This window comes from Cobetia sp. 14N.309.X.WAT.E.A4 (assembly GCF_030397495.1).
Taxonomy (GTDB): domain Bacteria; phylum Pseudomonadota; class Gammaproteobacteria; order Pseudomonadales; family Halomonadaceae; genus Cobetia; species Cobetia marina.
On sequence record NZ_JAPNXT010000001.1, the window covers coordinates 114,352 to 172,022 of the forward strand.

Here is a 57,671-nt window from a genome sequence, read left to right on the forward strand (position 1 = left end):
GAATCCGGTACGTAGATTCATAAGGTTCAAAGTGGATGTCCGAGGCACCGCGTTTGATGGCATCCAACAGTACCTTGTGAACGAAGCGCACGACTGGCGCATCATCACTATTGGCCGTGATGGCCATATCATGGTTGTTGTCTTCTTCGCCTTCGAATTCGAGTCCATCCAGAGCCTCACCATCTTCGCTCAGCATGTCCATGGCGCTTTCTTCGCCGGCTTCCAGATATTGTTCAAGCGCAGGTGCGAGTTGATCGGCGGCGACCAGCACGCTTTCAATCGACAGACCGGTGGCAAACTGCAACTCATCAAGGTGAGTCAGTGTCGATGGCGAGGGCACGCCGACGGTCAAACGATGTTCGCGTCGATAGAGCGGCAGTACGCCCAGCTTTCGCAGTACCTTCTCTGGCAGCTCATCAATGCTCGGGAGTGAATCGATACGTATTGCATCGAGATCCACATAGGGCAGCCCGTATTCCCATGCTGCCACCAAGGTGGCCTCACGTGCCGAAGCCAAGCCATGAGTGATGACATGCAGCAGCAGACTCTCGCCAGCCTCATTGGCCTCCTGCTCAGCCAGCAAGGCAGCCTGAGGCTCCAGCAAGCCTGATTCCACCAGGCGAGCGGCAAATCCCTTCAATGTCTGATCACTCTGGGGCATAGAAAAGTCCTGTGGCGAATCTGAAAGTCTGTCTTGCGGCTAGTGTCGATGAGCGCCGCGATACCTGACAGCCCCCAATACCGTTGCACGCTCTCGCCATGGTGGTGAGTTGCGAGAGTGCTGATGTTGTCTCCAGTGTAGCCTGATTGGCACTTGGCAGAAATGCCGGCACCCTCACTTTACCAGCCCACTCCCGAGCTAGAGGCTTGGAGGCAGCCGTCAGTGCCTCAGTCGGACTCGGCGATGTTCGAGCGGTGGCCAGGAGAAGATCCACTGATGGCGTGTCTTGAGAGGCTGACTTGCAGGGCAAAAGAGGGAGGGTAAAAAGGAGAGATCAAAGCAGGCCCTTGAACGCCGTCTTGTCATCAGACTGCCATCAAGGAGGGGAAGTCTGATGTAGTCAGGCAGTTGCAGTGAGCGTTGAGCTGCGTTGGTTTGATGGGCAGAAAGAATTTCATGGTGTTGCTTGCAATGTGACCGAGTGTAATCTATTGTAACTCACAAGCAGCCGTCAGCGCCGCCTTGAAAGCGACTTGCGACATGGCAATGGCACCTGAACTGTGGCTGTGGTATCAATCGTCCCGTCCGGTCGATACCCCGTGATATCAAAATGTTATGCTAACAATGGTGAGATGCTGATACAGAGTCGCAACGCTCGACACGGCATGTCACCCTAAGTAACAGTTTGATGTTCAGGGACAGTAACCGGGGTTTCAGGACGTACGACCTGATCTCACTACGCAAAGGCAAGGGAGTCACACCATGACACGCAAGCAACAGGCAGGTTTTACATTGATCGAGCTGATGATCGTGGTCGCGATTATCGGTATTCTGGCAGCAATTGCGATTCCGCGTTACCAAGATTATACAACTCGAGCCCAGCTTTCCGAAGCTTTCGAATTGGCTGCTGGTAAGAAAACTGACGTGGTTGATGCTATTAGTCAAGGCGAAGCATGTACTGATGTTAGTGGTATGGGGGACGCAACTACTCCTGCAGGAAGGTATGTGCAAACTGTAGTAGTTACTGGTACAGCTCCCTCCTGTGTTGTGACTTCCACTATGCGCAGTTCAGAAGTTTCTAGTGATATTGCTAGTGCAACAATTGCTCTTACAATGAGTGATACTGGCGGATCATACTCTTGGTCTTGCGCTACTTCTGATGGCACAGCGGCATTGGATGCTGCTTTAGTCCCCAAATCGTGCCAGTAAAATAAATTAAAAAAAAAACCGCCCCACGGGGCGGTTTTTTTGTTGTGTTCAATAAAGCGCTTCTTCTTCCTCTACCACATCCTTAAGCAGCTCCAGGAACAGCTTGTCCGCGTCGGAATGTTCCGCCGGATCTTCCGGGATATGGATGCTGGTAGTGTCAGAAATCTCGTTGGCGATGATGGCCAGCACCGCTTGCTCGCTTTTTCCTTGTTCTGCCCCTTCCTTGAGGCGCGCTCGCGCCACCACCAGTGACTGCTCGAGAATCTTCGGGTCTTGCAGCAGCTTGCGAATGAAACCTTTCAGTTCATTGATGATGCGTGTCTTGTGCATTTCGCCGGATGCGTTGCTCATGGCGTGCTCCTTGGGTGTTTGTGTGATCACTGAAGATGGGCAAGGTGACGAACATCATCGTCAATAGTGGGTTCGTTGAGGCACTGCACCGCCGCGCAGACTGCTGTGTATCGCAAAGTGTAACTCACGTTTCGGCGTCTTGGGCACGCGAAATGATGCTGAGTCTTATCGTGCCCAGCCAGCGGATGTCCTTCGCCAGGCGTTGCAGTTCATCGACTGTCGTGTTGCGTGAGGAAGGTGCCAGGTTACATTCGCTGAGCGAAGTGAATGCCTGTTCGGCAACCTCCAATTGGACATCGACATGTGGAGCACTCGAGGGAGCAGAGGGGGGTGTGGTGACATGATTGACATAGTGAAGCATCAGCCCGCTGCGTTCTTGCCATACAGGGTGTAACTGCCAGCAGACATCAAGTGCAGTGATGATCTCGCTGCGCAGCGGCAGTGGCTGCATGGGTGTGGGATGTGTCGTATCCGCCTGGCCGATATGTGAATCGTCTTCGGGGTCGATGTGATAGAGCACATCGCTGAGCTGGGGGAATTCTGACTTGAGGCGTGCCACGGCGTGATGGCCGATGGCATGACCTTCGGAGACGCTGATGCGTGGCGCGACCAGCAGGTGGACTTCCAGCACGATACGACCGGCGAGCGTGCGACTGCGAAGATCATGTGCGCCACGCACTTCCGGCAATGACAGCAGGCATTCACTCATGGCGCGTTGTTGTTCGCGTGGTAGAGCGGTGTCGATCAATTCCCGTGAGGCTTCCCACGCCAGCGATATGCCGATCTTGCCGACCATCACCGCGACGATGATGGCAGCTATCCCATCCATCCAGCCCGCCCCGAGCTGAGTGCCGATCAAGCCCACCAGCACGGCGACGGTCGAGAGCGCATCGCTGCGTGAGTGCCAGGCATTGGCTTCCAGCAGTCTGGACTTCTGTTTGCGAGCCACCTTGAGCGTTGCACGAAAGATGGCTTCCTTGGCGATCAAGGAAATCACCGCGACGCCGATGCCCAGGGCACCTGGCAGCGGAATGCTCAGCGTGCCGAATATCAGCTCCCAGCTGCGCAGCACACCTTCCCAGCCGATTGCACCCGCCACGGCGATGAGTAAGCTGCCAAGCACCAGCGTGCCCAGCGTCTCGATGCGTTCATGCCCCCAGGGGTGGGAGCGATCCGGTGCCTGACGGCCGAAGTGAGTGGCCACCAACACGAAGGCATCCGTCACCAGGTCTGACAGTGAATGGATGCCATCGGCCATCAAGGCTTGAGAGCCGACCAGCTTGCCGACGATCAGCTTGGCGACGCCCACCACCCCATCCAGCGCCGCGCCGATCAGGGTGATGCGCTGCGCCTCACGTCTGGCCTGTGCGGCAGAATCTGTCTTCGTCTGAGCGGATGTCGTCATGGGAAGCTCGCGGCAGGCCGGGTGTGAGGGAAGTGACTGCTTGCACATGAATCGAATGCAGGTTAGCAAGGAGTGAGGTCAGCGAACGCAGCTGTCTTCGGCGATTTCATGCGTCGGACGCAGACGGCGCGCGACGCTGTCCACGACGATATTGAGTATTGCGGTCAGCAGCAGCAATGCAAAGGCCTGGTCGAACATCAGATACTCGAAGCTCGAATCGATATGGAAGCCCAGCGTTGCCACGCCGAGCATGCCGAGAATCGCCGTCTCGCGAATGATGGTCTCGGCGCGATAGAAGAGTAGTGCGAACATGCCGGGCGCGACTCTCGGGTTGATCTCATACAGCCAGCTTTCCAGTCGTCCGCGGGGCTTGCCGGGCGGCAGCTGGATCTGGTTGGCATGTCGTGCACATAGAAAGGCGATGATGGCGCCATTGTGCAGGGACAGTGCCAGCCAGGCAGGCAGGAGCGAGGGGCCCAGTAGCAGCAGCAGAATGAAGGCCAGCATCAGCTCAGGGGTGGTGCGCAGGAAGATCATCAGCCCTTGAGTGGCCTGTCGGGAGGCGCGATTTCCCACATGTCGGCTGGCCAATGGCCACAGCAGCATGGCGATCAGCAGGCTGCCTGCGGTGCCCAGCAGGCCGAGCAGCAGGGTGTTGCCCAGCGCGGACAGCAGGTGGGGCAGATGGCTCGCCCAATCCAGCAGATCAGCAAGTAGCTGGCCGGACATCAGTGATTCGACGCTGGCATTGACCAGCGGCGCTGGCCAGATGTCGTGGCTGAGGAAGCGCCACAGCAGTGTCGGATTCACGTCCGGCCATGGCCCCAGCCACCAGAGACTGGCGACTCCCAGAAGGGGCAGCAGGCGACGATGCCCCCACCATGGCAGCGTGGCGATCAGGAGGTAGAAGACCCACAGCAGAGCGCCGGCTTCATGGTAGCGCCCTTCGCGGAAAGCACTTTCCAGATAGAAGCCCAACGTCGGCAAGCCGACGAAGCCCAGCAGGACGCTGGCTCGTAGCGCGCACTCGAAACGGTAACGGGTGTAGCTCGCCAATCGCGACCATGCCAGTGGGAGTTCTGCATACACGAAGCACATCAGGCGTGATGTGGCGGCAGGCAGAGCGCGGCGCGGTGCCTGGGGAACCTGTTCCAGTATCTCGGCGTAGACCTTGGCGAAGGTTGCCGCGTAGGGGATGGTGATCGCGGCCAGCGCCGTGATGGCGGACAGGCCGAATACCTGCAGCAGCAGCAGTGCCCAGAACAGCTCATGCACGGCCCGCAGGCCGGCGCAGACAGCGCGCAATGCTCGTGAGCGGGAGTAGAGCAGCGCAAGGGGCAGTCCCAGCAGCGCCCCCAGCAGCGTCCCCCACAGGGCGAACGCCACCGTCAGGATCAAGGCTTGCACTGGTGATTCCAGTGCACTGGGGGTCGGCATCACCAGGCCATTCAGCATGCGGCCAAGTTCCTGCCAGGGCTCCCGGGAGGTAATGGAGAGATCACCGAAGGGGGCCAGTATCAGCATGGCAGCCAGCAGGCCGATACCGAGCCGCAGCAGGTGTGAGCCTTCACTGCGCGCCTGCCACCAGCGTGGCGGCTTGCGCAGTCTGGAGAGCGCGAGGCCGGGATCAGTCGACATCAAGTGGCTCACTGCTGGCGGCAGGGTAGAGGCAGTCGAGGTCCTGCGGCTTCAGGTCGTCGGAATTGGCGTCGAGCAGTACCTTGCCGTTGCCGTTCTCATCCTTGCCCAGACCGATGACACGAGTGAAGTGAGTGAGTGCCAACTCCTTCTGGTGAAGCGCTACCACGCTGGTGGCATGGCGAGAGTGAATCCAGTGGATCAGCTGGCTGGCCTGATGCGGGTCCACGCTCGCCACAGGCTCGTCCCCGAGAAACAGATCATGTCCCTGATAAAGTGCCCTAGCGATGGCCACCCGCTGACGCTGTCCACCGGATAACGCCTCGACCGATCGCTCCATCAGGCCGGCGATGCCCAGAGGTTCACATACGGCGGCGACTGCCTGCCAATGAGCGGGCCTGGGGCGCAGCAGATTGAGCAGGTTGGTCAGCGACGATTGCTGATCCAGCCTGCCCATGAAGATGTTGTGATACACGGAGAGCTGAGGCACCAGTCCTTGACGCTGAGGGCACCAGGCTGCAGGCGTACCCTGCTCGTGCAGGGCGCTGCGCAAGGCTTCCAGCAGCGTGGACTTGCCCGCACCGCTGGCGCCAAGCAGAGCGACGCGCTCGCCATGCTCGAGTTGAACGTCCAGATCGCGTAACACCACCTCGGCGCCATGGCCGAGGTGGTGTCGTGACAGGTGCAGCAGGGGAGAGGGTGTTGCCTGGGTCATGACTCAGCGCAGCAGACCGAGTTGCTCGCCAACCGTCTTGATCGGGGCGTAGTCATCATTGCTGGCCGGGATGAAGCCGGAGCGCGGGAAGCTTTCCAGAAGGTCCGGATCCTTCATGTCCAGCAGCGCCTGAGTGAGGTGCTGCGTGAAGTCCGCACCGTAGTGGCTGTCGGCATCGCCGCGTACTGTCCACTGATAGTCGGGGTAGGCCGGAGTTTCCCATAGTACCTGGACCTTGGCGGGATCGACCTTGCCATCCTTGACGGCGGCTTCCCACACGGCGTAGTTCACGGCGCCCACGTCGTAGGTGCCGGCGGCAACCAGCGCGATGGTGCGTGAGTGATCACCGGAGAAGCCGACGCGCGAGAAGACCTTCTCGGGGGCGTCATCGAACTGTTCGCGCAGGTAGTATTCCGGCATCAGGCGGCCGGAAGTGGAGGTCTTGGCACCGAAGGTGAAGGAGTGGCCTTCCACGGATTCGGGCAGCGTCTCCAGCGGCGTCTGTGCATCGCCGGCCAGCTTGAGATCACGTCGTGCGATGAAATAGCTGCGGAAGGCGGCATCTTCCACACCCTGGGCGATCGCCTGGGAGCCCGGCACCAGCTGGCGGGCCTGGACACCGGTGAGGCCGCCGAACCATGCCATCTGGATCTGATCATTGCGGAAGGCACTGACCGCGGCGCTGTAGGACTTGACCGGCACGTACTCGACATCCACCCCGAGCTTCTCTTCCAGGTAGTCGGCGACCTTGTCAAAGCGCTCCACCAGACGCGACTCATCTTCATCGGGAATGGCAGTGAACTTGAAGGTCTCGGCTTGCGCCAGACTGATGCTGAAAGGCAGGGCAGAGAACAGGGTCAGAGCAGCAGTGGCCAACCAGCGCATGGGGGCTTCCTCGGCATTCACGACATGGGAGATCATGCAGCCAGCGGCCGCATGCAGGTTCATGGCGCGTATTGTTGTGCCTTGGCGGCATCGGTGCAAGTCCACCGCTGCTTGAACCGTCAGGATTCCGGCGGAAAACGGGTGTCCTTGAGGCTATCCTTGATCTTCTTGAGGTGATGCTGGAAGTCCACGCCACGCCTGAGCGTCACGCCGGTCGCCAGCACATCGATCAGAGCCAGATGGATCATGCGCGAAGTCATCGGCATGTAGATGTCGGTGTCCTCCGGTGCCATGACTTCCAGCACCTCGGTACACTCGCGCGCCAGCGGAGAGTCCGGCGCGGTGATGCCGAGCACGGCGGCACCGTTGCCGCGCGCCAGCCTGGCGATATCGACCAGTTCCCGCGTGCGGCCGGTATAGGAGATGATCACGATCACGTCACCGGTATGGCAGGCGGCCGCGACCATGCGCTGCATCAGCACGTCTTCATAGGCCATCACGGGCAGATTGAAACGGAAGAACTTGTGCTGGGCATCTGCCGCCACCGGCCCGGAAGCCCCCAGGCCGAAGAAGCAGATCTGCTTGGCCTGGCTCAGATAATCCACCGCACGTTCGATGCGCTTGGCATCAAGGGCGCGGCGCGCATCATCGAGAGCGGCAACCGTGGCGCCAAGTATCTTGTCGCCATAGGATTCGGCGTCATCATTCTGCTCGACGCTGCGCGAGACATAGGGCGTGCCACCGGCCAGACTCTGGGCCAGCTTGATCTTGAAGTCCGGGAAGCCCTTGGCGTCGAAATTGCGACAGAAACGGTTGACGGTCGGCTCGCTGACCAGGGAGGCCTGAGCGAGTGCCGCGATGCTCATTCCCGTGGCGGCCGACGGATCTGTCAGAATGACGTCAGCGACCTTGCGCTCTGAACGATTGAGGTCGTCGAGACGTTCGCGGATGCGGTTGATGAGGTCGTGTACTGCCATTCGCCGATTACCTTGCCATTGTGTAGTGAAATAACTACGTAATCTGGGCATCCTAGCCTCACTCGTCTGGCAGGCCAAGCATCCCTTTGCCTCGGACGATGCTCCAAGCTCAGTGAAACGTCCGCTGGCTACCACTTTTAGGTAAGTTTACCTACTTGTTGGGCGATTTGTCTTGAGAGAGCGCGACGTTATCGCTACATTTGTTGTTAATATAACCAGCCATGTATCGCCACAGCCGTCCCGGTGTCCCACATGCCTCTTGAAATCCTGCGTGCTGCGCCCCTCGCGTCGCGCCATCGGAGATTCAGGGAGGGCATCACCGTATCGGCCAGCCAGGCATGCAGGGCAGTTTCGACGGGAGAAATCGGCTGCATGAGTTCCGACACCATTCCGGGCGTGGATATTGCCCTGTTCGGCGCCTTGGGCGACCTCGCCAAGCGCAAGCTGTATCCAGCCCTCTACCACCTTGATCGCGATGGTCTGCTCGACAAGGCAACTCGCCTGATCGGCCTGGCGCGTCAGGACGTCAGCCTCGAATCCTTCAAGGAAACCGTGCAGGCCTCGCTCAAGGAGCGCGTCAAGCCGGAGCATTTCGAGAAGGCTGCCATCGAGCGCTTCCTCGCCCGTATCAGCTACGCCGCGCTGGATTTCAGCACGGTGGAAGGTTACTCGGCCATCGCCGACTGGCGGGTTGACGCCAAGGGCAAGCCTTCGCCGCGCCCGCTGATGATCTACCTCTCCGTGCCGTCACGCATCTATGGTGACATCAGCAACAACCTGCAGGCCGCCGGTTGTCTGGATGAGAACTCGCGTGTCGTGGTCGAGAAGCCGATCGGCTCCGACCTGGAAAGCTCCGGTGTCATCAACGATGCCATCGGCGCGGTATTCCACGAGTCGCAGATCTATCGCATCGATCACTATCTGGGCAAGGAAACCGTTCAGAACCTGATTGCACTGCGCTTCGCCAACCCGATGTTCGGCAATCAGTGGAACCAGAACCACATCTCCCACGTCGAGATCACCGTGGCCGAGAAGGTCGGTATCGAGGGACGCTGGGGCTACTTCGATCAGGCGGGTCAGCTGCGTGACATGGTGCAGAATCACCTGCTGCAGCTGCTGTGCCTGATCGCGATGGACCCGCCGTCCAATCTGGACGCCGATGCCATTCGCGATGAAAAGGTCAAGGTGCTCAAGGCCTTGCGCCCAATCACCGGTGAGCGTCTGAACACTGATCTGGTACGTGGTCAGTACATCGCGGGTGCCGTCGATGGTCAGCACGTGCCGGGGTATCTGGAAGAAGAGGGCGCCAATACCGAGTCCTCCACCGAGACCTTCGTGGCTTTCAAGACCGAAGTGTCCAACTGGCGCTGGGCAGGCGTGCCGTTCTACCTGCGTACCGGCAAGCGCATGCCCGAGAAGCTGTCACAGATCGTGATCCACTTCCGTCAGCAGCCGCACTACATCTTCGATCCGGACCAGCGCTCGCTGGCGGCCAACAAGCTGATCATTCGTCTCCAGCCCTCCGAAGGCATCTCGCTGCAGGTGCTGACCAAGGACTCCGGTCTCGACAAGGGTATGCGCCTGCGTCCGGGTCCGCTGGATCTCGACTTCAACAGCGCCTTCCCCAAGCGCCGGATTCCGGAAGCTTACGAACGTCTGCTGCTCGAGGTCATCAAGGGTCAGCAGTATCTGTTCGTGCGTCGTGACGAGATCGAACACGCCTGGCGCTGGGTCGATACCCTCATCGATGGCTGGGAATCGCGCGCTGCCACGCCGCGTCGTTATCCGGCGGGCTCCTGGGGGCCGGTCTCCTCCATCGCGATGATCACGCGTGATGGTCGCAGCTGGTATGAGGAGTATTGAGATGGCTGTCGACATGACACAGAACGCCACCCAGGATCCGCGCCAGCAGACTGCCGAGTCGCTGGCCGAGTATCTCGCGGCAGCACTGACCGCTGACCTGGCGGCGTCGCCTGAGGCTCGCGCACTGCTGGTGGTCTCCGGGGGCTCGACGCCCAAGCCGTTGTTCGCCGCATTGCGTGACAAGCCGCTGGACTGGTCGCGTGTGGACATCACCCTCGCGGATGAGCGTTGGGTGAGTGAAGACGCCGACGACAGCAATGCCCGCTTCGTGCGTGAGCATCTGTTGAAGGGCGCAGCCGCTGCCGCGACCTTCCATCCGCTGACCAACGCCGAAGCAGAGCCAGAGGCGGGTTGCGAGGAAGTGAGTGCTCGCATCGCGGCACTCTCCTGGCCGGCCTCCGCGGTGATTCTCGGCATGGGGGGCGATGGTCACACGGCTTCGCTGTTCCCGGATGGGGATCGCCTGCAGGAAGCGCTGACCAGCCGTGATTGCTGTGTGCCGATGCGTGCCCCCAGCGTCCCGCAGGCGCGCATCACCCTGAGCCTCGAGCGTTTGCGCCAGACGCGCCGTACCGTGCTGCATCTGACGGGCACCGACAAGCAGGCCGTGCTGTCACGTGCACTGGGCGATGTCGAGGCCGTCAGCGAGTTGCCGATCCGCGCCTTCCTGTCCGCGCCCCTGGCGCTGTACTGGGCCCCCTGATCCTATCGGCCACGGCGCTATCAACCACATCAGCGCCGTGGCGTACTAGACAACATCAGCGCTGCGGCGCAAGGAGAACGCCATGAGCTTCGAAAAACAACTTCCCTCGACGCGCACGACCGAGATCGACAGCATCTGCCAGAAGGCCTCCGTGCTGCCGGTGATCGCCGTCGAGCGCATCGAGGACGCCGTGCCGCTGGGCAAGGCGCTCTATGAAGGCGGCTTGACCGTTCTCGAGGTCACCCTGCGGACTGACTGCGCTCTCGAGGCGATTCGCCGCATGCGTGAAGCGCTGCCCAATGCCAGCATCGGTGCCGGCACCGTGCTCACGCCGGAACAGTATCGCAAGGTGGAAGAGCTGGGCGTCGATTTCGTCGTCACGCCGGGTACCACCGAAGCGCTCTATCAGTATGGCGTGACCAGTAGCGTGCCGATGCTGCCGGGCGTCGCGACCGTGTCCGAATTGATGACCGGCTGGCAGTACGGCTACCGCCGCTTCAAGTTCTTCCCGGCCGAGGCCGCGGGTGGCGTGAATGCCATCAAGTCCTTCGGTGGCCCGATCAGCGAAGCACGCTTCTGCCCGACCGGCGGCATCACGCTCAACAATGCCGGTGACTATCTGGCACTCAAGAACGTGATGTGTGTCGGTGGTAGCTGGGTGGCGCCGCAGAAATTGATCGATGCAGGCGACTGGGATGGCATTCGTGAGCTGGCGCGCGAAGCGTCCGAGCGTTTCCACCACTGATTTTCGCCAGGTCAGCGGGTTGCCATACGGCAATCGGTGGCCTGACGCGCAAGACCGAACATTGCTGCTCTCTCTCGACAGCTTGGCTGTTGCTTGTGACCCGTCTCTCGCGAGGCGGGTCTTTTTTTGGCCGAATGCCAGAGAATGACGTCGAGGCGGGCCAGCAGTCACAGGTCTGAGGCTATGGCTAAGGAGGGGGCGGGGATCCAGCGCTAAGCGCTCAGGGCTGTTGACTGCTCAGGTGAGTGTGGAGTTGCTCGAGCAAAGGCAGGTCATCGGTCAGTGACAGCCCGTGACGGAGGGCAGCGTGTCGCAACGGGCCAAGGATGGCCTCCACTTCCGTGGTGCGACCTGCCAGCACATCCTGAAGCATCGAGGCACGGTTTTTCGCCGTGGCACGGATGACCTGGTCGACCAGGGCCTGCCAGCCATTCGGTGGCGGGGCGATACCCTCGGCTTCCAGCACCCGAGTGATCTCGTCGACGGCCTGGCGCACCATCAGGGAAAAGGGGCGATCACGCAGCTGTCCATTGCGAATCCGAAAGCGTGCCACGAGTGGATTGATGGCGGCATTGATCGCCAGCTTGTGCCATAGGCGAGTGCCGATGTCGGCACTGACATGACACTCACGGCCAGCCGCCTGCAGCCAGGCAACCTGCCTTTCTGCGGCCGCCATGGCAGAGGAGGAGGATGTCGGGTCGGCCTGCGATGACCAGGTGCCCAGCCAGGTCTGGCCATGGCCGGCGTGTTGCACGGCCAGGCGTTCTGGGAGAGTGTGCGTGGCAAGCGCGGTCGATTCCGGAATCCAGGCACCCTCGGTAGTACTGGCGCACAGCAGTTGAGGGTGCTGCTCTGCCAACCAGGGTTGTGCACTCAGTCCGTTTTGCCAACAGGTAACTGGTGTCCGTGAGTCTATCAGCGGCGCGACGTGTGCCCAGGCAGACTCGATGGTATGTGACTTGGTGGTCAGCCAGATCGCGGTAGGTGGCGGGTATGGCAAGGTTATCAGCTGGTCAATCGAGGTATAAGTTATCTCTGGGCTAACAGCTTGGCCTTCTGGTGAGGTCATGTCGATCGTCACCATCTCGCTTACGGATGCCCGGCGACCCACCAACAGAAGGTTTGGCAATGTGCTCCTTCCCTGCGTTGCCATTTCGCGCTGGCGGGCGTGAGCGAGCGTGGCCGCCAGCAATCGACCGATGGCCCCGGGGCCGACGATCCACAGCCAATCGCCTGCAGCGGCAGGACGCTGGGAAAGTGAATCGAAAGCCGTCGAGAGTGTGTGATTGTCGTCAGCCGGCGTGGAAGTCGTCATGCGTGATTTCTCATCATGAGTGAGCGGGCACAGAGGCGAAGTGGCTCATTGGCTGGGGGATTTGCGGCGGGAGCCGGCCGGCTTGCGAGTGCCGCTAGAGCGTCGGGTGCTGCCGGAGCCGGCTTCCTTGCTTGTGCCGGTCTTGCTCGTACTGGTCTTGCTCGTGCCGGTCTTGCTGCGTCGAGAGATTCCGCTCTTGCGCCGCGCACCATTGCCCTTGCGTGCCCCGGAATTCTTGCGCGGTGTCGCGCCACCCACACTGGCCAGTGCAGCGCTCAGGCGGCTGGCCGAGCTGTCAGCCAGCAGGGCACGCAGGTCATCGACCAGTTCGCTCAGAAAAGGCGCTGCCGGATCGCCCTGCTCGTGAATCATGCTCAGGCGCTGCTCCCACAGGGCGGTACGTTCGGGGCGGGAGACGGCGTCCGGCAGCGCATGGATCAGGGCGCGACCGATACGCGTGGAGCGCATGGCCTGGCCATCGCGCACCAGGTAGCCGCGATTGATCAGTGTCTCCAGCATGCCCGCACGTGTCGCCTCGGTGCCCAGGCCATCCACATCACGTAACGTCCGGCGTACCGCGTCATCTTCCACGTAGCGGGCGATGTTCATCATCGCCTGTATAAGACTGGCATCATTGAAGGGCTCCGGCGGGCGGGTCTCCTTCTCCTCGATACCGCAGTCGAGCACGCAGGCCGGCTCGCCTTCCTGCAAGGCGGGCAGAGGAGGCGGGGTCTTGTCGTCTGCCGGGGCCTTGTCGTCGGATGCCTGTGCCGCGCGCTGGAACAGCACCTTCCAGCCTTCGTCGATGACGCTGCGGCCACTGGCGCGGAAGGGCTCCTTGGAGAAACGCAGTTCGACCTTGACCTCACGATAGCGGTAGGCCGGATAGAACTGGGCCAGCACGTTGCGGGTGATCATGCGGTAGAGGTTGGCTTCGTCACGCGACAGGCGTGCGTAGTCCGGCTCGCGCCCTGTCGGTGCCAGGGCATGGTGGGCGCTGACCTTGGCGTCATTGAAGGCCCGTGAGCGCAGGCTGAAATCCGCGCCGCCACTGAAACGCTCAAGCTCTTCATCGCCACTGCAGGCACTGATCATCAGATTGGCCATGCCGGCATGATGCTCGCGGGGCAGGTAGCGGCAATCGGAGCGCGGGTAGGTGATCAGCTGATGTCGCTCGTAGAGGGCCTGGCAGGTGTCGAGCACCTTCTGGGCCGGCAGGCGATAGCGGCGAGCGGCATCGACCTGAAGCGCCGAGAGCGAGTAGGGCAGCGGCGCGGGCTGGGACTTGTCGCTGGCCTCGACGCTCTCGACGTGACCATCGCCCGGGGTCTTCAGTGTCGCCAGGTGGCGGGCGAGGCGCTCGGCGGGGCGGCTGTCCAGCAGGCGGCCCTTGTCATCCAGTGGCAGTTGAGTGCCCTTGGCCGCGAGTCGTTGCAGCCACGGGGAACTGGGGGCATGCCACCAGGCCTTGAAGCTGCCGGTCGCCACGCCGGCCTCGATCCACAACGGGAAGAAGGCACGCGGCTCGAAGGCCTCGATCTCCTCGTCGCGACGCACCACCAGCCCCAGCAGCGGTGTCTGCACGCGCCCCACCGACAACACGCCATCATGGCCGGCCTGACGGCCCGTCAATGTCCAGGCACGTGTCAGATTCATGCCATACAGCCAGTCGGCGCGCTGGCGGGCCAGCGCGGCTTCGTACAGGGGTTGCCAGCGCTGATTGTCATCCAGCTTGTCGAGGGCACGCGTGACGGCGGGGCGGTTCATGTCGCTGATCAACAGGCGTTTGACCGGCCCACGCCAGCGCATGTGCTCGAGCACTTCCTGCACCAGCAACTGGCCTTCGCGATCCGGGTCGCCGGCATGTATCACCTCGTCAGCCAGCTTGAGCTGTTCTCGAATGGTCTTGAGCTGGCCGCGTGCCTGACTGCGTGGCTTGAGTTTCCACTGTGCTGGAATGATCGGCAGGTGATCCAGTGACCAACGCTTGAAGCGCTCGTCATAGTCGTCCGGCGGCGCCTGTTCGAGCAGGTGGCCGATACACCAGGTGACGCGAGTGTCTCCGGCATCGATATAGCCGTCGCGCTTGCTGCTGCGCCCGGGCAGGGCCTCGGCGATGGCGCGGGCGAGGCTGGGCTTTTCGGCGATGATCAGGCGCATCGGTCATCCTGGCGGTCAGTGGCACGTTGCATGGTGATCCATACAGTATGCCGCTGGCACGGCGCGGGGATCAATCGTCGTCGAGGGCACGGCGTGCCTGGACGAGCGCACGATACCAGTCGCGGTTGGCGGTCTGGATCAGCGGCGGGCGGTTGGAGAGGTAGCTGATCGGGTGGTGATCCGCCGGCTGGTAGTTGCTGAGCATGTTGAGCGTCGCTTCCCGCGCCCCGAAGGTGTCGCGCAGGAAGTCGATCGCCAGCGGTTCCAGTTCGACGCGATAGTGACGCACCAGCGCGATGGCCAGCGATTCGGCGGTACGTGACAGGTCGTCGTCGATCTCGCGCACCATGGCACTGCCGAGGGCCGCCTTGGCGGCGGCGGACTGGTTGGGCTCCAGCTGGCCGAAGTAGGCGGCATTCGAGCCATTGATGGCGCGCTGGACGGCCGGGCGTGAGAGGTGGATGTGCGGTTCGAGCGCCAGGGCGATCTCGATCGCCATGGCCTTTGCCTTGTCGACGCCGACGCGCAGGATCGTCTCGCGGGCCTGAGAGGCGATCTCGCTGTCGACGCGCTTGATGTGGCTCTTGCTGAGGTGATCCGCCAGGTGCTTGCAGACCTCCGCCTTGGCCTCGTCATCCAGCGCGATGGTCTTTTCCTGGATGCGCAGACCGCGCCGCCCCGGCCCGACACGCAGGCGCGTGGCATCGTCGGACATCTGCGAGGAGATATTCTCCCAGCGCTTGGACATCTTGAGGAAGACGGCGTGGCTGCGACCGACCTGCTCATAGGCACTGGTGACCGTCTTGTAGAGGCGAATGGCGTTGGTGAGGATGTCGGCGCGCGTCCGCAGGGCGCTGCGATGTTCACGGTCGCCCTCGTTGACGGCGATCGCCAGGTGCGTCACCTGCTCGGCGAGCGCGTCCATGGCCTGGGTGGAGCGTTCCAGCAGTACCTCGGCCCTGAGCCCGGAGGCGGCATCTTCCACCAGAGTGCCGGACTGCTCCGCCAGATAGACCGTCAGGGCCTTGAGGCGTGAAAGCCCCGTCGCCTGGCGGATGCGGTAGCGGGAACGGGCGTGCTCGAGATTGTCCAGCGTGCGAGCCAGCTTCCAGCGTCCACGATATTCGAAGGTCAGCAGCGGGATCTTGCGTCCGCTGATCAATTCGAAGGCCAGGATCAGCATCTCCTCCACGTCCTGCATCGTCATCAGCAGGTCGTTGTCCTGCTCGATGGCGGCCAGCACACGCTCGATGAAGTTCTCGTCACGAGGCACGCCCTTGTGCAGATCCGGGGCTCGGCCCTCGAAGCGCTCACGCAGCAGGCCGATGGCCTCGGGCGCCAGCTCCGCCAGCTCATTGAACTGGGGCTCGAGCCATTCGCGGTTCAGGGTGTTCATGTCGCGGATACGGGCGTGCAGACCGATGCGACGATAGACGTCGATCTGACTGATGATGCGGGCGGCGTCACGATCATCCAGCAGCTCCAGCGCCGCCAGTTCCACGCCTTCCGGTGCGAGATCCTGCTTGCGCAGCAGCATGGCAGCGGCTTCGCGGCGACGGGCATCGCCTTCCAGGCTCTCGACGATCAGGTTGCGCGTGGCGAGGATCAGCTCAGGCACGGTATCGATGACGCGCTCGATCTTGGCCTCGGTGCGGTCATAGCGGCGAGAACTGGTCAGGTTGTGGGCGATGTTGGCCACGATCCCCGCGACACCGGTGATGACGGTGTAGGAGATGAAGAAGATGTAGTTCTCGAAGGTGGGTTCCTTGCCATACCCGAGCAGATAGCCCCCCCAGGCACCGATCAGCGTCACCGGGCCGGCCGTCCACAGGATCTGCATCAGGCTCACTGACCATGGCACGCGCTCGACGGCCTGGGTGATGCGGCGAATCTCGTCCCGGCCTTCACGCTCAAGACGCACCTGGGGTGCATCATTGGCAGGGTTGGCGCGGGGACGAAAGAGACTCGGCAGCAACAAGACAGACTTCCTTCAATCAATGGGGCACGTCCGCGAGACGCGGCATAGGCTTGCGGGGCAGGCAGGGGCAGCGCAAGGGATCGCTGGCGAAAGGCGCTGCTAACAGTAGCACTGGCGACCCATTTCGCTCCAGTGAGCGGCACGCCGTCACGCGCCTGACCATGCTAGAATTTCGCCGCGGCTGACAGCCAGGCGTAGGCCGCCAGTTCATCAGTTCAGATGCTGCAGAGACATCGAATCGCTCAGGAGGTCGTGTGGAACAAGTCGCAGTAACGGGGGCGCCAGCAGGGGAAGGGGCGCGCGCCGGGGATGTCGTGCTGCTGGACGGCGGCATGGGGCAGGAGCTGGTGCGTCGCAGCGGTCGTGAGCCGACACCGCTGTGGTCCTCCCAGGTCATGCTGGATCAGCCCGAGCTGGTGCGTGATCTGCATCTGGATTTCATTCGTGCCGGCTCCCGGGTCATCACGCTCAATACCTATACGGCCACGCCCCAACGCCTGACGCTGGCGGGAGTCGGCGAGACCATCGGCGCCGTGCATGCGGCCGCTGGCAAGGCGGCGCGGGATGCCATCGCCCTGAGTGGCGAGACGGATATCCGCGTGGCCGGTTGTCTGCCGCCACTGGTCGCGACCTATCGGCCCGATGTCGCACCGGATCAGGAAGAATCGCTGGCCAGTTATCGCACCCTGGTGGCGCTGCAGGCGCCCTTGGTCGATGTGCTGCTCTGCGAAGCGCTGTCCTCGCATGACGAGGCGCAGGCCGCCGCCACTGCAGCGCTGGAAAGTGGCCTGCCGGTGTGGGTCTCGTTGACCGTGAAGGACAATCTGAATGCGACCCTGCGCAGCGGTGAGCCGTTGGCGGACACCGTCGCCATGCTGGAAGCGCTCGGCGTGGATGCCATTCTGATCAACTGCAGTGCGCCGGAGGCCATTCAGGGCAGCCTTGACACGCTGCTTGGCAGTTCGCTGCCGGCGGGCGCCTATGCCAACGGCTTCACGTCGATCGCGGCGCTCAAGCCCGGCGGTACCGTCAAGGACCTCAAGGCGCGCGAGGATCTCGGGCCCGAGCAGTATGCTGCCCATGCGCTGGGCTGGGTGCAGCGGGGACTGCGTATCGTCGGCGGCTGCTGCGAGGTCGGCCCGGCGCACATCGCGTGCCTGTCCGAGCAGCTCAAGGCGGCCGGTCATCGCTGTGTCTCCCGACTGGGGGAGTGAACGATGAGGCGTGAGGCATCATCGTGATAGACTCCGCCTCCTGCTTCGCAGGCCCCGTCGGGCGCCATGTCCGCGGGGCCGTGAAACGTTTTTTCTAGGGAGATGCCATGCTTGCCGAGTGGGTCGAACGGCTCTTGAGTTACGCCAGTGGGGCACTTGATGCCATCCGCTCTGATGAATCCTTTCCTGCCTTCATGCAGTGGGCGCATTCGGAGGGGGTGAATTACAGCGGTGGTGATGAGGCGCTGGCGGTAGCACTGGCACCGGTGCTGTGGAGCCAGACGCCGCTGGTACGCCTCGATTTCGCCTGCGAGCCGCTGGCACCGCCCGGTCGCAACGAGCCCTGCTGGTGCGATTCCGGCCGCAAGTACAAGCAGTGCTGTGACAAGGTCCAGTTGCCGCCGATACCGGAGCACCTGATGTGGATGCTGTCGCTGCGCGAGTTCAAGGGCGAGCAGCTCAAGGCCGCATTGGCTTCGCGGCTCGCGCCGGCTCAGGCGCTGCTGGAGGCGGGACTGATCAGTGCCGAGGCCGGTAGCCGCGGGCGTGCCCAGCAGATCATGGAAGCGTTGTTTGACACCAGTGACTGGTCGCGCCTTCCGGAGCAGGCCGAGCCTGGCTTCGAGCTGCTGCTGGATCTCTATCAGGAGCGCGGCTTCACCCGCAAGAAGGCCCTGTTGCTGGATGAGGTGCTGGAGCGTGGTCCCGCCTTCCTGCGCGGTGTGGCACTGGAGCATCAGTGCCTGCTGCATCTGGACAGTGATGACCTCGGCTCGGCGCGAGCCGCCTTCGTCCGCGCGCAGCAGACCCTGCCGGACTCGCCGACGCTGGCCTACATCGAAGCCATGCTGCTGCTGCATGAAGGGCAGCCGGAAGAGGCGCAGGAGCGTGCGCGCTTCTGGTGGCGGCGTCTCTCCAAGCAGAAGGATATCGAACCGGGGCAGCTGGAGTTCCTGGCTGACCTGGCCGAGAACCCGCGTGCGACGCTCGCCGAGCAGATGGTCAATTCCGACGAGTCACTCTCGGATTCACTGGCCTCGCTGCAGGCGTTGTTCGAGGTGATCGAGCACCCGTCGCGTCTGGCGCTGGAGACTCAGGACGACGGCAGTCTGCTGTTTCGTCAGAATGCCGAGCAGGCGGTGACACTGGGACTCTGGGAAGCGGTATTCCCGGCGCGGATTGAGGAAGAGGCAGCGCTGGCGCTGGATGTCGACCCGTGGGAAACCCAGGACCCCAACGAGTGGTTGCAACAGCTGTGTGCCAGTCCCGAATGGCTGGATGTTCCTGCGGTCTGTCAGGGATTGATCCTGGCGCTGGCCAGTCGTTTCGGCAGTCTGCCGTGGATGTCGGACACCTTCTTCGTGCCGTTGGCGCGTCGTTTCGAGCGCTGGCTCGACCAGATCGAACAGGCCGGCGGCCTGCTGCGCTGGGAGGATGGTGACAACGCCCAGTTGCTGCGTTGTGGGCTGGGACTGGTGATCGGCATGGAGCGCGGTGAGCGCGAGCGCTCACGTCAGCTGGCGGAGCGCCTGCTCAAGCTGGACGAGGAAGACAGTCTCGGTCTGCGCGAGCTGGTGCTGGATCAGCTGCTGCGCGAAGGCCGCGATGATGAGGCTGTCACCCTGGCGGAGCACGATATCTCACGCCGTGCTCTCGAGGATGAAATGCCGTTGCTGGGTATTCTGATGGGGCATGTGCTGGCACTCTATCGTCTGGGACGTCAGGCGGATGCCGAAGAGGCACTGGTGATCGTGCGCGAAGCCAACTCCCATCTGATCAGCCTGCTGGTGGCGGAGCACCCGCGGCCGGTGAGTCTGGCGGTGGAAGCGCCGGAGCCCGGCACGCGAGGCGAGGCCTGGCAGTATCGCACCCTGATGCGCGATCAGTGGAAGCGCAGCGAAGGCGCGCTTGCCTGGTTGGCCAAGCACCGCTGAGCCGGTGTCAAGGGTCGCTCATGCTGCCTGACGAGTGATCGCAAGCGCTCACATGACAAGGCCTCGTGTGGCAAGGTCCCGTATGACGAGGCCCGAAGGAAAAACCCCCGCAGTGCTTAGGCACTGCGGGGGTTTTTTGTGCCTCGCCTCGTATCGTGAGGCGGGCTCAGGGGGATGCGTGTAGGGGGGCGATCACTGCTGCTTGCCTTGCTGGCGCAGCCGCCAGGCTTCCCGCAAGGCTGCGCGCAGGCCCGGGGTCTGCCCGACCTGAATGGCCTCCAGCGTCGCGGCGAAGGCGTCCGGCGTGGCACGCCAGTCAGGAGGCTGGAGAGCCCCGGCGCTGCTGACGCCGACTCGGTCCAGTGGGGGCGGGGCATGTTCCGGCAGTATGCCCAGCAAGCGCATGTGACCGTTCTGTACCTGGCGCAGACGATGCACGAGCGCCTTGTGGCGCGCTCCCAGAGGCCGGACCGCCACGCTGATCAAGCCGGCCAGGAGACGTTCCTGCCATTGAGGACGTGCCGGGTTGCGATAGGCCACGCCACGCTGAGAGGCTGCTCCCGCCTGGCGTCGGTCCTTGAACCAGTGGGGGGCGCGCTCATCGAGTGCCTCCCCTTCAAACAGGATGCCGGCGGTCATCTGTTGACCACCATGCACACGGGTGAAGGGCAGGATGACGCAGTCCTCGAGCATGGCGCCTTCTTCCACATAGCTGCCCTGCTCGACACAGCAGCGTCCCTGCAGCAGCACGCCGGGCTCCACATGGGTGGTGATGCCGGCAAAGCCTCCGCTGAGGCGCGATTCATCCAGGCGCGTCGCGCCGGCGGCATAATAGACGTGGTGCAGGTCCTGCTCGCCGGGCAGCACACCGCGCTCCCCATGGGGTGACAGGCGTGTGTCGTCGGTCGCCAGAGCCTGCATCACCAGAGCGTGGTAATGCGACAGCGAGCCCAGCAGGGCTGGCCCCAGCCGGGAGTTGTCGCGCACATCACGCCAATGCAGTCGGCCAAGGGCCGGGTCCTTGAGAGAGGATGGCAGGCAAAGCGGTGCCTCAAGCGTCATGGCCAGCTCACTGATGTCCAGACTGTCGGGCATGAACCACTCCGGCATCAGCAGTACATCGGCGCGCAATACCGGGGCGGGCAGGGCCGCCATGGCCCCGAGGCGCTTGAGCTGCTCACGCGGGTCGCGCTCCCCGGGCATCGGCAGGATGTCGAGCTCGATCCCCCAGCGTGAGCCATCGGCGAGTCGTGCCCGGAACCATTCGGGGTCACGGGCGATGATCAGACTGATATGCGTCACGCCGCGCCCGACCAGCAGATCGAGATTGCGTTCCAGCACGCTGCGGCCGGCGATCGGCAGCAGGGCCGGAGAATAACGGCGGTCAATCGGCGCGATCTCCTGACCGAGGCGGTCTGCCAACAGGATCACATGCATCGCAGACCTCCTTGGCATGCATCGTGAGAGTGACGCGCTGCAGGGCGCGTGGCGAGGTGGGTATCACGCATCAATAGGCTCCGCGACTGGTCAGGACGGCAGGAATCGTGCGCAACAGCAGCTTGATGTCCTCCTTGATGCCCTGACGGTGCAGGTAGAAGAGATCCAGATGAATCTGTTGCTCGAAGGACAGATCGGAGCGTCCGGACACCTGCCACAGGCCGGTCAGCCCCGGGGTGGCGTCCAGGCGCATGCGGGCGCGAGCCTCATACAACGCCACCTCGCGGGCGAGCGCGGGGCGCGGCCCCACCAGCGCCATCTCGCCGCGCAGCACGTTCCACAGTTGCGGCAGTTCATCGATGGACAGCTTGCGGATCACGCGTCCCACCCGCGTGATCCGCGGGTCCTGCTTCATCTTGAACAGCACACCGCCTTCACTCTCGTTGGCGGCCTGCAGTTCACGCAGGCGCTCTTCCGCGTCGATATACATCGAGCGGAACTTCCACAGCTTGAAAGGCTTGCCATGCCGTCCGATGCGCTCCTGTCCGAACAGGATGGCCCCGGGGGATTCCAGGCGAATGGCCAGCAGAGTGCCCAGCAGCAACGGTGACAGCACCAGCAGCACACCGCTGGCGCCGACGATGTCCATCGTGCGGCGTGCGCGTGGGGTCAGCCAGTTGCTCACTCGCCATCGAAAATGTCGCCAGTTGGAGCGTGACTTCATCCACAGGCCTCGGCCGGGGATGGCCTCCTCGCCATACTTGCGCACGCTCAGCAGGAAGCTCGGATTGCCAAGCACATAGCGCTTGAACATGCGGCGTGGCTCCATCAGCAGACGCCAGGCCCACTCCATGCCAAGCTTGCGCACGACACCTGGCGCACGCGGAATGCGTTGGGAATAGAAGTCGAACAGACCGCCGACGCCCATCACCACTGGCACCTGGAGGCGCTCTCGGTGTGCAGCGATCCATTTTTCCTGAGCGGGCACGCCCATCGCCACCAGCAGCAGGTCAGTGCCCTGATTGATCTGTGCCAGAACGTCCTCGATGATTTCCGGCCCGATGAAACCATGGTGCACGCCACTGATCTCCAGATCTGGCCAGCGCTCCTTGAGTTTCTCCGCCATCCGCTCGGCGACGCCTGGCGCGGCCCCGAGCAAAAACAGCCGCTTGCCATCCGCGACCAGCATGTCGCACAGATGCGGCAGCAGGTCGGTGCCATTGAGGTTGGCTTCCAGCTCCTGGTCGAGCATGCGGCAGGCCAGTTTCACGCCACTGCCATCCGGCAGCAGCAGGTCGCTGTCATGCAGTACCTGCAGGTAATACCGATCATGCTGTGCCACGTTCAGGCAGTGCGCATTGACGAAATTGACCGTGCGCGGCTGCGGGTCGCTGATCCAGCTCTTGAGCAGGCGCAGACAGGTCTCGAGACTGGTGTTGACGAAGGGCACGCCCAGCACCTTGACGTGAGGCAGTGTCCTGACGTGCTCAGTGGTGAAAAGCGTCTGATCGATGGATTGACTCATCATGGCGACTCCGCTTCGTGAGCGTCCTGCTGGCGTTCTGGCGTGACGGACCGTGGGCGTGGATCATTGTCGATCTTCTTCTTCTGGGCCTTGCCGATGATGCCCTGGGCGAGCCCTTCACAGCGCAGATAAAGGCGCTCGGGCATCACGCGCAGCATCAGTGCGGCGCCTGCCGTGGCCGCGGTACGGCCGAATTCGGCCTTCCAGATGCCTGGCCAGGCCTTGATGGCGCGGCGGACATAACCCCAGGCGGCCTTGCCGTCACGCAGTCGAATCGCCTGGCGTGCCAGATAGCGCAGCTGGTAGGCCTGGGCGCGGGGATACCATTGTTCGATGAAGTCGGGCGCATAGGCGCGTGTCAGCTCGACGATCGCCAGCCAGCTCTGGTACTGGCGCTCCAGTTGTGCCGAAAGCCCGCCTTCATTGAGGCGGTAGCGGGTCAGCGGCTCGGGAATGCCTTCCACCGTGGTGCCGGTCTTGAGGGCGATGCGTGTCCAGCACTCGATGTCTTCGCTCTGACGCAGGCTTTCATCGAAGTAGCAGGGCAGCACGCCACCTCCCTTGACCTCACAGTCGAAGGCGATGGCCTCGAGAATCTCGCGGCGGATGACTGGCGCCGAGCCATTGCCCACCGGGTTGCGACAGAACAGCAGCCCCGGCGTGATGTCGGTCAGGCTTGGCATCTGGAAGTAGTCCAGCGGTGCGCCGTCGGCATCGATGAAGGCCGAGCGCGAGAAGGACAGGCCTACCTCGGGGCGTGCCTCGAGGTGCTCGCGGTGGCGCGCAAGTTTCGCGGGCTCCCAGATGTCATCGGAGTCGAGGAAGGCCAGATAACGGCCCTGTGCGGCGCGCACGCCAGTATTGCGCGCCCCGGCCAGCCCGCGATTGACCGGATGAGAGATCAGTGTGATGCGCGGGTCGTCATAGGCTTCGCAGATCGCCCGGCTGCCATCGGGGGAGCAGTCATCGATGATGAGCAGTTCAAGATCGCCATCCTCCTGCGCCAGCACGCTGTCGATGGCGGCCGTGACGAAACGTTCGACGTTGTAGATCGGCATGATGACCGAAAAGGTCGGGGTCATGGTCTGGCCTCCTGGACGTCCCTGTCTGGGGAAAGCGATGCGGTGGATGCTGCGTGAGGTGTGTCTGGCGAGTCTGGTGGCTGGGTCGATGTATGTGTCATCAAGCCGTCCTGAGCGAGGATCAGTCGGCGTGTCCACAGATAGCCGGGCAGGGCGGCCAGGCTGATGCCGACCAGAATGCCGGCCGCGACGCCGTTGATGCCGAAGGGCACGCCAGCGAACATGCCGGCGCCGAGCATCAGCGTCATGAAGATCTGCAGTTTGAGGTCTGCCCCGGGCATACCCTGGGCGCGCAGCAGCTGGCCGCAGCTGTCGAGCAGGATGCGCGGCAGGGCGGAGAGGCAGATCAGGATCAGGATCGGCAGGGCGCCACGCTCGACCCAGGCCTCCCCGAACAGGATCGGCACGTACCAGGGCGCCAGCAGGCTCTGGGCGATGATGGCGGGCACCGCGACCAGCGCGAACAGGCGCATGCCGTGGTGCATGCGCGCCAGTCGCTCACGCGAGGTCATGTCGCCACACAGCTGCGGGAAGATGGCGGTGGAGTAGGCGCGCAGGAGGCCAAGGCTGATACCGAGTCCGGCATTGAAGGCGAAGAAGTAGACCCCGAGCACGTCCATGGCGAACAGGGCGCCGACCAGCAGGTAATCCATCTGCTGACGTAGCACCGAGACCACTTCGACGCCCATCATCGGGCGCGCGAAGCGCATCAGCGGACGCGACCACAGCGTGGAGGGGCGCTCATCGATGCGCCATGACTCGCACCAGCGGTAGCTCAATGTCCAGATGGGCGTCACGATCAGTTTGGGCAGGATCAAGGCCCAGAACCCGGCTCCCATGGCGGCCAGCAGCATCACGCCGAGTGCCTCGCCGATGCTCTGGCCCATCTCGATGCGGGCCGTGACGTGCAGGCGGTTGCTGCGCAGAATGCGCGCCGCGTTGATGGCGGCGGGGGGCAGCATCGGGAAGATCAGCGCCAGCGTCATCAACGGCAGGGTCAGATCGGGAGCGTCATAGAGGTAGGCCAGCAGCGGGGCCAGTGCCATCTGCAGCACCATCAGGCCAAGGCACACCACCCAATTGAACCAGTAGGCATCGCGGCACAGACGCTCATACCCGTCGCGACCGGCCTGTACCAGGGCAGGCACCACGGCGGCATTGGAGATGGCGTGCATGATCTCGTGTGCGGTGAGCACGATGGCGGCGATACCGAAGGATTCCGGCGCGATCATGCGTGCGGCCACCAGGGTGGCACCCAGTCGGGCGATGCGGTGAACCCCTTGCGACATGCCCATCCATGCCAGGTTGCGGATCAGTCGGCCATTGCCGCCTTCTCCGCCACCTGACAGGCGTGTCCTGAGTCGCGTGATCACTCCCATCGCCTGGCTCCCTGCCTTGTCGTGCCCTGTGCAGGCATCTGATCTTGTCAGTCATGCGGATTGATGACTTGTGTCGCCACTCTAGCGCAATGGACTGATGAATTGGCGTGATCTGACGCAGTCCTGTTCCACTATCGGGTCATTTCGCTGCATCACCGTTGCCTGCGCTGGCGGGGTGGGCATCGGGCTCGGGATGAGATGCCTCCACATCCACCGGCCCCCTGTTGTGGATATGCCCCTCACTGGCGGGCAGGCTCGCCAGCTGGTGTGCCTTGCCGATCAGGATCAGCCCCGGCCAGATCAGATAGGCCAGGATCTCCAGGTTCTCGCCGAAGGAGTAGACGAACAGCAGCCCGACCATGATCAGTCCCAGCTGCACGACAGGCCGGCCGACCACGAAGCGCAGCAGATGCAGCAGGCTGACCAGCATCGGAATCAACAGCGCGAACAGACCGAAGATGCCCTTGACGAACAGCAGTCCATACCAGCTGTGGTGCGAGCCTATCGGCATGTACTCCACCAGGTGCGGGCCGCGCTCGACGATGCCGTGACCGAACCACGGTGCCTCGTTGCGCCAGCGATCCACCGCGATGCGCCCGAGCGCGGCGCGCACGCGGGTCGAGTCCGCCCGTGAGCCCTTGAAGGCGGCGATGAAATTATCGATGGCTTCCAGAATCGGCGCGCCGAGAAAGCCGCCGATCAGACTCGCGCCGGAGAAGCTGAACCACAGCCACTGCTTGTGCAGGCGCTTGAGCAGGAACATCCCGGCGCTGATCAACACCAGCGACACCAGCGCCATGCGCGAGCCGGACATCAGGATCATCAGCACGCTGCCACCGATGCCGATCGCCTTCCATATCGGGTGCTTTTCCAGCAGGGCGCAGGCGAAATAGATGCTGGCGACAAAGCCCACCGCCGGTGCCCAGGGGGTGAAGAGTCGCCAGCGTGGCATGCCGCTGCCGGGGTCGATCTCGTAGAGGGAAACGGCGAAGAATTCCGGTCCCGGCCCCCCGATGGCCTGCAGTGGCGAGACGAAGGGCACCTGGGGCAGCCCTGCCAGCCAGGCGCCGACGAACACCGGCAGCAACAGCATGGTATGCAGGCAGACGTGCATGGCCGCGCGTATGATCACCGCCGGGCGGATCGCCAGGCAGCCGATGATCGGGAAGACCGCCAGCAGCGCCCAGCCCTTGGCCCAGCCGATGGAGGACTTGATCAGCTTGCCGGTGCCCAGATTCTCGATCAGATGGCCGGCCAGCAGCGAGAATTCCATCACCAGCATGCCGATGATCCATACCCACAGTGGCCAGGGGAGGCGCGGAAAGCGTTGACGGCCCTTGAGGTGCAGCCAGGCGGCGCGCATCACCAGAGACCAGGCCAGCACCGGGGCCAGTACGTAGAGTCCACCGATCAGGTAGAACAGGTAGGTCGCGGTGATCGAGAACCAGATGATGCGCTCTTCCGGGGTCTCGGGGCGGACATCCGCCTCTGGCCCGGCCTTCAGGGAAAACATCGGCGGCTCACACGCTTTGCTGCAAGCGCAGCAGGTAGGGTTTTCTGATCCACAGGAGGATCAGGCCGATGATGCTGAAGACGCTCGCGGCCAGCGCACCGACGATGGCCAGCTTGATGCCCAGCGAGTCAGCCTTCTCGGGCAGTGGCGGCGGGTCGAGGATCTGCAGCATCGGGTAGCTGGCGAAGGGGTCGATCTGGCCGATGTCGATCTTGGCCAGTGCCGTGGTGTAGACCGCCGTGGCGACCTGTTGCTCGCGCAGCAGGTCCTGCAGCTGGGCCGCCTTGGCGACACTGTTGTCCAGTCGTTGCTGGCGAGCTGCCAGATTGGCGCGTCCGGTCTCGAGCTCGCTGATCACGCCGCGCCGCTGGGTGTCCAGGGTGATCAGCTCACCGACCAGGCTGTCCTGATTGGCATGGCCGGACGCGGCACGCAGTGCGCTCTGGTTGCGCGAGGTCTGGCGGGGCAGCAACTCCCGCATGCGTGAGGCCAGCGAGCGTTCCAGTGAAGCGAGCCCCGCGGCCAGATTGATGACTTCCGGGTTGCGCTCGCCCCACTTGCCGCGCGCTTCATCGAGACTGGCCGCCTGCTCCGCTGCCTGCGTCAGCAGCGCCTGGTAGCGAGCATCACGCTGCAGTGCGATCACGCCCCCCGCCTGACTGGCATCGAGCCCCAGTCGGCTGGACAGGGTGGTGAGGCGGGCGTTCAGCGCTGACAGCTCGCCATCCCGCATCTCGAGGGTGTCCTTGAACTCCTCGACACTCAGTGTCAGCTCCTTGAATTGCTCCATGGAGACCAGGCCTGACGTGGACTGGAAGTCCAGCAGCTTGCGCTGGGTGTCCTTGAGCGTGCGATCGTAGGTCTCGAGCGAGCGACGGATGACGGCTTCGCGTCGCGCCTGTTCATCGTTGCGCAGCTGTTCGATCACCTCATTGAAGGCATCGATGTGCGCATTGGCGCGTTCAAGCGCGGCCTTGGCGCTCGGTGCGCTGGTCTGGAAGGCGATCAGGGCGGTCTGGTCGGTCAGCTTGATCTTGGGCTTGGCGTAATCGTCGGGATGCATGTCGACCGTCCTGGCGGCACGCTCCAGCACGGCAGGGCTCTCGGCGATGGCGCGGTAGTTGACCTTGGGGTCCAGCGAGGAACTGGAATAGGACGAGTTGGCGCTGGTGCTGGCCTGGCCGATGCTCTCGAAGTTCACCGAAAGCCCCGAGCCGGTACCCGGCAGGATCATCGTCCAGCTGGTGGTATAGGTGACGGGTGCCACGGCAATGAAGGCGATGGTCAGCCCCCAGATGACACTCAGGATGGCGGTGGTCAACAACAGATAGGCCGCGCGGCGGGTGCGCGGGCGCATGCTGGAGCCACGAGCTGCCCAGCCCAGCAATACGCCAAGCATTCGACGCCCCAGTGAGGGCTTCGCCGTGTCTTGCGGCGTGTCGGGTGAGCGGGACTCTGTCATGCACATCCTTGTCGCGTGGTAGTGATCAGTTGCCTTCCGGCAACGCACAGGCGAAGCGTTACAGCAGAGTGGCCGGCGTCAGCAGGTCCGTCAGCGTTCTGGCGATATCCCGGATGTTGGTGACACCTGAGTCATAGCAGCCGACGACATCTTCCGGCATCAGATACGGATTGACGCCCACGTCCGCTGGATTGGCCAGCAGGTCGTCGATGCCGCGATCCACCACGACCGGTTGATGCGTCATCGGATTGGTGCTGACCAGCACGGCGCGTCGCGAACCGGACGTCGCCTGGATACCACCGACACAGTTGGCGTTGATCACCCCCTGCAACATGCGCACGCCGTAAGGCACCTGGGAGCGCAGCACCGTGTAATTGCTGACATTGTTGTTGTTGGCCGGTGTGGTCAGGTTGGAGGCATAGATGACGATGCCCGGCGCGGTGATGGGGGACGGGCGCATCAGCGCTGCCTGGAAGGCACCGCTGGAGGGCACATGGATGCGATCCCCTTCGCGCAGCCAGGGGTTGGCGGCATATTCGCCATCGATCAGGCCGCGCATGTCGAGAATCTGTGTCTGGTTGTCGCGAATCAGTTCGACGTGGCTCAAATCCGCGTCCGGCCGCACGCCGCCAGCCGTGGTCAAGGCCGCTGACAGCCGCCGTTGCTGGCTGGCATCGCCTCCGGCAAAGTCGCGACGCACCATGCGCTCTTCCGGTTCGCGGGCATTGACGACGGCTTCGCCCGGGAAGAACACTGCCCCGGAGACGGCGACCGCCAACGGCGCCCATTCCTCGAGACGAACGCTGACATGGGCCAGCCCCGGGCGGATCAGCTCTTCCTGTATCAGACGCTCGTTGATCTCACGTGCCAGGGCATCGATGGTCTGGTTGGAGGCATCGACCGGCGAGAGCCAGGGCAGGCGCAGACGCCCATCGTGATCCACCTCGTAGCTGCCATCGAACAGCTCGCTGCCGGCGACCCTGACGTTCACTCGATCGCCGGCGGCCAGGCGCTGGTCATCGCTTGCAGGCCGATGGGAAAAGCGATCATCGGCCTGCGGCGTGGGCAGCTCCAGGGGCCAGTAGGTCACCTGTTGCCAGTGCTCTTTGGCCGGAGTGTCGTCCAGCATCAGCGGCGTGCAGCCGCTGATCAGACCGGCGAGCATGGCAATCCCCGAAAGGCGGCGTGAGACTTGGGTCCATGAGGTGAGGCGTGCCAGGGAAGACGTCATCAGGCTACCTCGCGAGAAGACCCTGACGCGTGGGCATCTGGCACCAATAGCGGGTCGCGCTGATAGTAGATGTCGAAGAGTTCGAACAGGCGCACGCGTTCCAGCTCGGTCTGCATGATGGGAGAGGGTTCCACCACGATCAGAGCCTGCGGTGACAGGGCATCATGCAGGCTGACCAGTACGGAAAGTCCGTCGGCATCGATGGCTGTCACATGACTCAGATCCACTGCCAGCTTGCCGGTGTGGTCCGGGATCATCGCGAGCATCTCCTGGCGGAAATAGCGCGCGACCTCGCCTGTCAGCTGAGCCGGCGGCGTGATCATGATGCCTTCGTCAATTCTGGTGGTGATGGGCATGGCGAATTCCCTGTGCCTGCCGTCACCGGCTGGCGCCATGTCGGGCCTGCGGTGCGACTTGTTATCTTTATGCACTATGCCGCACAAGCATCGTTTGCCTATCGTCGCGGTGTCAACGACATGACGGGAATTGTCTCAGTCCTGACTGATGAGATGTCTGGTTCCTTCTCCTTTCTTCACCCTTCCTATCTTCCTTTCTTTCATCCTTCCCTGCTTTTCTCTTCTTCCGGCTCAGCCTGTCGACGGCCCAGACCGTTCAGGGAACTCGTCTCTCAATCTCCCGACATCGCTGGTGCCTTGTGGGGCGTTGCCAGCATTGCCCCCCAATGACGGAAGCGCAGCAGCAGCAACAGCCCCGGGATGGCGGCCAGGGTGCAGATCCAGAAGAAGCTGTCCCAGCCGGCGGCATCGGCCAGATAGCCCGAGGGGGCGGCGATCACCACGCGTGGCAAGCCCATGATCGAGGAGAGCATGGCATATTGGCCGGCGGTGAAACGCTTGTCGGTCAGTGCGCCCATGAAGGCGATGAACGCGGCGCTGCCCATGCCGGCCGCCAGGTTCTCGAATGCCACCACTCCGGCAAGCCAGGCCAGCGAGTCACCGACGTGATGCAGCCAGATGAAGCCGGCTGTGGACACCATCTGCAGGATGCCGAACCACCACAGTGCACGGTAGATGCCGATTCGCATGATCATCAGGCCGCCGAAGAAGGTGCCTGCCAGCAATGGCCACAGGCCGAACAGCTTCACGGTCGCGCCGATCTGTGAGTTGCTGAAGCCGATCTCCTTGTAGAAAGGCGTCGTCAGATTGCCTGCCACGGAATCGCCCAGCTTGTAGAGCAGGATGAACAGCAAGAGCCAGATGGCCCCATCACGTTTCATGAAATGGCGGATGGGGTCCCAGAGGATCTCGTGCAGGTGATGGGCACGCGGCGCTGCCTGTGCCTCGGGTTCCGGCGCCAGCAGGGTCACCAGCATGCAGGCTCCCAGGGTCGCGGCCATGATCAGGTAGGTCATGCGGAAACCGATCATGTCCGCCAGCACCAGGCCACCGGCCGAGGCCATCAGCATGCCGATGCGATAGCCATAGACATAGAAGCTGGAGCCCAGCCCCAGTTCGTTGTCCGGCAGATGCTCACGTCGGTAGGCATCGATCACGATGTCCTGGGTGGCACTGAAGAAGCTGACGGAAAGCGCGATGGCCCCCATGGTCAGCGGCGACATGTGCGGGTCCTGCAGGGCAAGCAGCGCGATCAGCGCGGTCAGGGCCAGCTGCGCGATCATCAGCCAGCCGCGTCGCCGCCCCAGTGCGGGCGGCATGATGCGATCCAGCAAGGGGGCCCACAGGAACTTGAGGGTATAGGGCAGGCCGACCAGTGCCAGAAGGCCCACGGCGTCCAGTGATACGCCGGCATCCGTCATCCAGGCCTGCAGGACACTCCCGGTGAGCAGCAGCGGCAGGCCTGAGGCGAATCCCATCAGGAACGTGATACCATGACGGCCAACGAGTAAGCGTAAATCCTTTGAAGTCAAAGCCTTGCCTGTCCTTGCAGAGAGTGTATCCGCGCGGGAGTCGCGCGTGACCCATGGCCATGCGCCACATGCATCGTCAATGGCGGGATTGTCGCACTGCCTGAGCGCAAGGGCCATGCATTGTCCTGAGGTGCCGCTGACCATCAGCTGGCTGGCGTGATGAAGGGCTTGCGTCGGGCCCCTGTGGGCAGGTAGGCAATGAGAGGTCATCATGAGTGAAGTCCGAGACGCTGCCAAGGCGCACTGGTATCTGATCCAGTGCAAGGGTGGAGAGTCCTTCCGTGCGGCGGAGAACCTCACCAATCAGGGATTTCACGTCTTCCACCCCCTGCTGGAAGTGGAAAGAAAGCGCGGCAGCAAGCTGCGCTGGGTGGAAGAGCCCCTTTTCCCCTACTACCTGTTCATCCGTCTGGATCAGGTGGACGACAACTGGCGCCCGATTCGCTCGACACGTGGCGTGCTCAAGCTGGTCAGCTTCGGCACGACCCCGACACCGGTCCCCACCTCGCTGGTGGAGGCGCTGATCGCCAATGGTGAGCAACGCCAGGAGCAGCCAGCCGAGAACCTCTACTTCCGTGCCGGCGAGCAGGTCGAGATCATCGATGGGCCGCTGAGTTCGCTCAGTGGTGTCTTCGAGAGTGCCAAGGGCGATGAGCGCGTCATCGTGCTGCTCAATCTGATCAATCAGCAGCAGCGCGTCGAGCTGTCCAGTCGTCAGCTGCGTCGTCGCGAATCCTGAGTCTCGGTGCCTGCGCCCTCCGGGGAGGGCGTGAGCTCACCGCACTTGTCATTTCTGGAGTTGTTTCATGTCGATTACCGTTCAGCAGGTGGTCAGCCTGCACTACACGCTGCGTACCGCAGATGGCACCGTCCTGGACACTTCTCGTGATCGGGAACCGATGGATTACCTGCATGGCCATGACAATATACTTGCCGCTCTGGAATCCGCGCTTGAAGGTTGCAGCGTCGGCGACAGCAAGGTCGTGAACCTGACGCCGGCGGAAGGCTTCGGTGAGCGGGATGAGGGGCTGGTCCAGTACTTCGGGCGTGATGCCTTCGGCCCGGGGGAGCTTGCACCGGGCATGCGCTTCCAGGCGCGAACTCCCGAAGGGCAGCGCTCGGTGACCGTACTGGAAGTCGGTGATCAGCAGGTCAAGGTCGATGCCAATCATCCCCTGGCCGGTCAGGCCCTCAGCTGGGATGTCGAGGTGCTGGAAGTGCGCGATGCCACTCGGGCCGAGTTGGCAGCAGGCCATCCGCTGGGGCTTGAGGTGAGTCATACCGAAGTGGAAGACAAGAAGGTGCGTCGCTGAAGTCGCGCTGATACCGCATGCCGCATGCCGCTTCAGGGGTGTCCCTGTCGCTGATCAGGAAGGCGCTTTCGATGATGATCGAAGGCGCCTTATTCGTTTCGGGTCTGCTGCGTTTCGGGTCTGCTGCGTGTCATTCCGGGACGGATTCATGGGAGCGAAGCGCTCATGAATTGACGTGGATCATGAAGGCAGCGGCATGATACCACCCAGGCTCACGAAATTGACGCATGTCATCTTCGCCTGCCGATGATCGCGATAGAGTGCTCATGTCGAGACGGGCGGCGTACGAGGATGCCGCATGGGGCATCATGCTTCGGGGGAGATACTCTTCGAGGTGACGGAAAGCGGCGCAGGCCACCGTCTGGTCAGGGAGAAGTTGCAGGGCGTCGGTTGCCGGCAGAGGCAGGCGCTTGAGGAAGCCCCTTGGGGAAGGGGAAAGCCAGGGATGGCTTCACTGCCAGAATCGGGCATGCAGGTGCCCGATTCACCGTCAGGGGAGGGGGAAACCCCGCTGGCCGGCCTTCGGGTCGGCTTTTTTCGTGGCAGGAAAGCAACGCCTCATGTAAGCCGTGCTTCTCGGGCACCGTCGTGTTGACCCCGGCGATGAAGCAGCGCCGCAGGAAGTCTGCGGCGCTGCTTTTGTCGGAACTCCCCTGCCGCTGGCCAGGCTGGTCTTTCGCCGGTGGATTCTCACCACCTGCAGGGTGGCGGGAGTCGAGACCTTACCTCGGCCGTCTTGGTCAGCTCTGGTTGCTGGTGATCTCCCTGGGCGTCGCCTCACCGGATGTCTTGACCTTCGGCGCGACCTTGTCGCTGACCGTCTGACCCGTCGTTATGGCGCTGTTGCCGGTCTTGTCGAGCGTCAGTGTGGTCTCCATGCGTTCGAGCGTGTTGGCACTGATGCCCTTGACCTCAGCCAGCTGATCGATGCTGGTGAAGGGGCCATTGGCCTTGCGCCAGGCGACGATGGCCTGTGCCTTCTTGTCACCGATGCCCTTGAGCTGAGTCAGTTGCTCAGGGGTGGCGGTGTTGATGTTCATCTCGGCAGCCTGCGTCAGAGGGGTGAAAGCCATCAGGCCTGCGACGACGAGTGATCCCATCAGAGTTTTCATGAGCTTTTCCTTGTTTCATGATGATTGTCGGGGCGTCTGGTCGGGCCGTGATGCCCTGTGCCCAGCACGTGAATCACTGTGGCTGAAGGATGAGTTTTGTAGTCATTAAGAATTAAACGATTCCTCATCCCTGGGGCCGCTTCAGCGCTCAACGCGCGAAAGTGCTAGCGCGAATAGCGAGCTGATTCGATTCGGCTTTCTCTGAGCTTACAGGTGCGTTGGTGGGCGCTATAATGTTGCCCCGAGCCCATGACCCCCTGTCATCGCGCCTAGTCTCATTGCCCGGAGCCCGGATGCCTGCCACGACTTCCCCCCTGATCATCGCCCTCGATTACCCGGATATGGCCGCCGCACTGGCCATGGCGGACCAGCTGGATCCGACGCGCTGCCGCGTCAAGGTGGGCAAGGAGCTGTTCACGCGAGTGGGGCCGGACATCCTCAAGGCGCTGCATCAGCGCGGCTTCGAGGTCTTTCTGGATCTCAAGTTCCACGATATTCCCAATACCACCGCGCAGGCCGTGCTGGCGGCTGCCGAGCACGGTGTCTGGATGACCAACGTGCACGCCGGTGGTGGCGCGCGCATGATGGAAGCCGCCGCCAGTGCACTGGCCACGCGCCAGCTCGAGACGCGCCTGATTGCCGTGACCGTGCTGACCAGCATGGAGCAGAGTGATCTTGCGGGTATCGGTCTGGATGTCACGCCACTGGCCCAGGTCGAGCGTCTGGCGAGCCTTGCCCAGCAAAGCGGCATGCACGGTGTGGTGTGCTCGGCGCGCGAGACACCCAGTCTCAAGGCGCTGTGTGGGCCGGACTTCCTCAAGGTGACGCCCGGTATCCGCCCGAGCTTTGCCCAGGCCGGTGATCAGCGACGCACCATGACGCCGGGCGAGGCAATGGCGGCTGGTAGCACCCACCTGGTGATCGGGCGTCCGGTCACTCAGGCCGAGAATCCCATGGCAGCGCTTGCCGCCATCGAGACGGAGCTTGGTGGCCGGGCGTAAGTCAGCGCCCGAGGGGGTGTGAATCGCGGGGTGTCACTCTCGAGATAGGCCGAGCTTCATGTCACGCATGGACGCCAGCGGCTCTGGACAAGCGGCTGGCGTCTTGAGAGTGGCGTTCGGGGTGTCGACGCTCAGTCGGCTGATGTCAGTCCCCAGCTGACCTGCACATCACTTTCGAGTGACAGCTCGCCGGGACGATACTCGTTGCCACCACTCTTGGCTTCTGCCATGTCGGCGCGCATGGCCATCATCGGCGGGCGAGGGCTCTGGGAAGATTCATTGATCGACTGCACATCACCCAGTGTCGCTCCCAGCGTCTCGGCCATCAGTTCGGCCTTGTGGCGTGCCTTGGTCAGGGCTTGCTGCAGTACCTTGTCCTCGAGTGCTGCACGATCACTGAGCTGATATTGCACGCCCGCCAGCTGATTCACCCCCGCTCCCAACAGCAGGTCGATCACCTCCGGCACCTGGTCCAGATCCTTCAGCGAAATGCTGATCGGGCGCTCGAGATGGGTACGCTGCCATTGCTGCGGGTTCTGATCATTGGCCGTGCGCTCGTAGTAGCGCTCCGGTCGCAGGGTCAGGCTGCCCGCCTTGATCAGGCGACTCTCGATACCGGCGCTTTCCAGTGCCTGGATCAGCGTGCTCATGCGGCCTTCCAATGTCTGGCGGGCCTGGCGCGCGGCTTCTCCCTGCTTCTGACTGTCCGGTGCCTTGTCGTCCACCTTGCTGGCCGGTGTCTTCTCCCAGAGACGCGCCTCGATGCTGGCCTTGTCCGGCGCGGCCTCGATGCTGGCACTGGCACTGACATGGACAAGCGCCGGTGCAGGTGTCTGGTCAGCCTGTGCCGTACTCACGGCGCTGACGGCACTCAGTGCCAGCACCAGCCCTAGACGCAGGAAGGAATGCTGGACGCCTGAGCTCGCGTCGGCAGTTTCGGATGGCAGGATGCGGGGCATGGAAACTCCTTTTTGGTACATGGCTATATTGACATATGGTGATATTTTCATATGTCGATATTGACACAGAATGATGGCGTGAACGTCCGACATCGCGTGGATCACGATAGCACTTCGCACGAGAGGCGCTGAAGCGATCGTGTGCCTCGATCAGGCATCTCATGGCGTCAGGGACGTCGCGGTCATACAGGAGCGATACCATCAATACCGTCACGCTATCTCAGGGGCGACGCGCGCTCTTCGGGGGACTGTCAGCGTTGCTGCTCACCGCAATGCCGTCGCTCGCCTGGGCGGCGAGTCTTTCCGTCGTGGATGATGGTGGCGAGACGGTGACGCTTTCCCGGCCCGCTCATCGTGTGGTCACCCTGGCGCCCCATGCCGCGGAGCTGGTCGCGGCGGCGGGAGGGCTTGCACATCTGGTCGCCGTCAGCCAGGGCAGTGATTACCCGCCACAGGTCAAGACGCTGCCGCGTGTCGCGAGCTATCAAGGGCCGAATCTGGAGGCGGTGCTGGCGGCCAGACCCGCGCTGATCGTGGCGTGGGGCAGCGGGCTGTCCGCGGAAATGCAGGCGCGCCTGGCGGCGCTGGGGCTGACGACCTTCCTCAGCGAGCCCAGGACATTGGCGCAGGTACTCTCCAATATCGAGCGCCTGGGGGTGTTGATGGGCACCCGGCCCGAGGCAGAGGCCTACGTGGCGCGTCTCGAGAAGCGCATCAGTCACCTGGAGGCACGCGATGGCATGGAGGGCGACGCGCCCTTGCCGGTCTTCTTCCAGCTGGGCGAGAGCCCGATGACGACTCTGGCAGGAGGGCATCTGGTCAATGAATTGATTCGCCGCTGCGGGGGAGAGCCGTTGTTGTCTGACGCCCCCACCGTGGTGCCTCAGATACGCCGTGAAGCGCTGTGGCTGGCAGGGCCTCGGCTGATTCTGCATCCGGTGGCCGCAGGCGCCCCCCGTGAGCGTTGGAAGGCAGCCTGGCGAGCCAGGGGTGGCCCGCTGGCCTCGGTGGCGCTTGTCGGACTGGATCCGGACCCCGTCAGCCGTCCGGGGCCGCGCAGCGTCGAGGCGATGGCGCAGATCTGCCATGCCATCTCGGTGCAGCGCGCAGCGCGGTGACGTGGGTCGAGTTGCTCAGAAGTCGATGCCGCGGCGCGCCTTGAGGCCATGATTGAAGCCGTGACGTATCTCGGTCATCTCGGTGACGGTATCGGCACAGGCAACGATCTCGCGGTTGGCATTGCGTCCGGTGATGATGACGGTCTGCTCCTCGGGGCGACCTTCCAGCGCCGTCATCACCTCTTCCAATGGCAGGTAGCCGAACTTGACCATATAGGTCAGCTCATCAAGCACGACCAGATAGACGCTTTCATCGCGCATCAGGCGCTTCGCTTCCTGCCACACCGCCTGACAGGCCGCGGTATCGGCGTCACGATTCTGGGTGTCCCAGGTGAAGCCGGTGGTCATGGCGTGGACTTCCAGATTGGCATCCTCGGCAAGGCGCTCACGCTCCCCGCATTCCCACAGTCCCTTGATGAACTGGATGACACCGACCTTGTAGCCATAGCCGAGTGCCCGGGTGATGGTGCCCCATGCAGCGGTCGTTTTGCCCTTGCCGTTGCCGGTGAAGACTAGCAGCTGGCCGCGCTCCTCATTGGCCTGTGCCACCTTGTCGTCGACATGTGACTTGAGCTTTTCCATTGCCGTCTTGTGGCGGGTATTGCGGTCCGTCATGCGTGTGCTCCGTCAGTCATTGTCACTGCGCCGCTCTCGGGGCGGCGCAGTGAGGAGTGTGGCCCGTCGTCAGTAAGAGGTGCTCAGAAATAGAAGGTCACGCCGCCTTCGACGTAACGCCCCTGGGTGTTGTAGCCGTTGACCAGCTGATAATCACGATCGAAGACGTTCTCCAGCTTGGCGCTCAGCTTGACGTTCTGCATCACCTGCCAGCTGGTGCGCAGGTCGAAGACGCCATAGCCGGCGGTGCGAGTGTCCGTGTAGGTATCGGCATCGGTATCGCTGCGGCTGGCACTGCCACGCAGCGTTGCTCCGAAGCTCCAGTCGGCGAGGGCGTAATCGGCATCCAGGCGCGCAAAGCGCTTGGCCCGACGTTTCAGCTGCTCTCCTGTCTCGCGGTCTTCCGGGTCCTGCCAGGTCATGGCGAGATTCACGCTGAGCGCGTCACCTTTCCAGCCACTGCTCAGCTCGATGCCACGGATGCGTGAGCGGTCGATATTGATCGGCGTGAAGTCGGCGCCTTCGTAGCTGATCAGATTGTCGATATCCGTCTGGAAGGCATTGACGCCCACATGCCACCGCTGCTCCTGCAGACGCCAGAAGAGTTCGGCCGTGGTGGAGGTCTCGGCATCCAGATCCGGGTTGCCTGAGCCGTAAGGGCTGTAGAGATCGATCAGGTTGGGGGCCTTGAAGGCGCTCGAGTAGCTGGCGCCGAGCTGCTGTGTCTGAGTCAGGTCATAGGCATAGCTGGAGCCACCGGTCATCTGATGACCATAACGATTGTCATCGTCATACCGCAGGCTGGTGGTGACGTGATGGCGTTGTTGCTGGAGCTGCCAGCTGCCATAGACCCCCGTGGCATAGCGGCTGTCCACTTCATAGCCGTCGGCGGTGAAGTAGGGGCCATCGGCGTCCAGACTTTCCTCGCGGTGATCCACCCCCAGGCTGAGCGTGCCGAGGTCGGTGTAGAAGTCGTGGCGCAGGCCGATCTCGTTGCGGGCACTGGCGACACGCCCGGCATCGCTGCCGGCTTCAGTGTTCTCGTACTCGTCGCGCGTACGCGCCACGCTGACCGTCATGTCCCAGTTCGGGTTCAGGTGGGTCAGCAGGCTGGCATCCAGTACCAGCTGGCTACCTTCTCCGCTGCAGTCTTCAGAGGCACTGAAGCTGCTGTCGTAGCAATCGTCGTAATCGTAGTCCGTGTCGGTCTTGGCGACGCCGAGAGACAGCGTGGCTCGCTGGCCGAAGTCGTGCCCAAGGCGCAGTTCGGCGCCCGTGGCCTCGTAGCCATCATCTTCACTGCCGGTATCGCGGGCGGAGAAACCATCGCTTTCATCATGATGGAGATTGGCGGAGAGACGAGTGTCATCTTCCACCGAGCTGAACTGGGCGTTCTGGCGGAAGGTGCCGTCGCTGCCGGCGCGCAGCGTGACTTCCGCGTGCTGGCCGACTTCGCTGCCGCCACGCGTGATCAGGTTGATCACGCCGCCGATGGCATCGGCGCCGTAGACGCTGGCGCGCGGCCCCCGCACGATCTCGACACGTTCGATGGCAGACAGCGGCAGAAATTCGAAGTGCGCCAGGCCATCGGCGCTGTTGGCGATGCGCTGGCCGTTGACCAGGATCAAGGTGTGATCGGACTCGGTGCCGCGCATGAACAGGCTGGTTTGGCTCCCCATCGGACCGCTGCGCGCGACTTCGATGCCATTGCGCGACTGCAGCAGATCGACCAGCGAACTGGCCTGAAGGCGATCGATCTCATCGCGCGTGATGACCTCGGTGCTGGCCAACACATCATTCTGCAGCTGGGGGATGCGATTGGCGGTGACCTGAACGGTCTCCAGGCTATCCGATGAAGGGGCGGTGGTCTCCTGTGCCGCCAGGGCAGGAGGTGTCAGCAGCAGCAGACTGCCCACGAGGGTGTACTTGGCCTGCGCGTGCGCGCGACCACGGGTCTTGTAAGTATTCATGAATGATCCTCAAGCGTCAGACGCAATGAGGAGGACAGGCGTGACAGGGTGCGTGGATGCACATCGTCGCGGCGTGCCCCTTTGAAAAAGGACATCCCGACGAATTTGCCACTGGTGAGGCCCTCCGCATCAACCAGTGTGGAAGCGAGGGCCGGTCTCCGGACTGACGCCTGGCGGACGTCCTGTTGGAACGTCTCACCCCCTCATGCGCCTTCCCACCTCCTTCCCTTGAGGGTCGTCACGAGGACGTCCCGGAGGCAGTGGCTGGTCATCTCGACCGGCATGAGCGTTGCGATCACCGTTGCGGGGGCAGTACGGGGCTTTCACCCGATTCCCGAGCACCCAGGCTTCTACCCGAGCTATTGTCTGGGGAGGGCGACAGGGAGTCAATCGGCAGGCCCCGTCGTCTGCCGGTCTGGCGTTCGCTGGCTCGTGACGCGGGCTGGATACGACAACGCCCGCACTGGGCGGGCGTTGTCGAGAGGTCACCTGACGGCGTGTCTCACTCGCATGCGAGGCTTGCGATGAGCGTCACAGCGACAGGAACAGTCCGGCAAGACTGGCTGACATCAGGTTGGAGAGCGTACCGGCGAGAATCGCCTTCATGCCCATCTGCGCGATGTCACTGCGGCGGTTCGGTGCCATCAGTCCCAGGCCGCCCATCAGGATGGCCACGGAGGACAGATTGGCGAAGCCACACAGCGCGAAGATGATGATCGCTTCGGAATGCTCGGACAGCTTGATCTGATGGCTGGCGAGGTCGGCGAAGGCGACGAACTCGTTGAGCACCAGCTTCTGACCGATGAAGCTGCCGGCCTGGATGGCTTCATGCCACGGCACGCCGATGACCCAGGCGACCGGCGCGAAGGCGTAGCCCAGCAGCAGCTGCAGCGTGATGTCCTGATAGCCGAACAATCCACTGACCCAGCCGATGATGATGTTGCCCAGCGCGATCAAGGCGATGAAGGCCAGCAGCATGCCACCGACATTGATGGCCAACTGCACGCCGGATGCTGCGCCGGACGCGGCAGCATCGATGACGTTGGTCGGGCGATCGATGTCCTTGCCCAGGGCTTCCTCGACACTCTGGGTCTTGGATTCGGTCTCCGGAATCAGCATCTTGGCCATCAGCAGGCCACCCGGGGCTGCCATGAAGGACGCTGCCAGCAGGTACTTGAGGTCAATGCCCAGCGAGGCATAGCCCACCAGCACGGAACCGGCCACGGAGGCCAGGCCACCGGTCATCACCGCAAACAGTTCCGAGCGGGTCATGCCGGCGATGAACGGACGCACGACCAGCGGTGCTTCGGTCTGGCCGACGAAGATGTTGGCCGCGGCGGACAGCGATTCGGGACGGCTGGTGCCGAGAATCTTCGAAAGCCCGCCACCCAGCACGCTGATCACGACGTTCATCACGCGCAGGTGGTAGAGCACCGCGATCAATGACGAGAAGAACACGATGATCGGCAGTACGCGCAGAGCGAACACGAAACCACCGCCACCGAAGACTTCGAACATCTTGTCGCTGACCAGGCCACCGAACAGGAAGTCCATGCCCACGTTGGCACTGGACATGACAGCCTGAACCCCTTCGCTGAGACCGAGCAGCATGCTCTTGCCGGCGGGAACGTAGAGTACGAATGCCCCCAGCAATGCCTGGATGGCAAAGGCCCCCAGTACGGTGCGCAAGCTGATGGCGCGTCGGTTTTCAGATAATAGGAAGGCGATCCCCAGGAGGGCTAAGACGCCCACCAGGCCCATGACGATCTGCATCAAGCAGCTCCTGAATGCGTAGGTGTTACGTTGAGGACAAGGCAATAGCGCTGGCTGCCGGACAGGGCTGCCAAAACTGGCGCGTACTCTACCAGCATTTTGGGCGGCTGTCGGAGTCTGCCACTAACGTTTTAGGCATTTTTTGTGAATCCCGCTTCGCGGCTGTGCGCCATTCGCCACGAGGCCCGCCGGAAGCGGGCCTCGTGGTCAGGGGGCTGGCATCATCTCCGGGCGCCGTGCTGTCTGCGCGCATGCCATTTTCGGGATGCATTCAAGCCGTCATCAGGCTCGGCCACCGGGGAGGCGGCTGGCGGGCAGGGGGCCGGAGCCCGTGGCGGTGCCGGGATTCGCGGTGGAGCGGGTGGTGGAACTCGCGTCAGAGCCTGTCCCTTCTGTGGCCTGGGATGACTTGCTCGACTCGGCCTTGTCCGCCTTCGATTGCGCCGGTCGGGTCAGCTCCGGCGAGTCGGCATAGATCAGGCTGATCAGCGTCTCACCGGCCTTGGGTTCCAGTGCGACGGCGGAATTGGCAATGCGAATCCGGCCCTGGCTGCTGATGCAGAACAGGGTCAGCAGGCGGTCATCATGAATCCGGCGATAGTCCTCGAGACTGAAGTTCTCGCTGATGCGGGCACGCCGGAACTCCGCCCCCTGTGACAGCAGGCTGGCCAGCTTGGCGTAGGTGACCTGACCATCGAACAACAGCGGCAGGTGGCCGAGCGCCTGGTCCTGCTGGCGCTTGGCATTCTTGCCATTGTCCTCGGCGAGCCGGAAGACTCGGCCGTGGCCGAGGATGTGCTCGAAATGCAGCGCCGCGAGGCTGTTGAGCTCGCGATAGGGCGACAGGGGCATGAGATGGCCGATGCCCGTCAACTCGAGATGCTGTGAGGCATGCTCGGACAGCGGGTTGCCGTAATAGACCGGCAGGCCTGCCATGCGGGCTTCCTGTACCGCGTCCCAGTTGGTATCGGTCAGGCGTACCGAGAAGCCGGCATCCACCAGCTCGCGGGCGACCAGGCGCGACACCGAGTTGGCCCCGAGAATCAGGAAGCCCGAGGGCGGTGGCTCACCGACACCCAGCACCTTGACGATGGGGCGCGACAGCAAGCTCTGGATCACCACCGTGCCGATGATGACCAGGAAGGTCATCGGGACCAGCATCTCGGCGCCTTCGATGCCTTGGGATTCGAGCTTGAGCGCGAACAGCGAGGCCACGGCGGCCGCGACGATACCGCGAGGAGACAGCCAGGCCAGCAGCGCCTTCTCGCGCAGCGTCAATTCGCTGCCCAGGGTGCACAGCCAGACAGTCAGCGGGCGCGCGACCCACATCAACACGGCCAGGAAGACCCATGCCGGCCAGGACAGCAGCGAAAGCTGCTCGACGGTCAGGCGCCCCGCCAGCAGCAGAAACAGCCCGGAAATCAGCAGGACGGTGAGCGTCTCCTTGAACTCGATGATCTGCTGGGTAGGCACGCCGCGCATGTTGGCCAGCCATACCCCCATGACGGTCACGGTCAGGAGTCCGGATTCGTGGAACAGGGTATTGGAGATGGCGAAGAGTCCCAGCATCACCATCAGGGTGCCGAAGTTGTGCAGCTTCTGGGGCAGCCAGAAGTGGCGCAGCACCAGCCCCCAGCACCAGCCGCCCAGCGCGCCCATGCCAAGGCCGAGGCCCACGGTCTGGGCGAACAGCACCAGGGTATGTGACACCGCATTGCCGGTCATGCCCAGTGCGACGTACTCATAGACAAGTACCGCCAGCAGCGCGCCCACCGGGTCGATCATGATGCCTTCCCAGCGCAGGATCTGGGTCAGGTTGCCGCGCGCGCGCAGGGTCTGCAGCAATGGCATCACCACGGTCGGGCCTGTCACCACCAGCAGGGCCCCGAGCACGGCGGCCATCTCCCAGCGCATGTCGAGCAGATAATGCGCCGCCACGGTGCCGATCACGCCGGTGATCACCACCCCGGTGGTCACCAGTCGTCTGACGATGTGCCCGTGTCCCCGCAGGTCCTTGAAGTCCAGCGTCAGACTGCCCTCGAACAGGATCACCGCCACTGCCAGCGAGACCAGCGGGAACAGCAGGTCTCCCAGCAGCTCATCCGGCTTGAGCCAGCCCGTGACGGGGCCGGCAAGGATGCCAACGATCAGCAGCGGCAGGATGGCGGGCAGACGCATGCGCCAGGCCAGCCATTGACAGCCGAGAGCCATCAGACCGATCAGGGTCAGGGCCAGTGCGGGTTCCGTCATCGGGAAGCTTCCTTGGAGTCAGCGAAAATGAGCGGTGCCACTGACGCGGTCACCGCTCATCGAATCGTCTTGTCTCGGCCAGATGCCAACATCACGGCTGGCCGGAAGGGCGCAGACTAGCGATTGATTCCGTGGTATGCAACGTCGCGTTGCCTTATCGCGCTCCCCCTCATGTCATTCCTCCTGCACGGCCACTGGGCCCCCTGGCTGTCACTGCGCGCGACGCACCAGTGGCAGCAGCGCCTGGAGGGGATGCGGCAGCTGACGTTCGGAGAAGCGTTTGCTCTGGCTGCGACAGGAATAACCACTGGCGACCAGCTTGCCCTGATTGGCCTCGTCCTCGACCACCGCCTTCCACGACAGCTCATAGATGGCACGTGAGGTCTCGAGATTGCGCGCTTCGTGACCATAGGTGCCGGACATGCCGCAGCAGCCGGTGGAGAGTGTCTCGAGGCTGAGACCAAAGGCGGCATACACCTGCTGCCAGGCCTTGGCGGACCCCGGCGCATTGGTGCTCTCGGTACAGTGGCTCAGGAGTGTCAGGCCCGGGTCCATCTTGCCCAGCACCGTCTTGGTGACACCCACCGGCAGCAGCTTGCGCAGGCTGATCAGCCACTCCTGAAGCAGCAGGACATCCGGCACGGCGTCCGGGCCGAGGGTCTTCACATACTCCTGACGATAGGTCAGGGTCATCGCCGGGTCGATGCCGACCAGCGGCACGCCGAAATCGGCGATCGCCTTGAGACGCTTGGCCTGGGCGCGCGCGGTGCGCTGGAAGGCGCCGGTGAAGCCCTGTACCTGCAGCGGCTTGCCATTGGGGGCGAAGGGCGCGACGAACACCCGAATGTCGAGTCGTGACAGCAGCTCGATGATGTCCATCACCAGCTGGGCCTCGAAGTGGCTGGTGAAGGCGTCCTGCACCAGGATCACGCTTCTGGCCTTCTGGGACTCGGTCAGGCGGCCGAGCTGGGTCGGGGTCGCCTCCGAGACGCCCCAGCTCTTGAGCTGTCTGCGCAGACTGGCGCGCGACAGGCGTGGGGCATCGACCATGCCGATCGGGCCTTCCAGCAGACGACTGACCAGGCGATTGGACAGCAGGCCGTTGTAGAGCGGCGTGACGCGCTCGGCCCACGGCAGCACGAACTCGAGGCTGCCGATCAGGTAATCGCGCAGCGGACGCTGATAGCGATGGTGATAGACCTCGAGGAAGCGGCTGCGGAAGTCCGGCACGTTGACCTTGATCGGACACTGGCCCGCGCAGGACTTGCACGCCAGACAGCCGGCCATCGCCTGATAGACCTGCTGATCGAAGCCGACCTCCTGAGCGCCAGTCTGCGTCTGTCCACCACGACGCGCCTTCAGCGAAGCGCCGATGCGGGTCGGCAGACGCGCCAGCCACAGGCCGGCCCCCTTGAGGCCCGGCGTCCGGGCGGCCTGCGCCTCGGCGATCACGTCCCGTCCGGCATTGCCTTCCAGACGCAGCCATTCACGCATCAGGCTGGCGCGCCCCTTGGGCGAATGGATGCGCTGACGCGTCGCCTTCCAGGACGGGCACATGGCGTCGTTGGGGTCGTAGTTGTAGCAGGCACCGTTGCCGTTGCAGTAGACGGCGCTGGCGTATTCCTGCCACACGCGTTCATCGATCTGGCGATCGAGATCGCCGCGCATGGTCACGTCATCGATGCGCATCAAGCGGGGGTCGAAGGCCTCGACGGCGCTGTCAGCGTGATCACGCTTGTCGCTCTCGCTCCCACCTTCGCTGGCGCCAGCGTCATCGACCAGCGTCACTGACAGGCGGGGCGAGGTGATCTTGCCCGGGTTGAGCTGATTGCGCGGGTCGAAGGCCGCCTTCACGTCCTGCAGCGCCCCATAGAGGCTGCCGAAGAAGCGGGGGGCATATTCCGAGCGCACGCCCTTGCCGTGTTCGCCCCACAGCAGGCCACCGTACTTGTGGGTGAGGGCGGCGACCTCGTCGGAGATCTCGCGAATCATCGCCTGCTGGGCGGGGTCCTTCATGTCGAGTGCCGGGCGTACGTGCAGCACGCCGGCATCGACATGCCCGAACATGCCATAACGCAGGCCGCGGGCATCGAGAGCGGCGCGGAATTCGGCGATGTAGTCCGCCAGATGCTCCGGCGGAACGGCCGTGTCCTCGACGAAGGGCAGCGGACGGGCTTCTCCCTCGACATTGCCCAGCAAGCCCACCGAGCGCTTGCGCATGCCATAGACGCGACTGATCTGCGCACGCCCACGCGCTTCGGTGAAGCCGAGGCGCTCGACGCTGGTGTCACTGGCCAGATGCTCGCTGAAGGCGGCCACCTTGGCGTCCAGTGCCGCGTCGCTGTCGGCATTGAATTCGATCAGGTTGATGCCGCCGATGGCCGGGGAGCCCTCGGCACTGGCCGGGAAGAATTCCTCGACGCTGTCCCACACGAAATCCTGCATGGCCAGGTTGAGCACGGTGTCATCCACCGTCTCGATGGAAGTCGGACGGTTGCCCTCGACCGCCATCAGCGTCTTGGCGTCGCGCAGCGCGTCCATGAAGCTCGCGTAGCGCAGGTTGATCAGCGTCGAGCAGGGCGCGATGGGCAGGGCATTCAGCTCGGCCTCGACCACGAAGCCCAGCGTGCCCTCGGCGCCGCACAGCAGACTGTTGAGGTTGAAGCGCCCATCGGCCTCGCGCAGGTGGGCGAGGTCGTAGCCGGTCAGGCAGCGATTGAGCGGTGGGAAGATGTCGGCGATTTCCTCGGCACGCTCATCGGCGATGGCGCGCGCGGTGCGGTAGATCTCACCGACGCGATCCTCACGTGCGCACAGTGCCTCGAGCTCGGCATCGTCGATGGCATGGCTCGACAGGCGTGTCCCGTCGAGCAGGACGCTGTCGAGCGTGATCACGTGGTCACGAGTCTTGCCGTATTCACAGCTCCCCTGGCCGGACGCATCGGTATTGATCATGCCGCCGATGGTGGCACGATTGGAGGTCGAGAGTTCCGGGGCGAAGAACAGACCATGCGGCTTGAGCGCGGCATTGAGCTGATCCTTCACCACCCCGGCCTCGACCCGTACGCGACGCTTCTCGACATCGATCTCGAGAATGCGGTTCATGTGGCGCGACACATCCACCAGCACACCATCATTGAGTGACTGGCCATTGGTGCCGGTACCGCCGCCACGTGGCGCCAGGGTGACCGCCGCGAAGCGGGGGGCGTTGGACAGCCGCGCGATGCACTGGATGTCCTCGGCATGACGTGGATAGACCACGGCCTGAGGTAGTACCTGATACAGTGAGTTGTCAGTCGACAACACGGTACGGTTGGCGTAGTCCGGACTGATGTCACCGGCAAAGCCTGCATCGCGCAGGGCGGCCAGGAAGTCCAGGTAGAGGGCATCGACGGGGGCAGGCGTATCCAGCAGGCGTTCGGTCATGATCTCGCTCGGGCAGTGAGTCGCGTCAGGCAGGCCACGTGGGCCAATGTGCCTAAGCTTACCTGAGCTGAAGGCGTGGCCCCAGCCTCAAGGGGCATCCTGCGCTGTCCTGTCAGGATAATCCGGTCATCCGAGTCAGGACTGACTACGCTTGAAAGGGGCTAGATTGCCGGGAAGTTCCCGCCACGTCTCGTTGTGGCACGCCCCTTCATGCGGGAGCTTCTCGAGGCAATCCCTCTTGCCGCATCCTCTGCCGTGAAGAAGCTACCGATGCAGGATATCGGCAGAGGCACCATCGACCGACACCCTTGTGGTTTGCTCGTTTCCTTTCTCTCAGCAGGAGCCGTTCCATGGCATCGTCATCCTATCCCTCGACCTCCACCTGCCATCGCGAATCCCGTCAGCCTCCTACGCGATTGGGGGTGCTGGGCGTGGGAGAACTGGCGGAGTCTCTTCTGGTCGCGCTGGCGCGAGGCTGCCTGCGCGATGGGCGCTCGCGGCATGATCTCGAGTTCCACCTCTCGCCGCGCAATGATGTCCGCAGCCACCGTCTGGGCTGGCGTTTCGGTGCCGTCCGCCACGCCAGCAACGTCGCGGTATGCGAAGCCAGCCTCTGCGTGCTGGTCGGGGTCCGACCGCAGCAGCTGGAAGCGCTGGCCATGGAACTGCGTGAAAGCCGCGCTCTGAGCAAGGACCATCATCTGATGGTGATGGCGGCCGGTGTCTCACTCGCCAACCTGCAGCGCTGGTTCGCGCCGGCCAGGGTGGTGCGCGTAATGACGGGGCTGGCGGTGTCCGAGGGGCAGAGCGCGCTCACGCTCTATCCGGAAGACCCCCTCACGCGGGACCTGCTCAGTCCGGCAGTCCGGCAGGTGATTGCCTTCGAGGAAGAGGCCGCCTTCGAGGCCAGCATGCTGGCAGTCTGCGTGAATGCCTGGCAGCTGGCCCAGCAGCAGGCGCTGCTTGACTGGTTCCAGACTGTCCCCGGCATCACCGGACCGCAGGCCCGCCAGTTGTTGATGACCCAGATGCGTGATGCCCTTGCCCTGATGGAAGCCCACCCCGATACCCCGCCGGGCGAGCTTGCCTCGCGCATCGGCACGCCCGGCACCTGGACGGCACGCGGGCTTGAGCAACTGGGCGGCAAGGACGGTGCCCACCATCGGTGGCAGCAAGTGCTGGATGGGCTGAGAAGCGAGCTGAACTGATTCCATGTCCGTCGGTCATCACGGGCGGCGAGTCATGCTTTGCTGAACCCGTCTTTCCCGTGACCCGAGTTCCCCGCGTTCCGCGATTTTCTTACACTGGCAGTCAATGACATGCCTCAGGTGCGGCTGCGTACCTGAGGCATGGTCTTGTATTTCGACAGCTGGACGAGCCGTTGGCGGCTCATGACATGAGGCAGATGCGAGACATGGGAACCTGGTTGGCAGTAGCAGCGGGCGGCGCCATCGGCGCTCTTGGACGTTATCTGGTCAGTGGCTGGATCACGGGAACGGCGGGTCGAGGGTTCCCCTGGGGGACGCTCGGGGTCAATCTCCTCGGCAGCTGCCTGATGGGCTTCCTGTTCATCTGGGTGACCCAAGAGCTCAAGCTTGCGCCTGTCTGGCAGGCGATCATGGTGGCCGGCTTCACCGGCGCCTTCACCACCTTTTCCACCTTCGCCCTCGAAGCGCTCAATCTGATGATCAGCGGTCGCATGCTGGCAGGGCTGATCTACGTCGCGGTGAGCGTGGTGGCCTGTCTGGGCATGGTGGCGCTCGGCATGAAGCTCGCCCGCGCCCTGCTGTGAGCGACGGCCTGCCCCCGGGTGGCTGCCTCGGCATTGCGGCGGCTGCGAAGCGGGGCGTGGCTGAGGTAGACTAGTGCGCATGACCTTACCGTGCCGCGATGCGGCCTGAGTGAACTGACGAGAGAGCCTTCCCACATGCTGGACCCGAAACTTCTGCGCGCCGATCTTGACGCGACCGCCGAGCGCCTCGCACGTCGTGGCTATCAGCTGGATACCGAGGCCTTCGCCGCCCTGGAAGCGCGTCGCCGTGATCTGCAGATCGAGACCGAATCGCTGCAGAACGAGCGCAACACTCGCTCCAAGTCCATCGGCAATGCCAAGGCTCGCGGTGAAGACATCGCACCGCTGCTGGCGGAAGTCAGTGATCTGGGCGAGCGCCTCGACGCCGCCAAGAAAGAGCTCTCCGAGCTGCAGAGCAAGGCGGAGGCCATGGCCGCCAGCATCCCGAACCTGCCCAACGCCGACGTGCCGGAAGGCGCCGACGAGAATGACAATGTCGAGCTGCATCGCTGGGGCACCCCGCGTGAGTTCGATTTCGAGGTGCGTGATCACGTTGACCTCGGGGAACTCAAGGGGCAGCTCAACTTCGAGCTCGCCGCCAAGATCACCGGTTCACGCTTTGCCATCATGCACGGCTCCATCGCACGCCTGCATCGTGCGCTGGTGCAGTTCATGCTCGACAAGCAGACCCTCGAGCACGGTTACGAAGAGTTCTACGTGCCCTACATCGTCAACCGTGATTCCTTGATGGGCACCAGCCAGCTGCCCAAGTTCGAGGAAGACCTGTTCAAGCTCAATGACGATCGCGAATTCTTCCTGATCCCGACCGCCGAAGTGCCGCTGACCAACATGGTGCGCGACGAGATTCTCGACGCCAGCGATCTGCCGCTCAAGTTCACCGCGCATACGCCGTGCTTCCGCAGCGAGGCGGGTGCCTATGGTCGCGATACCCGCGGCATGATTCGCCAGCACCAGTTCGACAAGGTCGAGATGGTGCAGGTGGTCGAGGCGGACAAGAGCTATGACGCGCTGGAAGAGATGCGCGGCCATGCCGAGGCCATCCTGCAGGCGCTGGAGCTGCCGTACCGTGCCGTGACGCTGTGCACCGGCGACATGGGCTTCGCGGCGGCCAAGACCTATGACCTGGAAGTCTGGCTGCCGAGCCAGAATACCTATCGCGAGATTTCCTCCATCTCCAACTGCGAAGACTTCCAGGCACGTCGCATGCAGGCACGCGCCCGTGTCGAAGGACAGAAGAAGCCGCAGCTGGTACACACACTGAATGGCTCCGGCCTGGCGGTGGGACGTTGTCTGGTCGCGGTGCTCGAGAACCATCAGAATGCGGATGGTTCCATCAGCGTGCCGCAGGCGCTGCGCAGCTACATGGGCGGTGTGGACACCCTCAACGTCTGAGGCTCGCCGCGCAGCTCCGCTCGCGCCCTGAACCCCCGCTTCCTGCCGGAAGCGGGGGTTTTTCGTCTGCGGCTCTGCTACAACGTGCCTTCGGGGTCGTTATGCTTATTGGTTATTTTAGAGAGTGTTTCTTATGCTCTAAAATGCCGTTCATCGAAGGCTGCTACCCAGCCTCGCCCCGTTTGTGGATATGCCCATGGAATTTCTCAATCTCTCTTGTGATCCTTCACGACTCCAGCTGTGCCTGATCGGCGGTGGCCAGGAGGCGCTGGCGCTGGCCGAGCGCTTTGCCGGCCTGGGGGCGGATCTGTGTGTCTACGGCGATGCCCGAATGCCGGCGCTGGAGAGACTGTGCGGTCAAGAGGGCTGGGAAGTGGCCGATACGCTGTTGCCGGTGCCTGCACCCGGCCAGCTGTGGCTGGTCGTCACGGGTAGCGAGGGCCGGGACCGCGGTATCCTGCGCCACGCGCGTGAGCAGCATGTCATGGTGTTTGCGCCGCGTCATCCGGCGGACTCCAGCGTGCGTCTTCCGCCCCGGCTGGTCGCGGGCGAGGCGGTGTTGCCGGTGAAGGAGGAGGATCGCTTCACCGGCACGCATGGTCAGGTGGCGCTGGTCAGCGCCGGCCCCGGCGACCCGGAGCTTCTGACCCTCAAGGCATTGCGTCATCTGCAGCAGGCCGACGTGATCATCCATGATCGGCTGGTGAGTCACGAGATTCTGGCGCTGGCCAGGCCTGAAGCCCGCCGGCTGTATGTCGGCAAGGCGCGCAGTGACCACAGCGTGCCCCAGGAAGGCATCAATCAGGCACTGGTGGACTATGCGCGCGCTGGCCATCGCGTCGTGCGCCTCAAGGGCGGCGATGCCTTCATCTTCGGGCGTGGTGGTGAGGAACTCGAGACGCTGGCGGATGCCGGGATCAGTTTCGAGGTGGTGCCAGGTATCACCGCGGCCTCCGGTTGCGCCGCCTACGCCGGGATTCCGCTGACCCACCGCGATCATGCCCAGTCGGTGCGTTTCGTCACCGGGCACCTCAAGGATGGCAGCTGTGACCTTGACTGGGAGGCGCTGGCACGCCCCGCCCAGACCCTGGTGTTCTACATGGGGCTGGGCAGTCTGGCGCTGATCTGCGAGCAGCTGATCCACCATGGTCTGGCGGCCAGCACGCCGATCGCGCTGGTCGAGCAGGGCACTACCGCGCGTCAGCGCGTGCATGTGGCGACTCTGGCGGAGATGCCGGCACAGGTGGCGGGGCAGGGGCTCAAGCCGCCGACGTTGATCATCGTCGGGGATGTCGTCAGCCTGCATGATTCCCTCAAGTGGTTCTCGCCGACGGCCGACAGCAGCCTTGGCTGGGAAGATGGCAAGCACCCGACGCCGCTGGCCCAGGTGAACACTGCCTGAGAGAGGTGAGGCTTCGAGCATTCAAGTAATCAAGTACTCAAGACGCCGCCCCGGTTCCTGCCGGGGCGGCGTCTTGCGTCATGAGGTCTCGTGGCGCGCAGCGAGCGTCGCGTGGTACGCCTTGGGCCAAGGTCGAGATGACGCAGACAGCGATTGCGCCTATTGTTTCAAGCAATCGTTTGAATCGCGGGTCGGACCCTGTCAGCGCTCCAGCGGCGCAGTGTCACGACGGAAGGCTCGCGGCCGACAGTACGCCATCACGAACCACGCCGTTGCAAGACGTCGTCGGAAGAGACCTGCAAGGAGAGTCACATGGCCAAGTATCAGGCACCGCTCAAGGATGCACGTTTCGTGCTCAACGAGGTATTCGCGGCCGAGCAGGAATGGGCGACCATGGAGGCCACTTCCGAGGTGAATGCGGAACTGGCCGAGGCGATACTCGAGGAAGGCGCGCGCGTGACCCAGGCAGAGCTGCTGCCGCTGAACCTGAGTGGTGACGCCGAGGGCGCGCGCTTCGAAGAGGGGCGTGTCACCACGCCCAAGGGCTTCAAGGAAGCCTATCGGGTGCTCGCCGAGGGTGGCTGGATGGGGTTGGGCGGCAACCCTGAATACGGCGGTCAGGGCATGCCAAAGATGCTCACCGTGGCCTTCGAGGAAATGCTCTACGCCACCAATACCAGCTTCGCGCTCTACCCGGCACTGAATGCCGGGGCCTGTCTGGCGATGGACAGCCATGCCCCTGAATCCGTCAAGCGGGTCTTTCTGCCGCGCATGTACGCCGGTGACTGGCTGGGCACCATGTGTCTGACCGAGCCTCACTGCGGGACGGACCTGGGCATGATCCGCACTCGTGCCGAGCCCCTCGAGGGTGATGACCCACTGCTGGGGCTGCCACGTTATCGCATTACCGGCACCAAGATCTGGATCACCGGTGGCGAGCACGACATGGTCGACAACATCGTGCATCTGGTGCTGGCCAAGCTGCCGGATGCGCCTTCCGGCACCCGCGGCATCTCGCTGTTTCTGGTCTCCAGGCAACTGCTCGATGCCGAGGGACAGCCCGCGGCATCGAATGCGGTCAGCTGTGGGTCCATCGAGCACAAGATGGGCATCAAGGGCAGCGCGACCTGCGTGATGAACTTCGATGGTGCCGAAGGGGTGTTGATCGGCGAGCCGCACCAGGGGCTGGCGGCGATGTTCACCATGATGAACTACGAGCGCCTCTCCATCGGCCTGCAAGGGCTGGGACTGGGGGAAGTGGCCTATCAGAGTGCGATGGACTTCGCTGCTGAACGTCTGCAGAGCCGCGCACCGACGGGCGCACAGGCACCAGACAAGCCGGCTGATCCGATTCTGGTTCATCCTGATGTTCGCCGCATGGCGCTGGAAACCCGTGTCTGGAACGAGTCCGGGCGGGCCTTTGCCGTCTTCGTCGGTCAGCAGCTGGATCGCGTCAAGTATCACGCCGATGAAGCGGTGAAGGCTGATGCGGATGCACTGGTGCAATTCCTGACGCCGATCGCCAAGGCGCTGCTGACGGATCGTGGCTTCGATGCCACCGTCATGGCGCAACAGCTCTATGGCGGCAATGGTTATTGTGTGGAGTGGGGTGCCGAGCAGTACGTGCGCGATGCCCGCATCGCGATGATCTACGAAGGCACCAATGGGATCCAGGCGATGGATCTGGTCGGACGCAAGCTCTACCGCAATCGCGGGGCGTACGTGGCACGCTTTGCCGAGCAGGTCAGGGCCGAGCTTGAGGGGCAGGATGACGACGAGCGGACCCGGCCGTTCGCCGAGGCCTGCCAGCAGGAACTGGCGCGCCTGGAGTGTGTCGCCGAGCAGTTGCTGGCCCGTGCGGATGACAATCCCGAGGAGCTGGGGGCGGCAGCCTGCGATTTCCTCGACCTGGCCGGGCTGTGTGTCTACAGCTATCTGTGGTTGCGCATGGCGCGTGCCGCGGTACAGGGATTGGCGACATCGGGTGCCAGTGGGGAGGATTTCTACCGTCGCAAGCTGGCCATGGGCAACTACTTCGTCCAGCGGGTCTTGCCGCGCGCCGTCGCGCTGGAAGCCCAGATCGCGGCAGGTGCTGCACCGCTGATGGCCTTCCGTCTCGAGGATTTCGATCCGGCGCAGTGAGCCGTGCCGGTACGGCGAGCCATGCGATGATTCGGGCAACGGCTGATTCGTGACATTCTGAAAGCAACGCCCAGCGATCCTTCCGGATCGCTGGGCGTTTGCGTTTCAGGCGTATGCGTTTCAGGCCTTTGCATTGCAGATCTTTGCATGGCAGAGGGCGGACTCAGGCGTCGTCAGAGGAGGATTTGGATGCGAGAAGCCAGTCACGCAGGTCGGGAAACAGTTCGACAAGTACGAACAGCGGACCGATGAGAAGCTGGCGCAGGTCATCGAGAAATGCGGGTTTTCGCCCCTCGAGACGGTGGCCGATGATCTGACCGACCCAGGCAAGCAGGAAGATTGCCACCATCAACGGGACCACTGGCCAGCGTAGGCCAAGCATCGCGAACATCGCGGCAAGACTGATCAGGCTCCAGACCAGCATCACCAGCGATGCGCGCCACGAGAGTCGGGCATAGAACCCGAGCGCAGCGAGGGTCAGCAGGCCGCCGGGCAGCATCCACAGTCCCGCGCCGGGTTCGCTGGACATCCCCTGGCCCCCCAGCAGCCGCCAGACAAGGATCAGCGTCGCGGTGAAGATGAGCGGTACACAGATGAGATGCAGACGAATATTGTCGGGGTGCCGATGGCTGGCCGAGTAGTGGGCCAGCGATTCCTTGAGGCGCGCCTGAGCGCCAAGACCCATGTGCGAGTGCGATGAGATGCCCATGTGAAGATCTCCTGACAGACATGATGAGTGCCCGGCTGGCGCGTGCGCAGCGGGATAGGTGGCGTGGGGAGGTCAGAGAGCATTGGCGTGATGCAGCAAGGTCCGGCAACCCTGCTCACTTTCATCATAGCGTATCGTGTCGGCCGGCAGGGCACAGCGCGGCTGTCAGCCTGGCCGGTCTGGGGTCTGTTGCGCCAGCGCGGGCGAGAAGGCGACAGCGCTGGCGGCGAATTCAGAGGTGGAACTGACCACAGGCCTCAGGCTGATGCAGGATGGCATCGACACGGATGATGTCGCTCAGGCCATCCTCGCAGGGCAGGGTGATCTGCTCGCCGACAGCCAGTCCCAGCAGGGCGATCCCCAGGGGGGACATGATGCATAGCGGGGCTATGGCCGGCTGAAGGGAAGGCGCGGTGGAGCCGAAGGCGAACGGAATGCACTCCTCGCTTGCGGGGTCTGGATAACGCAGCATCAGTTCATGATGGCCAGAGCGAGAGCCGGTGAGGCGCAGATGACTGCGCATGCTGACGTGATTGTTCGGGAAGTCATCCGGTGGCACGATCTCCGCCTGAATCAGGCGGCTTTCCAGGCGGGTTGCCAGCTCGTCATCATGCTGCTGGCTATCGATCAGGCGCTGAATGCGATCCGCATCCAGACGGTTGATGATCAGACGTGGCCGAGTCATCTGCAGGTTCCTTGTCATCACGTCGCGTCGCGCTATGCTGCGCCGCAAGACGTCGCCAATCCTGGCATTGTTTTCGTGGGAAGCGGTTGGCGTCCGGGTGGCCCCGAGGTTCCTGTCAGCCGCAGGTCAATCCTATTCGCTTTTTCTCGTACAGGGGAGTCGTCTGATCACGACAGGTGATGAGGCGCTGTCATCTTTCCCTGCAAGGATATCGTCATGGCAATCGTATGGATCTATCCCTTGGCGGCACTGGCGGAAATTGCCGGCTGTTTCGCCTTCTGGGCGTGGTGGAAACTGGATCGCAGCCCTTTGTGGCTGATCCCGGGCATGATGAGCCTCGGTGCGTTTGCCTGGTTGCTGTCGCTGGTGGATGTCGATCAGGCGGGGCGAGCCTTTGCCATCTATGGTGGGGTATATATCGTCACCTCGCTGCTCTGGCTCTGGCTGGTGGAGCAACAGGTGCCGGGTCGCTGGGATCTGCTCGGCTCGCTGGTCTGCCTGCTGGGCAGTGCGCTGATTCTGTGGGGAGGGCGGGCGCAGTGAGTCCGCGGTCAGGCTCGCTGAGCCGGTCCCTGAACGCCTGGCGCTGATGGTGCGATCGTTCGCTGCAGCAGGCCGATCTTGTAGGACGAAGGTCCCATGACGGATGTCGAGAATGGAGGATTCCGTCAAGGCGCTACACCCCTTGCGCACCAGCGCGTTAGTATCAGAAGGACTCATGCTTTATTACCAGGATGCTGGATCACTGATGGATGCACCGAGACACCAACATGACAAGTGAACTGCTGTGGGGCCTTGGTGGGATAGTGCTTGGCGGCCTCGTCGGATTCTTGCTCGCACGCCATCTACCGCGTCGTCACGAGTGGAATGCTGCCGTGAGGCCACTGCTTGCGACACTTCGCGAGGCTGAGCCCGAGGTCATCGCCGGCAGACCGCTTGAGGTGCCCGGAGATCAGCTCGAGGCATTCCGTGCCGTGGCCTCGCACAAGGCGTTCTATCGCTTCACCAGCGGTGTCGAGTATCTGAATCTGCAACTGGCAGCGGCCGGTGAGGCGCATCATGATCGTCATGAGCAACAGGCACTTCTGGACGATGCGCGCCTGACGCTGGCGACGCTGCAGGACAGGCTGAGGCCTCGTTGAGCCAGACAAAGACAGAGAGGATGTCGTTTCCTCGATGCAAGCGGTTGGACGCTGAAAGGGGGCGCTGAAAGGGGGCGCTGAATCCGACAGGGAAACGACTGGAGTGTGACGACAGAGGGAGAAGCCAGGGGGAAACGGCTAGCGAGAACGGCAAGGGGAAATGACGGAGTACACAAGCCCGACGCCATGGGAATGCAGCGTGCGGCAAGCCACGACGAGAGATTGCGATACGCGTGAGAAGCACATGGAAAGTCGTATCCCATGAAAGGTCGCATCACACAGCAAGTCGCATCATGTGGACAGCGGACTGATGGAGCAGGGGATAGATCAGGAAAGACAGAGAGGATGCTTCGAGAGGGCATCAGCAGGATGTGCTGATGGTGCGGAAGGGGGGACTCGAACCCCCACACCTTGCGGCACCAGAACCTAAATCTGGCGTGTCTACCAATTCCACCACTTCCGCGAGAAGCTGGCGTGCATTTTACCTGCGATGCCTTTCAAGTCAATCGCTTGTGGCCAATTATCCCTTGAGGGAGGCCACAGCGACGGCTTGTCAGTCATGGTGGCCATGTTGGCTGCGTGACTCGAGTCCGCAGGGCAATTGCAGATAGCTCGCGGCGCGTTCTGCCGCATGGCGGCTGTCAGTGAGGTCATCATCACGCACCCAAGGCACCACGCCGAGACAGGGCGCTTTCAGCGTGCGCGACAACGTCGCCATGTTGTCTTCACTGACTTCCATGTCGGCTTCCAGATGGTTGATGACATAGCCTGCCACCTCAAGCCCATCGCGCTCGATGGCTTCCAGGGTCAAACGTGCATGATTGATGCACCCGAGTCTCAGGCCTACCACCAGGATCACCGGTAGCCCCAAGGCGATGGCCAGATCCGAGAAATCTTCCTCGTCATTGAGCGGAACGCGCCAGCCGCCTGCTCCCTCGATCAAGGTCAGGTCACGCGGGGCCGTCTCGCGCTGGTGACGAATGTGTCGAGAGATCCTGGCCACTTCGAGACTCACGCCTGCCTGGCGTGCGGCGATATGCGGCGCGATGGCCGGAGCGAATCGCCAGGGATTGATGCTCTCGTAATCCGCGGGCGGCTCGCACTGTGCCTGCAGCGACAGGGCATCGGCATTGACCAGCCCGTCGTGACTCTCGAAACAATCTGACGCCACGGGCTTGAGCCCGAGAGTGCTCAGGCCCCGCATGCGGGCACGAGCCAGCAAGGCGCTTGCGATGAAGGTCTTGCCGATTTCCGTGTCGGTGCCGGTCACGAAGGCCGCGATGCCGTGGGGGATGGCATGGGAGGCGGAAGGCTGGCTGGTATTGCTCAAGTGCGCTGATGGCATTTCGTTATCTTTCTGCAAAGTGTTCGCGTTGATGTCTGTCAGTCTGTGACTGATTTTTCCATGACAAGTTCAATGACTTGATAGCTTACAGGCAATCCTTGCGATGTGCGAAGCGCCTCGTGTCGGGCGGACGCCTGGGCCAGATCCGCACGTGTCAGGCGATACCCGCTCGCTGTCTGGGCGCCTATTCCCTTGATGGAGCGCATGACGGCCGAGACGTCAGGATAATGGAAG

Annotated in this window: 47 protein-coding genes, 1 tRNA gene and 1 riboswitch (2 of these 49 only partly in view); of the genes, 17 read left to right on the top strand and 31 right to left on the bottom strand. The window is 63.2% G+C overall.

Annotated features, from left to right (window positions below; translation table 11 throughout):
* Window positions 1-661, bottom strand: partial view of a type IV-A pilus assembly ATPase PilB gene (gene pilB / locus OW493_RS00520; protein WP_279855174.1) — the start only. The gene continues 1,076 nt to the left of window position 1, outside the view; only the first 661 of its 1,737 coding nucleotides appear in the window; it begins with the start codon at window positions 659-661; the stop codon falls past the left edge of the window.
* Window positions 662-1,423: 762 nt separating this feature from the next.
* Here pilB and OW493_RS00525 point away from each other — a divergent pair.
* Window positions 1,424-1,870: a pilin gene (locus OW493_RS00525; RefSeq protein ID WP_289862789.1), complete on the top strand. Its 447-nt coding sequence runs from the start codon at window positions 1,424-1,426 to the stop codon at window positions 1,868-1,870.
* A 48-nt stretch (window positions 1,871-1,918) separates the two neighbouring features.
* On the opposite strand, the gene OW493_RS00530 is transcribed toward OW493_RS00525, so the two are convergent.
* The 6 genes from OW493_RS00530 to OW493_RS00555 all read right to left on the bottom strand — a co-directional run bounded on the left by OW493_RS00530 (window position 1,919) and on the right by OW493_RS00555 (window position 7,841).
* Complete coding sequence (locus OW493_RS00530) at window positions 1,919-2,221, bottom strand: hypothetical protein (RefSeq protein ID WP_077371726.1); 303 nt, start codon at window positions 2,219-2,221, stop codon at window positions 1,919-1,921.
* 124 nt (window positions 2,222-2,345) lie between these two features.
* The gene (locus OW493_RS00535) at window positions 2,346-3,626 is read right to left on the bottom strand and encodes a cation diffusion facilitator family transporter (RefSeq protein ID WP_289862791.1); all 1,281 of its coding nucleotides are present in this window, start codon (window positions 3,624-3,626) and stop codon (window positions 2,346-2,348) included.
* A gap of 78 nt (window positions 3,627-3,704) precedes the next feature.
* Window positions 3,705-5,264: an ABC transporter permease gene (locus OW493_RS00540; protein ID WP_289862792.1), complete on the bottom strand. Its 1,560-nt coding sequence runs from the start codon at window positions 5,262-5,264 to the stop codon at window positions 3,705-3,707.
* Window positions 5,254-5,979 carry an ATP-binding cassette domain-containing protein gene (locus OW493_RS00545; protein WP_289862793.1) on the bottom strand — a complete coding sequence of 242 codons (726 nt, stop codon included), beginning with the start codon at window positions 5,977-5,979 and terminating at the stop codon, window positions 5,254-5,256. Before OW493_RS00545 ends, OW493_RS00540 begins: the two co-directional genes overlap by 11 nt.
* Window positions 5,980-5,982: 3 nt before the next feature.
* Window positions 5,983-6,864 (bottom strand): putative selenate ABC transporter substrate-binding protein, encoded by an 882-nt coding sequence (locus OW493_RS00550; protein WP_084209792.1) that lies wholly within the window; start codon window positions 6,862-6,864, stop codon window positions 5,983-5,985.
* A gap of 119 nt (window positions 6,865-6,983) precedes the next feature.
* Window positions 6,984-7,841: a MurR/RpiR family transcriptional regulator gene (locus tag OW493_RS00555; RefSeq protein ID WP_077371737.1), complete on the bottom strand. Its 858-nt coding sequence runs from the start codon at window positions 7,839-7,841 to the stop codon at window positions 6,984-6,986.
* Window positions 7,842-8,213: 372 nt separating this feature from the next.
* On the opposite strand from OW493_RS00555, the gene zwf reads away from it, so the two are divergent.
* From zwf to OW493_RS00570, 3 genes are all read left to right on the top strand, one after another.
* Window positions 8,214-9,704 carry a glucose-6-phosphate dehydrogenase gene (gene zwf, locus OW493_RS00560; RefSeq protein ID WP_077371740.1) on the top strand — a complete coding sequence of 497 codons (1,491 nt, stop codon included), beginning with the start codon at window positions 8,214-8,216 and terminating at the stop codon, window positions 9,702-9,704.
* Window position 9,705: 1 nt separating this feature from the next.
* On the top strand, window positions 9,706-10,407 hold the full coding sequence (pgl, locus tag OW493_RS00565; protein ID WP_289862798.1) for a 6-phosphogluconolactonase: 702 nt from the start codon (window positions 9,706-9,708) through the stop codon (window positions 10,405-10,407).
* Between the two features lie 82 nt (window positions 10,408-10,489).
* Complete coding sequence (locus tag OW493_RS00570) at window positions 10,490-11,152, top strand: bifunctional 4-hydroxy-2-oxoglutarate aldolase/2-dehydro-3-deoxy-phosphogluconate aldolase (RefSeq protein WP_077371743.1); 663 nt, start codon at window positions 10,490-10,492, stop codon at window positions 11,150-11,152.
* A 220-nt stretch (window positions 11,153-11,372) separates the two neighbouring features.
* On the opposite strand, the gene OW493_RS00575 is transcribed toward OW493_RS00570, so the two are convergent.
* The 3 genes from OW493_RS00575 to OW493_RS00585 all read right to left on the bottom strand — a co-directional run bounded on the left by OW493_RS00575 (window position 11,373) and on the right by OW493_RS00585 (window position 16,605).
* Window positions 11,373-12,467 carry a 2-dehydropantoate 2-reductase gene (locus tag OW493_RS00575; protein WP_289862799.1) on the bottom strand — a complete coding sequence of 365 codons (1,095 nt, stop codon included), beginning with the start codon at window positions 12,465-12,467 and terminating at the stop codon, window positions 11,373-11,375.
* A gap of 45 nt (window positions 12,468-12,512) precedes the next feature.
* Window positions 12,513-14,627, bottom strand: coding sequence for a DNA topoisomerase III (locus tag OW493_RS00580; RefSeq protein ID WP_289862800.1), 2,115 nt, complete (start codon window positions 14,625-14,627; stop codon window positions 12,513-12,515).
* A gap of 70 nt (window positions 14,628-14,697) precedes the next feature.
* The gene (locus OW493_RS00585) at window positions 14,698-16,605 is read right to left on the bottom strand and encodes a hypothetical protein (RefSeq protein ID WP_077371752.1); all 1,908 of its coding nucleotides are present in this window, start codon (window positions 16,603-16,605) and stop codon (window positions 14,698-14,700) included.
* A gap of 254 nt (window positions 16,606-16,859) precedes the next feature.
* Between OW493_RS00585 and OW493_RS00590 the strand changes: the two genes are divergently transcribed.
* Together OW493_RS00590 and OW493_RS00595 are read left to right on the top strand one after the other, a co-directional pair.
* Entirely contained in the window at window positions 16,860-17,819 is a 960-nt protein-coding gene (locus OW493_RS00590) for a homocysteine S-methyltransferase family protein (RefSeq protein ID WP_289862801.1), read from the top strand.
* A 107-nt stretch (window positions 17,820-17,926) separates the two neighbouring features.
* The gene (locus OW493_RS00595) at window positions 17,927-19,753 is read left to right on the top strand and encodes an SEC-C domain-containing protein (protein ID WP_077371759.1); all 1,827 of its coding nucleotides are present in this window, start codon (window positions 17,927-17,929) and stop codon (window positions 19,751-19,753) included.
* 192 nt (window positions 19,754-19,945) lie between these two features.
* Here OW493_RS00595 and OW493_RS00600 read toward each other — a convergent pair whose 3' ends face one another.
* From OW493_RS00600 to OW493_RS00640, 9 genes are all read right to left on the bottom strand, one after another.
* Window positions 19,946-21,190, bottom strand: a complete 1,245-nt coding sequence (locus tag OW493_RS00600; protein WP_279874240.1) for a hypothetical protein — start codon at window positions 21,188-21,190, stop codon at window positions 19,946-19,948.
* 70 nt (window positions 21,191-21,260) lie between these two features.
* A complete protein-coding gene (locus tag OW493_RS00605; RefSeq protein WP_176492902.1) occupies window positions 21,261-22,718 on the bottom strand; it encodes a WecB/TagA/CpsF family glycosyltransferase in 1,458 nt (485 codons plus the stop codon).
* A complete protein-coding gene (locus OW493_RS00610) occupies window positions 22,715-23,797 on the bottom strand; it encodes a glycosyltransferase family 2 protein (protein ID WP_289862804.1) in 1,083 nt (360 codons plus the stop codon). The genes OW493_RS00605 and OW493_RS00610 overlap by 4 nt, the downstream gene beginning before the upstream one ends.
* A complete protein-coding gene (locus tag OW493_RS00615) occupies window positions 23,794-25,176 on the bottom strand; it encodes an oligosaccharide flippase family protein (RefSeq protein ID WP_289862806.1) in 1,383 nt (460 codons plus the stop codon). The genes OW493_RS00610 and OW493_RS00615 overlap by 4 nt, the downstream gene beginning before the upstream one ends.
* Before the next feature lie 139 nt (window positions 25,177-25,315).
* Window positions 25,316-26,689, bottom strand: a complete 1,374-nt coding sequence (locus tag OW493_RS00620; protein WP_289862807.1) for an O-antigen ligase domain-containing protein — start codon at window positions 26,687-26,689, stop codon at window positions 25,316-25,318.
* A gap of 7 nt (window positions 26,690-26,696) precedes the next feature.
* Window positions 26,697-28,151: a hypothetical protein gene (locus tag OW493_RS00625; protein ID WP_289862809.1), complete on the bottom strand. Its 1,455-nt coding sequence runs from the start codon at window positions 28,149-28,151 to the stop codon at window positions 26,697-26,699.
* Window positions 28,152-28,209: 58 nt separating this feature from the next.
* Window positions 28,210-29,382, bottom strand: a complete 1,173-nt coding sequence (locus OW493_RS00630; protein ID WP_289862811.1) for a polysaccharide biosynthesis/export family protein — start codon at window positions 29,380-29,382, stop codon at window positions 28,210-28,212.
* Window positions 29,382-29,738 carry an STAS domain-containing protein gene (locus tag OW493_RS00635; RefSeq protein WP_279855157.1) on the bottom strand — a complete coding sequence of 119 codons (357 nt, stop codon included), beginning with the start codon at window positions 29,736-29,738 and terminating at the stop codon, window positions 29,382-29,384. The genes OW493_RS00630 and OW493_RS00635 overlap by 1 nt, the downstream gene beginning before the upstream one ends.
* A 272-nt stretch (window positions 29,739-30,010) precedes the next feature.
* Window positions 30,011-31,216 carry an AmpG family muropeptide MFS transporter gene (locus OW493_RS00640; RefSeq protein ID WP_103751364.1) on the bottom strand — a complete coding sequence of 402 codons (1,206 nt, stop codon included), beginning with the start codon at window positions 31,214-31,216 and terminating at the stop codon, window positions 30,011-30,013.
* A gap of 265 nt (window positions 31,217-31,481) precedes the next feature.
* Between OW493_RS00640 and rfaH the strand changes: the two genes are divergently transcribed.
* On the top strand, window positions 31,482-32,009 hold the full coding sequence (rfaH, locus tag OW493_RS00645; RefSeq protein ID WP_077371768.1) for a transcription/translation regulatory transformer protein RfaH: 528 nt from the start codon (window positions 31,482-31,484) through the stop codon (window positions 32,007-32,009).
* 67 nt (window positions 32,010-32,076) lie between these two features.
* A complete protein-coding gene (locus OW493_RS00650; RefSeq protein ID WP_077371771.1) occupies window positions 32,077-32,583 on the top strand; it encodes a peptidylprolyl isomerase in 507 nt (168 codons plus the stop codon).
* 740 nt (window positions 32,584-33,323) lie between these two features.
* Here the strand turns inward: OW493_RS00650 and OW493_RS00655 are convergent.
* Window positions 33,324-33,695: a helix-hairpin-helix domain-containing protein gene (locus OW493_RS00655; RefSeq protein ID WP_289862816.1), complete on the bottom strand. Its 372-nt coding sequence runs from the start codon at window positions 33,693-33,695 to the stop codon at window positions 33,324-33,326.
* A 293-nt stretch (window positions 33,696-33,988) separates the two neighbouring features.
* Here OW493_RS00655 and pyrF point away from each other — a divergent pair, with 293 nt between their 5' ends.
* On the top strand, window positions 33,989-34,696 hold the full coding sequence (gene pyrF / locus OW493_RS00660) for an orotidine-5'-phosphate decarboxylase (RefSeq protein WP_084209187.1): 708 nt from the start codon (window positions 33,989-33,991) through the stop codon (window positions 34,694-34,696).
* Between the two features lie 131 nt (window positions 34,697-34,827).
* Here pyrF and OW493_RS00665 read toward each other — a convergent pair whose 3' ends face one another.
* Entirely contained in the window at window positions 34,828-35,655 is an 828-nt protein-coding gene (locus tag OW493_RS00665; protein WP_289862817.1) for an SIMPL domain-containing protein, read from the bottom strand.
* 257 nt (window positions 35,656-35,912) lie between these two features.
* On the opposite strand from OW493_RS00665, the gene OW493_RS00670 reads away from it, so the two are divergent.
* Complete coding sequence (locus tag OW493_RS00670; protein WP_167593048.1) at window positions 35,913-36,773, top strand: ABC transporter substrate-binding protein; 861 nt, start codon at window positions 35,913-35,915, stop codon at window positions 36,771-36,773.
* A 15-nt stretch (window positions 36,774-36,788) separates the two neighbouring features.
* Here the strand turns inward: OW493_RS00670 and cobO are convergent, their stop codons facing one another.
* From cobO to OW493_RS00695, 5 genes are all read right to left on the bottom strand, one after another.
* Window positions 36,789-37,388 (bottom strand): cob(I)yrinic acid a,c-diamide adenosyltransferase, encoded by a 600-nt coding sequence (gene cobO / locus OW493_RS00675; RefSeq protein ID WP_077371790.1) that lies wholly within the window; start codon window positions 37,386-37,388, stop codon window positions 36,789-36,791.
* A gap of 83 nt (window positions 37,389-37,471) precedes the next feature.
* Window positions 37,472-39,358: a TonB-dependent receptor gene (locus OW493_RS00680; RefSeq protein WP_289862820.1), complete on the bottom strand. Its 1,887-nt coding sequence runs from the start codon at window positions 39,356-39,358 to the stop codon at window positions 37,472-37,474.
* 131 nt (window positions 39,359-39,489) lie between these two features.
* Window positions 39,490-39,731: riboswitch (cobalamin riboswitch) on the bottom strand.
* 158 nt (window positions 39,732-39,889) lie between these two features.
* A complete protein-coding gene (locus OW493_RS00685; protein ID WP_077371796.1) occupies window positions 39,890-41,131 on the bottom strand; it encodes a NupC/NupG family nucleoside CNT transporter in 1,242 nt (413 codons plus the stop codon).
* A 282-nt stretch (window positions 41,132-41,413) separates the two neighbouring features.
* Complete coding sequence (locus OW493_RS00690) at window positions 41,414-43,381, bottom strand: sodium:proton antiporter (protein WP_191236653.1); 1,968 nt, start codon at window positions 43,379-43,381, stop codon at window positions 41,414-41,416.
* A gap of 210 nt (window positions 43,382-43,591) precedes the next feature.
* A complete protein-coding gene (locus OW493_RS00695; protein WP_289862822.1) occupies window positions 43,592-46,807 on the bottom strand; it encodes an FAD-binding and (Fe-S)-binding domain-containing protein in 3,216 nt (1,071 codons plus the stop codon).
* Between the two features lie 350 nt (window positions 46,808-47,157).
* On the opposite strand from OW493_RS00695, the gene OW493_RS00700 reads away from it, so the two are divergent.
* The 5 genes from OW493_RS00700 to OW493_RS00720 all read left to right on the top strand — a co-directional run bounded on the left by OW493_RS00700 (window position 47,158) and on the right by OW493_RS00720 (window position 53,556).
* On the top strand, window positions 47,158-48,015 hold the full coding sequence (locus OW493_RS00700) for a hypothetical protein (protein WP_077371804.1): 858 nt from the start codon (window positions 47,158-47,160) through the stop codon (window positions 48,013-48,015).
* 197 nt (window positions 48,016-48,212) lie between these two features.
* Window positions 48,213-48,599 (top strand): fluoride efflux transporter CrcB, encoded by a 387-nt coding sequence (gene crcB, locus OW493_RS00705; protein WP_289862823.1) that lies wholly within the window; start codon window positions 48,213-48,215, stop codon window positions 48,597-48,599.
* A gap of 135 nt (window positions 48,600-48,734) precedes the next feature.
* Window positions 48,735-50,012, top strand: a complete 1,278-nt coding sequence (gene serS, locus OW493_RS00710) for a serine--tRNA ligase (protein WP_077371807.1) — start codon at window positions 48,735-48,737, stop codon at window positions 50,010-50,012.
* 196 nt (window positions 50,013-50,208) lie between these two features.
* The gene (gene cobA, locus OW493_RS00715) at window positions 50,209-51,414 is read left to right on the top strand and encodes a uroporphyrinogen-III C-methyltransferase (RefSeq protein ID WP_308457317.1); all 1,206 of its coding nucleotides are present in this window, start codon (window positions 50,209-50,211) and stop codon (window positions 51,412-51,414) included.
* 312 nt (window positions 51,415-51,726) lie between these two features.
* A complete protein-coding gene (locus OW493_RS00720) occupies window positions 51,727-53,556 on the top strand; it encodes an acyl-CoA dehydrogenase C-terminal domain-containing protein (protein WP_289862826.1) in 1,830 nt (609 codons plus the stop codon).
* 163 nt (window positions 53,557-53,719) lie between these two features.
* Here OW493_RS00720 and OW493_RS00725 read toward each other — a convergent pair whose 3' ends face one another.
* Together OW493_RS00725 and OW493_RS00730 are read right to left on the bottom strand one after the other, a co-directional pair.
* On the bottom strand, window positions 53,720-54,265 hold the full coding sequence (locus OW493_RS00725) for an Mpo1-like protein (protein WP_205632710.1): 546 nt from the start codon (window positions 54,263-54,265) through the stop codon (window positions 53,720-53,722).
* A 232-nt stretch (window positions 54,266-54,497) separates the two neighbouring features.
* Window positions 54,498-54,950, bottom strand: a complete 453-nt coding sequence (locus OW493_RS00730) for a hypothetical protein (protein WP_077371816.1) — start codon at window positions 54,948-54,950, stop codon at window positions 54,498-54,500.
* Between the two features lie 216 nt (window positions 54,951-55,166).
* Here OW493_RS00730 and OW493_RS00735 point away from each other — a divergent pair, with 216 nt between their 5' ends.
* Window positions 55,167-55,493, top strand: a complete 327-nt coding sequence (locus tag OW493_RS00735; protein ID WP_077371819.1) for a YnfA family protein — start codon at window positions 55,167-55,169, stop codon at window positions 55,491-55,493.
* Between the two features lie 332 nt (window positions 55,494-55,825).
* The gene (locus tag OW493_RS00740; RefSeq protein WP_136938304.1) at window positions 55,826-56,092 is read left to right on the top strand and encodes a hypothetical protein; all 267 of its coding nucleotides are present in this window, start codon (window positions 55,826-55,828) and stop codon (window positions 56,090-56,092) included.
* A gap of 378 nt (window positions 56,093-56,470) precedes the next feature.
* Here OW493_RS00740 and OW493_RS00745 read toward each other — a convergent pair.
* From OW493_RS00745 to OW493_RS00755, 3 genes are all read right to left on the bottom strand, one after another.
* Window positions 56,471-56,555: transfer RNA gene (locus tag OW493_RS00745), tRNA-Leu, on the bottom strand.
* 90 nt (window positions 56,556-56,645) lie between these two features.
* Entirely contained in the window at window positions 56,646-57,437 is a 792-nt protein-coding gene (gene bioD, locus OW493_RS00750; protein WP_077371825.1) for a dethiobiotin synthase, read from the bottom strand.
* 38 nt (window positions 57,438-57,475) lie between these two features.
* A protein-coding gene (locus OW493_RS00755) for a methyltransferase domain-containing protein (RefSeq protein ID WP_289862829.1) crosses the window boundary here: on the bottom strand, window positions 57,476-57,671 show its end. Its footprint extends 632 nt past the window's final position; the window shows 196 of its 828 coding nt (coding positions 633-828); its start codon lies beyond the right edge, outside the window — the gene reads right to left on this strand; it ends in the stop codon at window positions 57,476-57,478.

Excerpts from the sequence above, each read along its gene's own strand:
- OW493_RS00630 (WP_289862811.1), bottom strand. The coding sequence starts at position 29,382 with ATGACGTCTTCCCTGGCACGCCTCACCTCATGGACCCAAGTCTCACGC.
- OW493_RS00620 (WP_289862807.1), bottom strand. The coding sequence starts at position 26,689 with ATGTTTTCCCTGAAGGCCGGGCCAGAGGCGGATGTCCGCCCCGAGACC.
- OW493_RS00635 (WP_279855157.1), bottom strand. The coding sequence starts at position 29,738 with ATGCCCATCACCACCAGAATTGACGAAGGCATCATGATCACGCCGCCG.
- rfaH (WP_077371768.1), top strand. The coding sequence starts at position 31,482 with ATGAGTGAAGTCCGAGACGCTGCCAAGGCGCACTGGTATCTGATCCAG.
- OW493_RS00655 (WP_289862816.1), bottom strand. The coding sequence starts at position 33,695 with ATGAAAACTCTGATGGGATCACTCGTCGTCGCAGGCCTGATGGCTTTC.
- OW493_RS00545 (WP_289862793.1), bottom strand. The coding sequence starts at position 5,979 with ATGACCCAGGCAACACCCTCTCCCCTGCTGCACCTGTCACGACACCAC.
- serS (WP_077371807.1), top strand. The coding sequence starts at position 48,735 with ATGCTGGACCCGAAACTTCTGCGCGCCGATCTTGACGCGACCGCCGAG.
- OW493_RS00690 (WP_191236653.1), bottom strand. The coding sequence starts at position 43,381 with ATGACGGAACCCGCACTGGCCCTGACCCTGATCGGTCTGATGGCTCTC.
- OW493_RS00610 (WP_289862804.1), bottom strand. The coding sequence starts at position 23,797 with ATGACCCCGACCTTTTCGGTCATCATGCCGATCTACAACGTCGAACGT.
- pyrF (WP_084209187.1), top strand. The coding sequence starts at position 33,989 with ATGCCTGCCACGACTTCCCCCCTGATCATCGCCCTCGATTACCCGGAT.
- OW493_RS00650 (WP_077371771.1), top strand. The coding sequence starts at position 32,077 with ATGTCGATTACCGTTCAGCAGGTGGTCAGCCTGCACTACACGCTGCGT.
- OW493_RS00605 (WP_176492902.1), bottom strand. The coding sequence starts at position 22,718 with ATGATGAGTCAATCCATCGATCAGACGCTTTTCACCACTGAGCACGTC.
- OW493_RS00615 (WP_289862806.1), bottom strand. The coding sequence starts at position 25,176 with ATGGGAGTGATCACGCGACTCAGGACACGCCTGTCAGGTGGCGGAGAA.
- OW493_RS00665 (WP_289862817.1), bottom strand. The coding sequence starts at position 35,655 with ATGCCCCGCATCCTGCCATCCGAAACTGCCGACGCGAGCTCAGGCGTC.
- OW493_RS00540 (WP_289862792.1), bottom strand. The coding sequence starts at position 5,264 with ATGTCGACTGATCCCGGCCTCGCGCTCTCCAGACTGCGCAAGCCGCCA.
- OW493_RS00595 (WP_077371759.1), top strand. The coding sequence starts at position 17,927 with ATGCTTGCCGAGTGGGTCGAACGGCTCTTGAGTTACGCCAGTGGGGCA.
- OW493_RS00640 (WP_103751364.1), bottom strand. The coding sequence starts at position 31,216 with ATGGGATTCGCCTCAGGCCTGCCGCTGCTGCTCACCGGGAGTGTCCTG.
- OW493_RS00700 (WP_077371804.1), top strand. The coding sequence starts at position 47,158 with ATGGCATCGTCATCCTATCCCTCGACCTCCACCTGCCATCGCGAATCC.
- OW493_RS00725 (WP_205632710.1), bottom strand. The coding sequence starts at position 54,265 with ATGGGCATCTCATCGCACTCGCACATGGGTCTTGGCGCTCAGGCGCGC.
- pgl (WP_289862798.1), top strand. The coding sequence starts at position 9,706 with ATGGCTGTCGACATGACACAGAACGCCACCCAGGATCCGCGCCAGCAG.
- OW493_RS00600 (WP_279874240.1), bottom strand. The coding sequence starts at position 21,190 with ATGCATGTGATCCTGTTGGCAGACCGCCTCGGTCAGGAGATCGCGCCG.
- OW493_RS00530 (WP_077371726.1), bottom strand. The coding sequence starts at position 2,221 with ATGAGCAACGCATCCGGCGAAATGCACAAGACACGCATCATCAATGAA.
- OW493_RS00680 (WP_289862820.1), bottom strand. The coding sequence starts at position 39,358 with ATGAATACTTACAAGACCCGTGGTCGCGCGCACGCGCAGGCCAAGTAC.
- OW493_RS00550 (WP_084209792.1), bottom strand. The coding sequence starts at position 6,864 with ATGCGCTGGTTGGCCACTGCTGCTCTGACCCTGTTCTCTGCCCTGCCT.
- bioD (WP_077371825.1), bottom strand. The coding sequence starts at position 57,437 with ATGCCATCAGCGCACTTGAGCAATACCAGCCAGCCTTCCGCCTCCCAT.
- OW493_RS00525 (WP_289862789.1), top strand. The coding sequence starts at position 1,424 with ATGACACGCAAGCAACAGGCAGGTTTTACATTGATCGAGCTGATGATC.
- OW493_RS00580 (WP_289862800.1), bottom strand. The coding sequence starts at position 14,627 with ATGCGCCTGATCATCGCCGAAAAGCCCAGCCTCGCCCGCGCCATCGCC.
- OW493_RS00735 (WP_077371819.1), top strand. The coding sequence starts at position 55,167 with ATGGCAATCGTATGGATCTATCCCTTGGCGGCACTGGCGGAAATTGCC.
- OW493_RS00575 (WP_289862799.1), bottom strand. The coding sequence starts at position 12,467 with ATGACGACTTCCACGCCGGCTGACGACAATCACACACTCTCGACGGCT.
- OW493_RS00535 (WP_289862791.1), bottom strand. The coding sequence starts at position 3,626 with ATGACGACATCCGCTCAGACGAAGACAGATTCTGCCGCACAGGCCAGA.
- crcB (WP_289862823.1), top strand. The coding sequence starts at position 48,213 with ATGCGAGACATGGGAACCTGGTTGGCAGTAGCAGCGGGCGGCGCCATC.
- OW493_RS00695 (WP_289862822.1), bottom strand. The coding sequence starts at position 46,807 with ATGACCGAACGCCTGCTGGATACGCCTGCCCCCGTCGATGCCCTCTAC.
- OW493_RS00720 (WP_289862826.1), top strand. The coding sequence starts at position 51,727 with ATGGCCAAGTATCAGGCACCGCTCAAGGATGCACGTTTCGTGCTCAAC.
- OW493_RS00570 (WP_077371743.1), top strand. The coding sequence starts at position 10,490 with ATGAGCTTCGAAAAACAACTTCCCTCGACGCGCACGACCGAGATCGAC.
- OW493_RS00555 (WP_077371737.1), bottom strand. The coding sequence starts at position 7,841 with ATGGCAGTACACGACCTCATCAACCGCATCCGCGAACGTCTCGACGAC.
- OW493_RS00685 (WP_077371796.1), bottom strand. The coding sequence starts at position 41,131 with ATGCAGATCGTCATGGGCCTGGTGGGCGTCTTAGCCCTCCTGGGGATC.
- cobA (WP_308457317.1), top strand. The coding sequence starts at position 50,209 with ATGGAATTTCTCAATCTCTCTTGTGATCCTTCACGACTCCAGCTGTGC.
- zwf (WP_077371740.1), top strand. The coding sequence starts at position 8,214 with ATGAGTTCCGACACCATTCCGGGCGTGGATATTGCCCTGTTCGGCGCC.
- OW493_RS00730 (WP_077371816.1), bottom strand. The coding sequence starts at position 54,950 with ATGACTCGGCCACGTCTGATCATCAACCGTCTGGATGCGGATCGCATT.
- OW493_RS00625 (WP_289862809.1), bottom strand. The coding sequence starts at position 28,151 with ATGACAGAGTCCCGCTCACCCGACACGCCGCAAGACACGGCGAAGCCC.
- cobO (WP_077371790.1), bottom strand. The coding sequence starts at position 37,388 with ATGACGGACCGCAATACCCGCCACAAGACGGCAATGGAAAAGCTCAAG.